The sequence below is a fragment of the Bifidobacterium tsurumiense genome (assembly GCF_000741765.1).
In the GTDB taxonomy this organism is placed as follows: domain Bacteria; phylum Actinomycetota; class Actinomycetes; order Actinomycetales; family Bifidobacteriaceae; genus Bifidobacterium; species Bifidobacterium tsurumiense.
This window is the reverse complement of sequence record NZ_JGZU01000004.1, coordinates 173,015-220,815: the sequence shown is the minus strand read 5'-3', so window position 1 is coordinate 220,815 and position 47,801 is coordinate 173,015. Positions and strand designations below refer to the sequence as shown.

Genomic DNA, 47,801 nt, shown 5'->3' with positions numbered 1-47,801 from the left:
ACACAGGCATGGCATCGGAAAGGAGCCCCCAAGGCGCACTACGAAACGTTCGGCATACCCAACCGATACGGAACCGGCATCGACTGGAACGAATTCCACACCAGCACCAGATACCCAAACGCCACCGAATAAAACCACCACCAGACACACAATTTGGCCTATAACCCACCGAATAAAACCACCACCAGACACACAATTTGGCCTATAACCCAGACTTCATGACGTACAGGCGTCGTCCGTTTTCCCTGATAACAACAAAACAGGCCCGAAACCGTAATGATTTCGGACCTGCATAAAAACTTAAGTAATTACTTACTCAGCATCAGAAGAGGACAGTTCGTCGGCCACAGCGGCTGCTGCCGAAGCGGCTGCGACGCTCTCATCTTCTTCATTCTGGGTATCATCACCCAGGAAAGCGCTCAAATCAAGCACTTCACCATCAGACTTGAAGGTGACAGCACGCATACCTGCGAGCAGCCCCTTGGAACGTCCGACTTCCTGAACAGCGGAACCGAGCTGGCCGTTATTCACGATCGCATTGATGAACTGGCTCGGATCCATGCCGTACTGCTGGGCAATGGAAGCCAAGAAGTTGGTGACATCGAGCTGAGTGACCTGAACTTCCATCTTCTGTGCCAGAGCGTCGAGGACCATCTGGTCACGAAGTTCCTTCTCGACGGACTCTTCGGCTTCAGCCTTCTGCTCCTTGGTGGCCTTCTCAGGATCAGGGGTCATGCCCTTCAAGTGCTCGGCGACCATATCGGCCTTGACACCCTTAGGAACAGGGATCTCCAGACCTTCCTTGAGCTTCTCGATGAAAGCATCGCGAGCTTCGGTGGCCTGACGACCTTCGGCATCCTTCTCGGCTGCCTTGCGCATATCTGCCTTCAACTCGTCAAGAGTGTCGAATTCGGAAGCGTCCTTAGCGAAATCATCATCGAGCTCAGGAAGTTCCTCAGCCTTGACGGAATTCACCTTGACCTTGATCTGAGCCTTTTCACCCTCATGATCGCCGGCTTCGAGAGTTCCTTCGAATGTGGTCTCTTCACCTGCTGACAGGCCTTCCAATGCTTCATCCAGACCATCGAGCATGGTGCCGGAACCCAGTTCGTAGCTCACGCCTTCCTGGGAATCCACGGTTTCGCCATCGATCTGTGCGTTCAGATCGATATTGGCAAAGTCACCCTTTGCAGCCGGACGATCCACGCCGACCAAGGTGCCGAAACGCTGGCGCAATGACTCAAGACGCTTCTCAACGTCCTCATCGCTGACCTCAGGCTTGGCCACTTCGATTTCCATGCCGTCAAGTTCAGGAAGCTCGATATCAGGACGGCGCTCCACAGTGGCGACGAACTTCAGCTTCGTCTCATCCTTAGCGGACTGCGGCACTTCCTGAACATCGATTTCCGGCTGAGCCATAGGCTGGAACTTCTTCTCGTCCATAGCCTTGGAATACAGCTCCGGCACTGCATTGTTCACGGCCTCGCCCGCAACAGCGGCAAAACCGATGCGCTGGTCGATAATCTTTCCTGGCACATGGCCCTTACGGAATCCAGGAACGTTGACCTGCTTGGCGATCTCCTTGCGAGACTGCTCCAAATAAGGCTCAAATTCCTCGGTATCGACGGTAACGGTGAGCCTCACCTTGGTGGGCTCAAGATTCCTGACGCTGATTTTCACGCTTGTGCTCCTGAAATACGGGTATTCACTTCTTCTGCCATTTCGGCAACCGTTATATGATAGCGCGACTTACGGACGCTGATATCAAGTTCACTTGCCAGTCTCTGGCCCCTTGCTCCCTCAAGAATTCAGCGACATCGCGCTTGTGAGGCTCATCCGTCCAACACAGATTACGCAGTATTTGTGGTTTGATAATCATATCGGCCGGTGTGCGGGTGTCTTCTGCGATTTGCGAGACGGTATGACGCACATTCATAAGGCAGTCATAGCGATTCGGATGCCTCGTCTGCCACAACTTCATGGATTTAGGTGCATTGCTATTATGCATGTCTCCCGGTGCCGCAGGGACTGTTGGCCAGTCCTCGGGCGCCAGATCCAAGGCATGTTGAATAACCTTTTTCCATATCGAAGGCTTGACCGCCCGCTGGATAGGAGCGTATCTTTCAAACATTTTGTCCTGTGCACTGCCGGTTTGAATGCGCACCCTTTCATTCAAAGAACGCACAGCCCTGAATTCCCTGGCGTTATGCGGCTTGAGTTGCGCGGCTTCTATTATGCTGCGATCTTCCAAGAGCAGATTAGGCGCGATGTCGTAGTGCTGAGCCAGTCTTTCCCGTTCTTCCCACAGCGCTTTGGCCACAGCCAGACCTTGCCTGTCTTTGATGATGGCACTGATATGGGAAATTCTCATCCACGGTACCGGATGCGGTTTGCGGGGTTGCATTCCCTGAGCCAAAGTATAGGTAAATTCCTCATGCGCCCAGTCGATCTTGCCATGGGACTTCAGATCCTGCGTCATCAAAGCTTCAAGCTCTATGAGTAATTCCACATCAAGTGCGGCATAATTGCGCCAGTCCCGAGGCAATGGACGGTATGACCAATCAGCGGCGGAATGCTCCTTCGCCAAGGTGATGCCCAGATACCGTTCCGTGACTGCCGCCAATCCAAAGCGATGCAATCCCAATAGCCTTGCGGCAACCTCCGTATCAAACAGAGCCTGTGGCTTCATGCCCAAATCGGCGAAGCCCGGAAGATCCTGCATGGAATCATGGATAATCCACGTGGCGTCGCCGATGGCGCCGTTGAATTCATTCCAATCCACTCGTTGCTCTCGCAACGCCACGGGGTCGAAGAGCATGATGCCTGTACCCTCGCGTTTGAATTGCACCAGCCAATCTTCATGACTGTATCGATATCCAGAGGCACGTTCTGCGTCGGCAGCCAGAGATCCACTTGCCGCAGCCAATCGTTCACAGGCTCGATGGAAACCTTCGATTGTATCGATAACATGGGGAACGCCGCCGCGTGGCTCAGATTGCAATCTAGGCTCGTCGTTCAACGGCTGTTTCCTCCCACCGCCTTTGGGAAACGACTCATTCGCAATCCATGCAAGCCGAACCCGTATTACTGTGTGCGCGTCTAGGATACACGGAGCATACACCAAGTGAGTCGTGCACGAGGCTTATCACTTGCTACGACCTATGTTTCATCCAAGCTGCAGAGAAATTGCCATCAGGGTAAGCAGTTATTCCATTTGGCAGTCAGACACGGCACTATGACGTCACCGTGGTATGACGTGTTCCGCCATTTTGCCATGTCACATTCCTCGAACTCGACTTTTCAGCATGGGCAATGCAACCTTGGCGATACTCTCCATGAAATGCAACCGCCGGCGACACCTTGCTCGCTTGAGCAAATATCGTCGGCGGAAACAGAACATCTTCGCACTCAGTGATTAATACACGGTGAAACCGTGCGAACGGAACTGGTCCATAACTCGTTTCTTCAATGCGGCAGAGGGGCCTTTTTGATTCTCGAGAGGATACGGAATACGCATCTCATGCCATTTCGGACGTCCGAGTTGGTGGAATCCGAGCACATCGATATGTTCCACTGCTTCGCCGAAGCTCTCGCAGATTTTCGCCACGTTTTCCACGTTTTCTTCGGCATCGGTCAATCCGGGGACCAAGACAAAGCGTATCCAGATCTTTTTCCCAGCCTTGTTCAGGCGCTGACCGAAATCGATGGTCGGCGCCAAGGTTCCGCCGGTCACTTTGTGATAGGTGTCCTCATCACCTGATTTCACATCGAGCAGACACAGATCGATGTCATCAATCATCTCGTCTGTGTAATTCCTGCCCAGGAATCCTGAGGTATCAAGGCAAGTATGCACGCCCATTTCCTTCGCCGCATGGAATACACGTGACACGAATGCCGGCTGCATCATCGACTCTCCTCCTGAGAAGGTTATGCCACCGCCAGTCGCCTTGAACAAATCCTTGTATCGGTCAACCTTTTTGATCATCGCATCAAGGTAGACGGGCTGACCGTCACGCATTTTCCAGGTGTCGGGATTCTGGCAGTATTGACAACGCAAAGGGCAGCCGCTCATGAATACGGTCATTCTTGTTCCCGGACCGTCAACCGCAGTGTTGATATCCCATGAATGTACAAAACCGATATCGCCGCTTTTCAATGCGGTCAAGCGATCGCGTCGGTCAAGTCCAATCGGCGACTCGAATCCTGAAAGTCCACCCATAAGCGTTTGACTCGCATATTGCTTGGACTCTTTGAGCATATGCGGAGTCGTGGTGCGAAATGTCTCGGTTCCAGACATCTTCGTCCTCCTTGTCACAACAACCAGACTGAAGCAACCCATCTCATGTGCTATGCTCCTACCATACACGCCTTTTCTCGTCGCGGCGCCTTTACCAGCGGCGAGCGTATATGTCGCATAACTTAGACACAAGCGCTTCGTTACCATCACATATGAAACGGGGCGGGCCAGCAATCGGCCCGCCCCGTTTCATGCCTCGGCATCAAGCCGGTGGAGATTAGTCAACCACCGAACCCTGATGGAAGGTACGGGAAATCACATCAAGCTGCTGTTCCTTGGTCAGCTTGACGAAGTTCACCGCATAACCCGACACGCGAACGGTCAGGTGCGGGTACTTCTCAGGATGTTCGACGGCATCCTCGAGCTGTTCCTTGCGCAGCACGTTGATGTTGGCGTGATACAGACCGTGGCCGTTGCCGGCATCCAGGATGCCAACCAGGTTGTTCACACGCTCGCCCTCATCGCGGCCCAATCCATCAGGAGTGATGGTGTTGGTCAGCGAGATGCCATCAAGAGCGTCGTCGTAATCGATCTTGCCGACCGAGAACATCGAAGGAAGCATGCCATGGGCATCCATGCCGTTCTCTGGGTTTGCACCTGGAGCGTACGGGGTGCCCTTCTTGTGGCCGGACGGGAAGGAACCGGTGTTCTTGCCGTACTCCACATTGGAGGTGATGGTCAGGATGGACTGTGTCGGGACTGCTCCGCGGTAGACCGGCAGGCGCTTGACCTGACCCATGACGGTGCTCACAACCCACTTCGCCAGATCATCGGCACGATCATCATCGTTGCCGTAGACAGGGAATTCGCCTTCGGTGCGGTAACCGACCACCAGATCGTCATCTGCACCCTCGACGTATTCGTACTCGTGGCCTTCCATTTCCTTGGCTTCCTTGTTGGTGATTGGGTACACCTTGGCGTACTTCAAGGCTGCCAGGGAGTCGGCTGCAATCGACAGACCGGACATACCGCAACCGAGGGTACGGTAGACTTCCTTGTCGTGCAGAGCCATCTCGATGGACTCGTATGCGTACTTATCATGCATGTAGTGGATGATGTTCAAAGCCTCGACGTAGGTCTCGGACAGCCACTCCAAAGCCTTCTCGTAGTTTGCCTTGACCTTCTCGTAATCCAGGGAGCCGTCGGCTTCCGGAGCGATTGGGTCAATGACGCCCTTATCGATGACCTGCATGCCGTTCATCTCATCGCGACCGCCGTTGATGGCGTAGAGCAGTGCCTTTGCAGAGTTCACGCGAGCTGCGAAGAACTGCATCTGTTTGCCGACGCGCATTGGGGATACGCAGCATGCGATTGCAGCGTCATCGCCCCAGTGAGCACGAATTTCCTTGTCGGACTCGTACTGGATTGCGGAGGTGTCGATCGAGATCTTGGCGCAGAAGCGCTTGTAGCCTTCTGGAAGCTTTGGATCCCAGAAGATGGTGATGTTTGGCTCAGGGCCAGGTCCGAGGTGCTCCAAAGTCAGGGTGTTCAGCAGACGGAAGGAGGTCTTGGTGACCATAGGACGTCCGTCATCGCCGAAGCCGGCATCCGACCAGGTTGCCCAGTAAGGATCGCCTGAGAAGATCGCGTCATAATCTTTGGTACGCAGGAAGCGCACGATACGCAGCTTCATGACGATCTGGTCGATGATTTCCTGAGCATCTGCTTCTGTGATCAGACCGGACTTCAGATCGCGCTCGAAGTAGACATCGAAGAAGGCGGAGTTACGGCCGAAGCTCATAGCTGCGCCATCCTGGCTCTTCACAGATGCGAGGTAGCCCATGTAAGTCCACTGCACGGCTTCCTGAGCGTTCTGTGCAGGACGAGAGAGGTCGAGGCCATACTCATTGCCCAAAACGATGAGCTTCTTCAAAGCCTTGATCTGCTCGTCATGCTCTTCGCGGAAGCGAATCCAGTGCTCGATCTCGGTTTCGGTGAAATCGTTGCGGTATGGTACGGAATCCTTGTCGCGCTTCTTGAATTCAATCAATGCGTTGACGCCATAGAGTGCAACACGACGGTAATCGCCGATGATGCGGCCGCGACCATAGGCATCCGGCAAACCGGTGAGGATCTTGCTGTGGCGAGCAACCTTAATGTTCTTGGTGTACACACCGAAAACGCCATCATTGTGGGTCTTGCGGTAACGGGTGAAGATCTTCTTGATCTCAGGATCAGGCTCCTTGCCTGCCTCCTTGATGGCCTGCTCGACCATGCGCCAACCACCGTTGGGCATCATGGCGCGCTTGCAAGGCTCGTCGGTCTGCAAACCGACGATAACATTGTCAACCTCAGGGCTCTCAATATATCCAGCCGGGAATGCATCGATGTCGGCCGGAGTGTGGGTGTCCACGTCGTATACACGACGCTCACGTTCTACTGCCAAGTAGTTCTTGTCGAGATACTCCCACATATGGCGGGTCTTCTCGGTAGCGTCCGCGAGGAAGGACTCATCTCCCTCGTACGGGGTGTAGTTCTTCTGAATGAAGTCTCGAACGTCAATGTCCTCTTGCCAGTTGCCGCCCGCAAAACCCTGCCAGGCTTTGTCACGCAACTCCTGTTCAGAGAGAGCGGTGGTTTCAACTGCTGTCATGTCGACTCCTTGATATTGTGTGTGTCGGCGGCGCGTCCTTACGTCGCCTGCTACGCCACCCATTGTATGTAACCCTTTCTGGAAAAAAGCCGAACAAGAACGTGAGATGCGTCACATTATTCCTGCGTGTCGCCCCATTGCTTCCATCTGCGATCTTCATCATCCCATAGCAAATTGCGGTGTTGCGCGATGTCCCAGGCGTGCAAGGCATCCTCTTTTGAAGCGTACGGCCCCATACGTTGAGAGGCTGGAGAGAGCGGCCCGTACTCCGGCTGCTGAGTAACCGTGTTGAAATACCATTGTCTGTTTTGCATACCCATAAACCTCCCGATTACGATACGCACACATCATCTGGAACCGTTTTGCCTGTCCCGTGCCTTCAAGCTCATCCCATGAAAAGCATGAAATCTTCTACGTGAGTTTCATATGCTTTCGCATTCCACACAGATCGCCCAAACCCAATCGATCACGGACGCATTGACAGGCCATTCCCGTTCAGAGCAACAAGCGGTAACAAACGCGAACCCACTTACGCAAGATACATGCGAACTAACGTGGCACAGTCAATTATTCACGCAAGCCGCTGGTTATCGGGAGCCTGCGGTCACGTCCGAAAGCCAATGAACTCACCTTGGGACCCAGAGGATACTGACGACGCTTCCATTCGGCCCTGTCGACAAGTCGCATGACGGTATCGACCGTGCGCTCATCATACCCATCCGCCAGCAAATCCGCCCGACCGTGCGCATGCTCGATATACGAGGCAAGCACTCGATCCAGTACGTCATATTCAGGAAGCGAATCCGCATCCTTCTGCCCCGGCCTGAGTTCGGCGCTGGGAGCCTTTTCGATTGAATTCACGGGAATCATCACACCATCGGATAGTGCGATTCCCTTGTCTTCGCCCTCATTGCCGACAATATTGAGACCACCTATGCCGACACCCTGTGCCGCGGCCTTGTTACGCCACCGCGCCAGTTGCCACACTCTGGTTTTGAACACATCCTTAATCGGCGCATACCCTCCAACGGCATCGCCATAAATGGTGGAATATCCGCAGGCCAATTCCGACTTATTGCCCGTTGCCAAAGCCAATACGCCTTTTGCATTGGAATATGCCATGACGATGACGCCACGAATGCGAGCCTGCAGATTCTCTGCGGCCACGCCTTCCAATGACAGCTGATCCTGGAAAGAGGAGAACAAGCTTTCTATCGGTTGCACATCATAATGCGCGCCGATTCGCTCAGCCAGATCTGCCGCATCGTCTTTCGATCCGTCCGATGAATACATGCTCGGCATCGATATGCCCCACACATTCTCTCCGCCGCAGGCGTCAGCGGCCATAGCCGCCACAAGAGCCGAGTCAATGCCTCCGGACAGCCCCAAGCACACACCTGTGAACCTGTTCTTGCGCATATAATCCTTCAGACCCAAAACGCAAGCCGCATACACTTCCTCATCGGGATCGCGAGGCTCAACAACGGTTCCCACCCTCTGTTGCTCCGCTTGTGTGTCAAGATCGAAATAATCCAGGCTTTCAACAAACATGGCACTGCGCTGGATCATGCCACCGTCAGCATCCACCACAAAGCTGCCGCCATCGAATACCAGATCGTCCTGTCCGCCCACCTGATTGAGGTAAATGACCGGCGCGCCGACTTCTTTGGCTCGTTTCGCAGCCAATTCAACGCGGGTATGCATCTTGCCCTCTTCATAGGGAGAGCCGTTAATCGTGACCAGAACATCGATATCCTGTTGGGCCAATGCGCTCACAGGTCCGCCGTCCTGCCAGATGTCCTCGCAAATCGCCACTCCCACACGAGCTCCGTCAACATCGAGCACAACTGACTGATCGCCTGAAGAAAAGATACGATACTCGTCAAAAACGCCATAATTGGGCAGGAAATGCTTGTCATATGCGGCCCATACCACGCCGTTATGAAGTACCACCATACGATTGCGAGGCTTGTCACTATTATGATCGGTTCCTACCGTACCCACGATCACATACAAATCACCCATGCCCTCATCACGCAACGATTGCGCCAGGGTGTTTGCAGCTTCCCATGCGGTCTTGCGGAATGTGGCTCGCAAGGCGAGATCCTCGATGGGGTAACCCGTCAGGGTCATTTCGGGATACACTACAACCTGCGTTTGTGCTTCAAAGGCGCGGCGAGCGTAGCGTAATACGGATTCAACATTGGCTTGCACATCGCCAATACATGTATCGATCTGGGCAAGGGCGAAACGAATCTGACTCATGACTCCCTAGTGTAGTTCAGCTGCGACACGCAATGCGGCATTCGCATAGAATTCAGCGGTGGGTTGTATGGCCTCATCCAATGCCACAAAGCGCGGGCTGTGCCAATCATGATGATCCGGCGCACCGTTTGAACCGATGAATGCGAATACCAGCGGCATAACCGTGCCATATTCGGCGAAATCCTCTCCTGCCATGCTTGGACGAATGGGCTCCAATTGGGCATATTGCGGGACTTCATCGGCGACTGCCCTGCTGAGTTTGGCATCACCTTGCAAAGGAATCTGCACATGCTGCCAATCGATATCAGCTTCTATGCCATATGCCTTGGCGGTGTATTCGACCTGTTCACGGAAACGCTTCTCGACCAGATCCTCATCCGCCTTGGAGAAGAAGCGTATAGTACCCATGCATCCGGCTTGGGCGGGAACGACATTCCAAACATGCCCACCATGCACTTGTGTCACAGAAAGCACCACGGCATGGAATGGAGAGATGTTACGACTGACTATGGTTTGCAATGCCAATATCATGCTGGACAAGGCCTCGATCGGACCGGTTCCCATATGCGGATATCCGGCATGCGTGCCCTGTGCATGCAATGTGACAGCGAATTTGACACATCCGGCCATTATCGGCTCAGTGCCTACGGCAATCTGCCCTGGAGCATAATCGGGATTATTATGCGTACCGATTATGGCTTGGACTCCCTCGAGTGCGCCGCTGTCCAATACCGCCCGAGCACCCTCTCCTGTCTCCTCTGAAGGCTGGAACACCAAGCGGATGGAGCCTTGTATGTGACTGCGATGTGACGTCAGCCATCGAGCGGCTGCGAGCAGACCCGACATATGGATATCGTGACCGCAGCCATGCATGACCCCGTTATTGACCGAGGGGAAGTCCAAACCTGAATCTTCATGTATCGGCAAGCCGTCGATATCAGCACGCAATGCAATCCTAGGTCCGGGCAACTCCCCTTGAATATCCGCGATAACAGCGGTATCCAATTTGGTTGTCACAACAGGAATACCCCATGTCTGGAGCTGGTGAGCAATGTATCTGCTCGTTTCCCTCTCCTGGAATCCCAATTCAGGATGGGCATGCAACCAGTGACGCAAGTCCACAATCTGCTGATCTATTTCGATATGTGCTGTCATTATGTCTCTTTTCCACTCGCCCGATGGTGGAATACGCCAAGGAGCCGTCATCCAGCAAAAATCTTGAGAAGGTGAGATTCGTTCTATCGTTGCCGTTTCAATATGCGTTTCGCGAGCGCATTCGCAATACCCTGAACCACCTGCACCAGAATGATCATGATGATTACGGCAGTCCATGTCACCACGCTGTCGAATTTCTGATAGCCGTATGCGATCGCGAAATTACCCAGACCGCCGCCGCCGATATATCCGGCCATAGCCGACATATCCAAAACACCGATGAACAGGAAGGCATATGCCAGAATAAGCGGCGCCAAGGCTTCAGGGATAAGTACGGTGCGAATAATGGTCAAACGAGAGGCCCCCATCGCCCTCGCGGCTTCTATTATGCCCGCGTCCACTGGTACGAGATTTTGCTCGACCAATCGTGAAGTGGCGACTGTGCACATGATGATCATGGGGAACATCGCTGCTGTGGTTCCTATGGAAGTGCCGACAACCGCGATGGTAAGCGGCTGCATCGCCGCCAAGAAGATTATGAATGGAATGGGTCGGATGATATTCACCAAGGTATCCAAGATGCGATATACCACTGCGTTTTCCAACAGATTTCCGGGTCGTGTGCCATAGAGCACCACACCCAGAATCAAGCCAAGGAATCCTCCGACCACCAAGGTCACCAGCACCATTTGCAGGGTCTGACCAATGGATTGAAACAGGATCGGCTTCAATACTTCCCAATTCGTGCCCCGCGCACTTAACGTCACCATCTGCACTCCCCTTACTTCTCAGCCTGACACTCACACTGCTGCTCAGCGGCTTCAGTCAGTGCGCCCTCGTCCACGTCCGACAGTTGCTTATCGCCATACGTATTGTTGGAAACCGGCACAATTGCCTGCGCATATGGCACAGGATCCTGAGCAGTACCGAAATCGGCGATATCGCTGTTGCGGGCAAGATCGTTGAGAAAAGCCTGAACCAGATCCTCTTCACCGGTGAATTCGTAGGTAATCGCGCCAATCGCGACCCCATTGACGGTGTCGATTCCACCAAAGAGCAAGCTGCTATTGACCTCATGCTTGGCTATGAGATCCGAAATATCCTGACCCGAGGCTGAAATCACGCCTTGTTGCGCTTGCACTTCTTTTTGGCGAATCAGCACAGTCACCAGACGGCCCGGCCATTGTTCACGCATCGCACCTATTCTGGCTTCGTCCGGAACCCCGGGCAACGCCGTTGCGATAAACCGCCTGGTCACTGACTGCTGTGGGGCTGCGAAAACATCATAGACATCGCCGCCTTCGACAACGGTTCCTGCACTCATAACAGCCACGCGATTGGCTATCTGCTGGACCACATTCATCTGATGCGTTATGAGCACGATGGTGATCCCTAGCTGCTCATTGACACGCTTAAGCAAAGCCAGTACTTCAATGGTGGTATCCGGATCCAGAGCGCTCGTTGCCTCGTCGGCGAGGAGAATGTCGGGATTCGTGGCCAATGCCCTTGCTATGCCTACGCGCTGCTTTTGACCGCCGGAGAGCTGTGAAGGATAGCTGTCCGCATACGCCGCAAGGCCTACGAAATCCAGAAGCTCCTGCACTCGGCGCTGCTGATAATCCTTGCGCCAATGATCCAATTGTAGAGGGTATGCGATATTTTCCGCCACGGTTTTGGTGGAAAAGAGGTTGAATTGCTGGAAAATCATGCCTATTTTCTGGCGGACCGGGCGCAGCTTGGATTCTGAAAGCGTCGTGATATCGGAGCCAAGTACTCGGACCGTTCCTGATGTGGCACGTTCAAGTCCGTTGATCATGCGCACAAGAGTCGATTTTCCCGCACCGGAATATCCTATTATGCCGAAGATATCGCCACGATTGATCCGTAGGCTCACATCATCCACCGCCCGTACTGCAGAGCCTCTCCCCTTGCGAAATTCCTTGACGACATGGTCAAGCTCGATAATCGCTTCACCATCGGCTGATTCGCTCATGACCTTTCCTTTCCGTGCGCTCTATTGGATGTTGTGCCACGCTTCATTGCAGTCCGCAGACATGCGCCGCAGTCTCCTTTGTCAGGCACCTCGACCGGCCCGTTCCTGCCGCAACGACTGTACCTTAGGTTGCCGAGGCGAAACGCCGGACAACCAACTCACAGCAGTATGGGGTGCAGCCCTCGCTTATGGCGAAGGCAACACCCCGATTGGGCCTATTGATTTGCCTTGCACTTGATGCAATCGACTGTGCAGTCTATGCAGACAAGGCCATAATCATGATGCATTGCGTGCATCCTGCTCAATATCCGCAAGGAATCCCTGAAGCTCGCTGGCAGTATAGTTGTTGGCGAATACAGCAGTACCGCCCGATTCTTCCTGCAAAGCGTCAAGAACTTCCTTGGACTGGTAGAGCTCAACCAGCTTCAGATAGGTTTCGTTGTTGATATCAGCCTTGCGCGAGACGAATGCGTTGATGTACGGCCTTGCCTCTTCGCTTTCCGCATCATCCTGATAGATGGCGTCCTGGGGATTCAACCCCGCATCCGCCACATAGTCATTGTTGATGACGCCGGCTGCGATCTGCGGATCCTTCAAAGAATTTGCCACCTGCTCAGCCTTGAGAGCGGTGACCTGCACCTTCGAGGCATCGGTGTCGATATCGGCTGGGGTGCTGAATGCAGTCCAGTCTCCCTTCAGCGTGACCAGACCGGCTGCCTTCAAAACACCGATTGCACGAGCCTGATTGGTCTCATCATTTGGGATTGCGACCGTGCTGCCTTCAGGAATGGCATTGATATCGGTGTATTTCTCGGAATACACGCCCAGAGGATATACTGCCACGCCGCCGATAGGCTGAAGATCCTTGTTATTTTTCACATTGTAGTTTGCCAGATACAGCAGGTGCTGGAATTCATTAAGATCCAGTTCTCCGGAGTCCAATGCCGGATTTTCGGAGGTGTAATCCTGGAAATCGACAATCTTGACTGCGATTCCCGCTTCCTTGGCCTTCTTTTCAAAAGCAACCCACTGCGGGTCAGTGGCACCGACCACGCCGATTTTCACAGGATTGGATTCGCTGCCCTTCGCAGCATCCGACTTGCCTGCAAATGCGCGATAGCCGAAGAACACTGCGACAGCGAGCACTGCAACCACAATCACTGCAATGATGGTATTGCGTGCGGTGTGGTTGACGCGCACAGGTTCATCCTTGGAAAAACCACTTGGATTAGGAGTCGGTTGAATTGGATTGCTTGGTTCCGAAGCCATGTTATTTCCTCTCTTCGAATTACGTGAAGTAATGTGTCATCCACGATAACGGACACTTTGTGCCAATCAGGCTATTTTGGGGCAATTGCCTTATACGTGTTGTTTATGACGGGTATTCCACCCTACTCGTGACGCCATTTTGCTAGGTTTGGCGCTGATTTGCGTGGGCTGGTTTCCAGGACAGCTTTGCGCATGCACAGCCAGGTTCGCATACTGCTTATCATGCTGATGGCCACGCGAGCTATCATGCTGATGGTCACACGAGACGATGCTCTGAGTAGACTGAAATCATGACTCATTACGATGACGCTATGAAATCAGCAACCTCATCCCCTATCAAAGCCGTTTTCTTCGATATCGATGGCACCTTGACAAGTTTTGCCACTCACTCAATTCCTCAATCAACGATCCATGCATTGAAAAAACTCAAGGAACTCGGCATCAAAATCTTCATATGTTCGGGTCGCGGCCCTTCATACATGGATGTGATATTGGATATGATGCCTGTTGAATTCGATGGGTTTGTGGGCACCAATGGGCAGTATTGCTTTGATAACCACGGTTTTCTCGAGCGTCAATATATGGATCGCGAAGACGTTGGCATCATCGTTGACTGGCTGGCGAAGCATCCGGAAATCCCTGCAAATTTTGTTGAAGAAGACCGAGCCTATTTCAATTTCATCAATGATATTCTGCGGAATGCGTGGAAGTCTCTTGGAGGCACTGCTCCGAAGGTTCTCGTTGACGGGAACCGCGCTCAACACGCAACGGATCACGACATGTTGCAAATAAGCGCCTACGTCAATGACGAGCAACAGAAGGAAATAATCTCGTTATGCCACAATGTTTCAGGCGTGCGTTGGCATCCTTCCTTTGTCGATCTCATCCCGGCCGATGGTGGCAAGCCTGCAGGAATGCAGCGATTCATGAAGCATTACGGCTTTGATCAATCGCAGGTGATGGCATTTGGCGACGGCGGCAATGACATCACCATGCTGCAATTTGCCGGCATCGGCGTGGCTATGGGGAACGCCACTGATGATGTGAAATCTGCGGCTGACTGGGTGACCGACTCCGTCGATGATGACGGTGTGATGAATGCACTCGTCCACTTCGGGGTCATTTCACAATAATTGGGCTCAATACACATACCCCGCGTTCGCAATGCGCGACCGCGGGGTATGTGTTATCCGGCGATTCGCCGGCAATGCAAGTGAGACTACGGAGTACTCAGTCTTCGATTTCGATGGAAACGATGCCCACCGGTTCCACTGGCGCATCAGAGCCATCAGTGGTCACGGATTCGAGCTTGTCGACCACTGCCTTGGACTCATCATCAACAACTTCTCCGAAAATGGTGTGATGTCCATTGAGCCAAGGAGTCGGAACCGTGGTGATGAAGAACTGTGAACCGTTGGTGCCGTGCACCTTGCCGTCCATGCCGCGGCGCAAACCGGCATTCGCCATGGCCAGCAGATATGGACGATCGAAGGTGAGATCCGGAACGATCTCATCGTCGAAATCATAGCCAGGGCCACCGGTGCCGTTGCCCAATGGGCAGCCGCCCTGAATCATGAAGTCTTTGATGATACGGTGGAAGGAAAGGCCATCATAGAACGGCTCGTGAGAAGGCTGGCCTGTCATCGGATCGGTCCATTCCTTCTTGCCTGTGGCAAGTCCGATAAAATTGGCAACTGTTTCAGGAGCCTTGTCATCGAACAGGTTGATCTTGATATCGCCGTCGGTGGTCCTCATAGTAATTGTTGTCATGTCGCCAAGTTTCGCATGGCCTTAAGACCTGCACAAGTCAATTCTCCACACGCGTATTGCGCACTATCCATTCTTGCACTAGCCTGTAAAGGCTGTCATAATGACGGTATGGCTACTATTACTCTTGAAGGCAATCCGGTTTCCACAACCGGTGAACTGCCTGCCGTTGGTTCCTCTGCTCCTCAGTTCACTGTTGTCGGCGCTGATCTGTCCGAAATCACTTTGGAAGACTATGCCGGTAGCACCGTAATCCTCAATATTTTCCCTAGCCTTGATACGGATACCTGTGCGCGTTCGGTCCGTGAATTCAACCGTCGCGCCGCCGAGTTGGATGGCGTATCAGTGCTCTGCATTTCCGCAGATCTGCCTTTCGCCGCCGCACGATTCTGCACCGTTGAAGGCATTGAACACGTGGCCACCGGATCCACATTCCGTTCCTCCTTCGGAGAGGATTATGGAGTTCGTTTCGCGGACGGTCCTCTCGCCGGCTTGAATGCACGTTCCGTTGTCATCATTGACGAAGACGGCAAGGTGACGTACACGCAGCTGGTTCCGGAAACCACTGAAGAGCCGAATTACGATGAAGTGTTCGAAGCTCTGAAATAAAAGTTCACTCAAGTCAATGGGCCGTGCATTGTGTGGTGAAATGCACGGCCCATTGACTTATGCTATGGCTTGACTTTCGTTGAATCGAAGGCGGCATCACATCTTGCGAAGACGCGGTTCTGCAGAATCCTTCGCACCGGTTATGCGATACACATCGAATACGCCATCGATTTTGCGCACAGCAGCCAATAATGTGTTCAAATGCTGTGGATCGGCCATTTCAAAGGAGAATTGGCTTGTCGCCACGCGATCAGAACCGGTGGAAATGGTGCCTGAAATGATATTCACACCATGATCCGAAAGCACGCGAGTCACATCCGAAAGCAAATGCGGTCGGTCCAAGGCCTCGACCTGAATCTTGACCATGAACAGACCTTTTGTGCTGGTCCATTCCACAGGAATGACCCGCTCGGGCTGGCGCTTTTCGAGATCAAGCATATTTTGGCAGTCAGTCCTATGCACAGAAACGCCTTGATTGCGCGTGATAAATCCAACGATCGAATCACCTGGAACAGGAGTGCAGCAGCGAGCAAGCTTCACCCAGATGTCGCCCACACCCTGCACTGACACACCGAGAGCATTCGTGGTTCTCTTATTATGCTCAAGCTTCTTGAGTGGCAGAGCTTCTTGTTCCACCTCTTCATTGACTTCGTCACTTCCCGCATCCTTCACCAGATGGGCAATGACATTCTGTGTTGAGACCTGTCCCTCACCTATAGCCGCGTACACCGCATCGGCATTCGGCAGCCCCAAATCATCGGCTATGCCGACCAGTGCCTGTGCAGTAAGCAATGTCGCAATAGGCAAATTGCGCTTACGCATCGCACGCGTCAGCTCATCCTTGCCTTCTTCAATGGCTTCGCTGCGTCGCTCCTTGCTGAACCACTGGCGAATCTTGTTTCTTGCCTTGGGGCTCTTTACAAAGCTCAGCCAGTCACGGGAAGGTCCGGCGGTATCCGATTTGGATGTGAGCACCTCAACGGTATCGCCATTTTCCAACTTCGTATCCAAAGGCACCAAACGACCGTTGACGCGTGCACCCATGGTGCGATGGCCGACTTCAGTATGCACAGCGTATGCAAAATCCACCGGTGTCGCCTGCGCAGGTAGTGAGACGATCTTGCCTTTTGGCGTGAAGACATAGACCTCGGATGCGCCCAAATCCTCTTTCAAAGAACCGAGGAACTCATTGGAATCCGGTGTTTCACTCGTCCAATCGGCGAGCTGCTGAATCCATTTGAGATTATCCGCTTCGCTCAGTTCCTGGTTCTCGTCGCGTTCACGCTTGCGATCATCCTTATCAGGAGAGCTCAGGGCTCGTCCGGCCTGGCCGTTTTCCTTGTACTTCCAATGGGCCGCAATGCCGAATTCAGCACGACGATGCATATCCCAAGTACGAATTTGAATTTCTACAGGCTTGCCGCCAGGACCCACAACCGTCGTGTGCAAGCTCTGATACATATTGAGCTTGGGCATGGCGATATAGTCTTTGAAACGTCCTGGAACCGGACTCCAGCGAGCATGGACCGCTCCGAGTGCCGCATAGCAATCCTGGATGCTATTGACGATTATGCGTACCCCGACCAAATCGTAGATATTGGAAAAATCGTGACCTCGCACGATCATTTTCTGGTAGATGGAGAAATATTCCTTTGGACGGCCGCTGACATAGGCGTCGATATTCTGCGCTGAAAGATCCTCATTGATCTCTGCGAGAATTTGCTTCAAATACACCTCGCGCTGCCCGGCACGCCTTGCCACCAGCACCACGATTTCGTTATATATCTTCGGATACAGGACTTTGAAGCTCAGCTCTTCAAGCTCGGTTTTTATGGCATTCATGCCAAGACGATTGGCTAGCGGCGCATAGACATCAAGGGTTTCATGAGCTTTTTTCTGAGCACTGGTGGTTTTGACATATCGCCATGTGCGTGCATTATGCACACGATCTGCAAGCTTCACCACCAGGACCCGAACGTCACGGCTCATGGCGACGACCATCTTGCGGATCGTCTCTGCCTGAGCAGAATCGCCGTATTCCATCTTGGAAAGCTTGGTGACGCCATCCACCAGTCCGGTAACCGTGTCACCGAATTCCGCCCGGCACTCATCCAAGGTGTAATCGGTATCCTCCACCGTATCGTGCAGCAACCCTGCTGCAACTACGAGTGGCCCCATGCCAAGATCGGCCAGTATCTGAGCGACTGCAATGGGGTGGATGATATAAGGCTCGCCCGATTTACGTCTTTGGCTGGAATGCTGAGCGACCGCGCGCCGATAGGCCCGCTCCAGAATGCTCAGATCCTCATCAGGATGATGGAAAGCGCACACGCTGGCGATAGGCTGCAGAGGATCGAGCGGATCCGGACTGATTTCACATCCAAGCATCCGAGCCGAGTGAATGTCCTCCTCAGATTCGGTCACTGCGCCACCTCCTTCGTGTCTTATTGCTTATCCTACTCATCCATCGGTTGAATAACACACCACATATTACGCAGCGATGGGATCCGATACTCCAGTCGAGCCAAATCCGCGTTCTGCGCGATCCGATCCGGGCAGGCTTTGCGCCTCGATGAATCGAGCTTCGACATAGCGCTGGATAACCAACTGCGCGATGCGGTCTCCTGGCTCGAAAACGGCTGTGCGATCCGGATCCAGATTGATCAGGGGCACCTTGATTTCCCCCCGATAGCCTGCATCCACAGTGCCTGGAGCATTGAGCACGGTCACGCCTTGCTTCACCGCCAAGCCGGAACGTGGGTGCACCAGAGCCACATATCCTGCAGGCAGGGCTATTGCCACTCCGGTAGGTACCAAGGCCCTTTGGAAGGGTTTGAGCTCAATATGCTCGGTTGTGCGCAAGTCTGCGCCTGCATCGCCGGCATGGGCGTAAAACAGCTCAGCTGGCAGCTCATCGCTCATCGAGCGTACGAGGACTTCGATCTGTTCTGGTTCGTTATATGCTTCGTCATATGCCATTAGGCAGCACATTCCTTGCACACCGGCTGTCCATCAGCCGTGGTGTAGGCCAACTGACTGCGATGCTTCACCAAGAAGCATTCGGAACAGATGAACTCATCACCCTGCATCGGGATAACCGTCACCGAAGCATCCTCATTGCTCAGGTCGGCGCCTGGCAACTCGTAGTCTTCGGCAATGGCGTTCTCGTCATCGTCAATGTCGCTGGAAGAATTCTGTGAGCTCTTGCCTAATGCCTGCAGCGACTCCTCGTCCTCATCCTTGTTACGAGGGGAATCATAGTCCTGTGCCATTGCGATCCTTTCGTCGTGTGTGGCTCGGGTTTTGTGCCACAGAATATATCACTTTTCCCACGCATAGGATACACGTGTTGCGGTGCGCGCAAAACACGACACGTGGGACTGGACAATAGAAGTACGTATGATGGTTGCAGTACTAAGGAAGAAAGTGGTGCGCGCATGCCTGAAAATCCGCTGAATGAAGCCAAATTTGAACGTGTGGGCGACTCTGGGGAGCTCGTGTTTTCGCTTGGCAACGCACAATTTGTCGTGCGTGTCGACGACACCTTGGAACACGCTATTCTTGAGGCGAAACAGCTCAAAGCTGAAAATCAACGGTATTCACAGGCCCAACCAACCCATTCCTTGCCCACTTTCGCAAATACAGGCGCTTATCCGAGTGGGTGCGGAACCAGCCCAGGTAGCCGAAAAATACGGTCTGAGCGAAACCTTGGTCCGTCGGTTCTCCGCTGCGGTGGAAACGGAAAAACAATATGCCATAACGCAGTTCTTCACAGTCCCAGCCCCTAAGGAAAGCAGAGTACGCACTGTTGCAGAGCTGGTTGAACGCACACTTGCCGCAGCCAGAATCGGCATGGAATCCGTCTCGTGGAAGGCAACACGACGTGGCTTGGAACCATGGAAGATCACCGCGCAATTCGAATCCGCAGGCCGTCCCGTTCGTGCGGAATGGTACTGGGATATGCATAACAATGCAATTACCAGCCTGAACAACGCTGCGAGAAAACTTCTTGGGGAACGCGACAACGCCGAGCTTCCTGCGACGACGAATAATGCGCTTATGACTTCCACCGAGCGTGACGCTGAATTCAATGTGGGTTCCGTATCCATTCCCGGCGACTCGGTCCGATCCGCTCGTATCGAACGTGCCGTGTCGGCTTGGAGAGCGACTGATCGTTCGACAGAACAGGCAGCAGCCTCCGCCGCTTCGAATGCTTCGCCTAACACGGCAGCACCGGCAGCTGAGGGCGTGCAATCGCAGCAAAATCCCACCTCAAGCACCACTGCAACGAATCCTTTGACTCCCCGTTCACTCAGGTCGGCACATCTGCGCAACGTCAAGATGGTTCGCAAGCGGAACAGGTGACTTCTGCACAATCACTCCCCGCTATGCCTGCAATGCCTCAACCTACGAGTAGCGAACCGGGGACCGAGCATTCCACGGATGCTGCGCAAAGCGAGCACGCACCGAATGATCCAGCATTGGTGAAACCGAATAAACGCAAGGGCCGTTCCGCCGTGCCTAGCTGGGATGAGATACTCTTCGGAGACTGAGAGCTGAGAGCATAGGGCATAGATGGTTGGCCTGGGCCCAGCCATACTGAATCTATTTCAGCTTAATCAGTGGCGAACGCCATGGTAACGAATGCTGCGCTCCAATCAGGCCATGTCGATGAAGCATGGAATATCCATCTCCACAGCACTCCTTGAGCCGTGCACACTAGGCAGGCTTATGGCTTTTTCGCTCTGGGTTCTGGAATCGACAATGGTCACACGATGAAGAGCGGCCACCACGATATCGCCGATCATCGGCTTGACGCGATCCTCCACAAGGCCATACACGCCAGAAGATATGGCTTCGTCGCGGGTCTGCACCACAGCACGCCCGGCCAATCGGTCTCGCCAACGCTCGGCCACTTCCTCGACGTCATGCGAAGGTTCAACATAGAGCATCGGAGCCCTGGGTTCTCCACCAAGTTGAGCGACGCCCTGAGCCAAACCGGGATGTTCGGCGATATCGATGCATTGCTCGGGATCAGCGCTTATCATGCCATGGTCGGCAACGATCACGATAAGCGTCCCTTTGGGCGCGCTGCGTCGCAATAATGAAAGCTGGGCATCCACCCGTTCAAAGGCTTCCGTCCATTGCAAGGAATCCCAGCCGTAATTATGCCCCACTTTATCCGTATCGCGTATGTACAAGTAGGTCAATCCTGGAGTGGTCGCTGCACGGCATGCCAATGCAATCCTCGAGCTCGGAGATATGTGCCCTTGATATGTGGCTCCGCGCAACGCTGCCTGAGTCAACGGGGAATCGGCGAATTTGGGAAGCCCTACACTCGTGACACGAGTATGTCGGGCCAATTGTTCAAATACTGTCGGTTCTTGCTGGAGTTCATGCGGGGGCAATGAATCCTTGAATTGGATGAGTTGGGCGATATTCCCTGTTTGGGGATTTCTTTGGGTGTATCCCGTCATCGCAGTCATTCCAGGACAAGTGCCGGTGCCGAATGTTCCCATGGCTGCAACGGTTGTGCTTGGCATGCATGTGGATATGGGGTGCTCGTTTTCCGTATGCGACAGTAGCGAGCGTAAATACGGTGCATGACCAACCCGCATGGCAATATTCCAGAATCCCAAGCCATCAACTAGTGCCACTATTGCCGATCTGGCTTCTGGAAATCCCAAAGCCTGGCGAGCCTGTGCCGGATCCTGATGCAATGCCGTAGCCACAGGACACCCTATGGCATCGCTTAAAGCCGGCATTACCGCCGATAGGGAACGCAGACCATATGCTTGCGGTAGACTCCCTTGATTTCCTGCAATTCGAGCCTTCGCCGCCACATCCCCGCGCACTTCCCCCAAAGCATGCATTGTCCTGAGTTCTAGCAGTTCTTCTATTGCAGGCACTTCGATGGTCATAGTCCCCATTGAAGCACTCGTCGGCGAAAACACACGCATTTGGGCGGTCTTTCGGATAGTATGGTGCGGATTGTTCACTCATTGAGCAACTGGTCCAAGGGAGTTTTCAATAGGTATGGCACATCGCAAAACGTCACAACCTGCGTTTGATCCGAGAACGGTACACGAGAATATTATCGAAACGCCGTTGAATGAGGAGATGAGCAAATCCTTCCTCGAATACGCATATTCGGTGATCTATGCACGTGCCTTGCCGGATGCTCGAGATGGCCTGAAACCTGTTCAGCGTCGTATCGTCTATCAAATGGGCCAGATGAATCTGACCCCTGATCGTGCGTATATGAAGTCTGCTCGTGTGGTCGGCGAAGTGATGGGAAAGCTCCATCCCCACGGCGATTCCGCGATTTATGACGCCATGGTGCGTTTGGCCCAACCTTTTGCCATGCGACTGCCTCTGGTCGATGGTCACGGTAACTTCGGTTCATTGGACGACGGCCCCGCTGCCAGCAGGTACACCGAAGCTCGATTGGCACCGGCTGCCTTGGGAATGAATGCCAGTATCGATGAGGATACGGTTGATTTCACGCCAAATTATGACAATAAGCTGCAAGAGCCCACTGTCCTGCCTTCAGCCATACCGAATCTGCTAGTCAATGGCGCCTCAGGCATTGCCGTGGGTATGGCGACCAATATGGCCACGCATAATCTCGGCGAGGTGGTCGCTGCTGCCAAATATCTGATGGCTCATCCTGATGCTTCCTTGGAAGCATTGATGCGTTTCGTTCCCGGACCCGATTGGCCCGGCGGCGGCGTGATCATTGGCCGCGATGGCATTCGTGAAGCATATGAGCATGGACGCGGTGCTTTGACCACTCGTTCGACAACCCATATCGAAAATGTGACCGCCCGTAAAAAGGCCATCGTCGTCACCGAATTGCCGTTCATGGTAGGACCCGAGCGAGTGCTTGAGCGAATCTCCGAAGGAGTGAAGAACCGCAAGCTAGAAGGCATCTCCGGGGCAATTGACTTAAGCGACCGACATAACGGCACTCGACTTGTCATCGAAATCAAAACAGGTTTTGATCCTCATGCCGTCTTGGCGCAGCTTTTCAAGCACACCCCGCTTCAGGATAATTTCACGATGAATAATGTGGCTTTGGTCAACGGCAGACCACATACCATGGGCCTCAAGGAAATGCTGGATGTGTGGATTGACCATCGTCGCAGGGTCATTCGCCGCCGCAGTGAGTTCCGACGTCGCAAGGCGGAAGAACGACTCCACCTGGTTGAAGGTCTGCTCCTGGCTCTTATTGACATCGATGAGGTCATTCAGGTGATCCGCACTTCCGAGGACGCCGAGGCAGCGAAAACACGGCTTATTGCAGTATTCGATCTGGATGAGGTGCAGGCTCAATACATCCTTGATCTGCGCCTGCGCAGACTGACTCGTATGAGCCGCATCGAGTTGGAATCAGAACGTGATGATTTGCGCAAGCGCATTGAGGAACTCGAACGGATACTTGGCTCTGCCGAGGAATTGGATCGTGTGGTAACCGATGAAATGGATCAAGCCGTCGCTCAATGGGGCAGCCCAAGACGCACGGTATTGCTCGATTCCGACGAATCCGGAGCGTTGGTTCCTGTCGTGAGCGAGGCAGGATCAGCGGCTCTCCCCGCTCAGGCGACTGCCGCTATTCGTTCTGCGCAAACCGTCTCGTCTGCGGCAGCCGATGTTGCAGCTGCCGCCGCTGCCCGCAAGGCCGGTGAGGATGACGCTGCTGCGGCAGCCTTGCAGCTGGATGACGAGCCTTGTGCGGTATTGCTCAGCGCTTCCGGATTGATCGCTCGCAGTACTCCAACCGCCGTGGATGCATGGCAGTCCCGCAGCGCCATGGACCATCGGGGTCCTGATGAGCAAATCGTTTCGATTGTGTCCACAACCACGCTTTCCACCTATGGCCTGATCACCTCGGCGGGCCGCTTGGTCGTGGCACATGCAGCCGAGTTGCCTGTGGTTCCTGCTTCGGCAATCCTCAGCGTCGCTTCAGGTGTTCGCGCTGACGACCTGCTCGCTTTGACGGAGAGCACCGATCCTGTTCCCGGCGAGCATGTGATTTCCGCTGTGGCGCTAGCCGAAGATCACACCAATCCTCTTGCACTGGGCACGACCATGGGCGTGGTGAAGCGGTGGAATAGGGAGTCTCCAACGACTATGGATTCGTGGAGCGTCATCGATTTGAAGGATGGCGATAGCGTTATTTTCGCAGCGGATGCCAACGATGAGGATCGTCTCGTATTCATCTCTTCAGACTCTTCCTTGCTGACGTACGAGGCTTCCAATGTGCGCCCACAAGGACGAACTGCAGGCGGCATGGCCGGTATTCGTCTGGCTGAGGATTGCACAGTCGTCGCATTCAATGTCATATCTGCCGGAAAGGTCTCATGGACCTATGACGAGGATGACGACGGGCTCTTCTCGGCGTCCGGCGCAGTGGTGCTTACTGTCGCCGGAGACAAGGATGCCCTGCCAGGTACAGAAAACGGTGCAGCCAAGATCACCCCTCTGGAAATGTATCCGACCAAAGGCAGGGGCACTGGCGGCGTACGTTCGCAACGCTTCCTGAAAGGTCAGAACATACTTATCGCTGCACATATCGGAGAGTATCCATTATCTGCCAGCACCGAAGGCGGAAGCACTGTGGAACTGCCCAAGCCCGATATGCGTCGCGATGCGTCTGGTGTGGAACTCGCCTCACCGATTGCTTATATTGGCTGATCGGCCGGTTGGCTGCCGTTTCGCATATCTCACATATACAGGCGAAGACCTTGAGGAGTCGGTACATACCCGACCTGTTTCAGTGCTTGCACCGCTACCCCACCTCGGATCGGTGACAATCCATTGATGTCCGTGACCACTGCCTTGGTGTTTGCCTGCGCTCTCATGCACTGAGCCAATTGCTGCATAGCGGCTTCGACTTCAGCGCTGCGTTCATTGCTATCACACTCTTGAGTGATAGCGATATGTCGACCTTTGCCGGAAATATACGCAATCGCACAGTGTTGCCCCACAATAACGGCATTCCCAGCCTTTCGCTGTGGCTGAGCTGATTCCCCGACCAATTGCGGCCAAGGGAAAAGAGATCCCACAGTATTGGCGGGATCCATAGCATCCAGCATGATTGCGCCAAACTGTGTTGCGCCACCGGATTGACGCAGTGCATCGACAGTTTCCCTTGCCGCAAATTGTGCACCACCAAGACCTTCTACGAACATACCCCGAAGAAGCACACCGCGTTCTTCCATGCGAGCGAGCACAGGATACATCCGGGAAAAACCTCCGGGGATGGATTCCAACTCGACCAGAGGCTGCGCGATTATGCCATATCTATCAAGCAGGGCTTCTATTATCGCCATGATTCGTTCTTCGGCGCTCGGCTTGGTTTGCGTACCGATTATGGACCACATGCCGCCGAGGGATGGTGGAATCGCACCGCGGTTCGTGGCGTATCTTCTACGCATAGAACGTGCGGAATGCATACGTCTTGAACTAGGAGCCGCTGTCGATTTGAGCAATGCTCGGATCGGCATAAACGAACTATTGGTCACACTCCCATACCAGACAAATGCCCATAATGCCTTGGCAAAATCCTCTTCGTTCCATGCCGCAGCCACCATAGCCTCCGCCTGCTGCTGCACATGTTGCACTTCAGATTGGATCATGCCGCGTACGCAGGAGGCTAGTTGCGAGACTCGGTAAGCGCCGCCATCGCGCAATACCTCTTCGATCGCAGCACTGATTATGGTTTGCGTATCCATACCTGAAGCAATCAATGAGGAGAATTGAGATTCATTGGCCGTATCGACTGCATGGGCTGCAACGTTTTGATAAAGGTTGTTCGTGGCATCTTCAGTTGGCTCATCTCGATTGAAGATGGATTGCTTTGGCTCCGATTGTTCCGCAAAATCGGTCTCAGAGCGTTGTCGATTCGGCATGACATCGTTGTGCGGCGCAGCCGACCCCAAGAGTGTTGAATCCGATACATACCATGCGATATTTCCTGTTTCGCCATACCGTATGGGCGCGTGATTCGATGACCCTACCCATACCACTTCGCCAGACGCAAGCAATTCATCAAGCATAGCGGGCTGGTATCCGCGAACGCGCCTTGGAAATACGGACTGTTCCCATATTCGCGCAGGCAAAGCAAGTCCTTCGCATTGCTCTATAACCCGCATCAAACCATCAAGGCCTTCATATTGTTCCTTGCCAACAGGCCCCACACCTTGTCTGTCAATAAGAAAACGCTGATATTCCTGCGCGGAAACCGGACGAATAGCTTTCCTCGCTTTGCGCAATGATCGCTTACGGATCAGTCGTAACACATCGCGATGGATCCACTGTTCTACTCCTGCCACATGCCGTTCATCCTCAACGAAAGTGCCTGAAAGCACCTCACCTGAACTGCGCATGGACTGCAATATCCGCACCGTCTGTACTGCATCTAAATGCAGTTGCTCCATGACCTCATCAGCGGTGAATGGCCCATGCGTTTTGGCAAATCTCGTTATGCGCCCCTGAATATCATCGTTGGATAATTCATTCCAGAATTGCCGTCCTGCCAGTTCCTCCTCAACTTGTGAGATAACGTCTGCATCCAGAATCTTGGACATCGGCTCCTGACCGATAAGACGCTCCAAAGCATGCATATCCATAGCAAGCAATTGTGCATCGCGCTCGGCTTGCGGCATATCGCCCTGATACATCACATCGCCAAGGAAGCCGAATAAAATCCGTTGCGCAAAAGGAGAAGGGGTCGTAGTCTCGACTTCCGAGATGGTTATGGTTCCCGTTTGCAACTGGTCCATAATCGCAACCAAGGCGGGTAAATCATATACATCTTGCAGGCACTCTCGTGCGGTTTCAAGCAGTAGCGGGAAATGCGCCTGCCGTTTAGCCACTGACAACAGCTGGGATGCTCGTAATCGTTGTTGCCACAGCGGAACTCGTTTGCCAGGGCGTGTTCGTGCAAGAAACAGCGAGCGCGCAGCACATTCGCGGAAACGGGCTGCGAACAAAACGGTCTGCCCAACATGTTCCTGAACTATTCTGCGCAGGTCCTCACTATCGCAACGCAATATGTCAACGATAACCGAGGGATGGACGCCATCAGGAAGACGAATCACAATGCCATCATCAGCAGCGTGGATTTCCCCATCCACGCCAAAACGTTGGTATAACAGCGATGTCAAAGCGAGCGCCCACGGCTCATGCACTCTCCTGCCATAGGGAGAATGCACTACCACCATCCAATCATCCTCTTCATCTTTATATCGTTCGACAACGATTCGTCTATCGTCGGGGATGATTCCTGTGGCGCTACGCTGTTCTACCAAGAGCTGGGCAAGATTTGCTATGGCATTGTTATCCAGACCGTCGCTTCGCAATCTGGATACTATGTCGTTTTGAAATGTGGGTTGCGATATTGGAAAATGACCTTGTTCCTCAGCAAGGGCAGCGCCTGGTCTTGGCGGATCGTTCGATGCCTCCGCCACTTGAAAAACTGCTGAATCCTGCTGTGCTTTGTTCGTTGCCATCAACCCATGCGAAAGATCGCGCAACAATCGCCCTTCCGCACTCGCAAAATCGGCATCCCGTCCATTGCCTTCGCCATGCCAAAACGGCAATCGTGCACGTTGACCCGGTGCGGGAACCACAAGCACTCGGTCACGGGTTATCTCTTGAATACGCCAGGAAGAAGTGCCGAGAGTAATCACATCGCCTACGCGAGATTCATAGACCATTTCCTCATCCAACTCACCAACACGGCGTGGAGCCGATGAAGAATCGGATTTCGGCATCAATACGGTGTACATGCCGCGATCTGGTATGGTTCCGCCACTGGTCACCGCCAGGCGTTGCGCACCAGGCCGAGCAATAATGCTTCCCGTCTCGGTATCTTTGTCGAGTGGCGGCCTGAACACAGAAAAATCTTCACTGTTATAAGCACCAGTCATCATGCCGAGAACCGAATCGAATGACTCTCGATCCAAATGCGCGAATGGCGCAGAACGCAAAACCGTTGCATACCATTCATCAGGATTCAGGCTTTCCAAAGCCGCTGCCGCAACGGTTTGTTGAGCCAAGATATCAAGTGGATTGCTGGGCACAGCCATGCGTTCGAGTTCACCGGCTCTCATGCTCTCCACACTTGCCGTCATCGTGATGATCTGCTCACGGGTCAGTGGATACATCAATGCCTTGGGTTTGCCGCCCACAGTATGATCAGCCCTGCCTATGCGTTGCAAACCTGACGATACGGATAAGGGTGGCGCGATCTGAATCACCAAATCGATACTTCCCATATCGATGCCGAGTTCCAGGCTTGAGGTTGCCACAACACAACGCAGCCGGCCTTGTTTGAGGCGATGTTCAATATCGGCGCGCCTCTCCTTGGAAACTGAGCCATGATGCACCATGGCTATTGGCGATGTATGACCCGTATTCACCAGCATCGAAGTCGGCCCCATCAATGAACTGTGGTGCCTGGTGTCATCTGCTGTTTCGGAGGTTTGCGCAGCTTCCTTATGAGCACTGTGCATTTCGGCATATGCGTCATTTAATCGTGCAGTCAAGCGTTCTGCTAAGCCCCGTGAATTCACAAATACCAATGTGGTGCGATGCTTGAGGATCTCTTCCAGAACGCTGTGCTCTATCGCCGGCCATACGGATGCATTGGTCACACTGCCATGTTGTTGCGTGGGCAATTGCCATTGCTCTGACGCTTGAGCATTCGACGCTGAAGCGTCAGACACCTTCGAGTTTTCATATTGCTGATTGCGCTCGGCAAGCCGCTGCATGGCCGGAGTCACACCGGTTATTCGAGGTGCGGGCATATTGGAACGGGGCGCGGCTGCGGCATGAATCGAGGATGAAGCAGTTGAATTTGCAGTATCCCTCATATCTGCGAGCGGCTCGACCACCCGAATATCCATGTCAAGGCGAGTACCGGCATCGATGATGTTGACTTTTCTGTCACCGCCCAACCACCGAGCCGCTTCGTCGACCGGACGGACAGTGGCCGATAACCCGATTCGTTGAATACGATGCTGTGCGTTGGTTTCCAGCCTCTCCAAGCTGAGCGCCAGATGAGCTCCTCGTTTGCTGCCTGCCACCGCATGGACTTCATCGACAATAACGGTATCCACCGTTTCCAAGATGCGCCGCGCTTTGGAAGTCAGCATCAAGAACAAGGATTCCGGTGTGGTCACCAAGATATCAGGCGGTCGGCTGACGATGCTTCGCCTTTCTTGAGCCGTGCTGTCGCCGCTTCTCATGGCAACTCGAATATCAGGCTCAATCCCGAGATGTGACTTGCACGCTTCGGCTATGCCTTCGAGCGGGATCTGCAAATTCTTGGCCACGTCGACGCCAAGTGCCTTCAGCGGGGAAATATAAAGGACTTTGACGCCTTTTCGCCGCTTGCCTTTCTTGGTCGCGTTCCGTTGTTCTCGATATTTGAGTTGATCGTTGATGAGTCGATCGATGGCCCAAAGAAATGCGCTTAAGGTCTTGCCTGATCCTGTGGGAGCTATGGCAAGCACATGATCTCCCCTGCGAATGGCTGGCCACGCCTTCCGCTGCACTTGCGTGGGATGAGAGAAGGAATGCGCAAACCACTGTGCAGTAACCTCAGAGAATCCTTCAAGCCCGTCGTACATATGTTCGATTATGGCATCACATCTCTACCGGACGCTTGCGGCGCAATTGTTCGTGCATAAAGACCATGAGCAGCAAGAAGGCGAGCATATACACAGGGAATGAGTCAATGGTGACATATTCCGCAATCACGCCGAATATCGGCGGCGCAGCCAGCGAGCCAACATATGCGGAAGCCATCTGAACGCCGATTATGGCTTGGGATTTATCTGCACCAAAATATGCCGGCGTGGAATGGATGACACAAGGATAAATAGGTGCGCAACCAAGCCCGATAAGCACCAATCCGGCCATGATGGCACCATTTCCAGGAACCGGCAGCACCATGACGGCAATACCCACAAAAAGAACCGCTAAGCCGATGCGAATCATGGTCGGGTCATTGAATTTCATGGTCATAAAGCCGCTGAGAGCACGACCGACCGTGATCCCTGTGTAAAACAGGCTGGCCCAGGTCGCAGCCGAAGCTCGATCCATGCCACCGTGGATCACCATATAACTACTCGCCCACAGTCCTGCGGTGGACTCGATGGCGCAATAACACAGGAACATGATCAAAATCTCTTTGGCGCCCTTGATGGCTACGACACCACGCAGCCCCAACGGCTTTGCCTCCTGCGAGGCTTGTTCTGCGCTTTTTTCCGCAGAATAGCCAGTACTTTGCGCAGATGCATTCCCCGCTTGATTCCTGGACTTCCACAATGGCAAGGTCAGCAGAATCAATGCGGTGAGCACCACTTGAATCACGGAGACATAGCGATAACCGGACGGCCAACCCTGCCCATTGCTCAAGGCAAAGCCCATGATGTACGGGCCAACCGATGCACCAATACCCCACATGCAGTGCAACCAGCTCATATGTCGGCTCTCGTAATGGATGGCGACATAATTATTCAGGGCAGCATCCACGCCACCGGCACCTAAGCCATATGGAATTGCCATCAGTATGAGCACCCAATAATTAGGAGCTACCGAGAAACCGAAGAGCGCAGCCGCTGTCATGCCTACTGAAATCGCGGTCACCTTCCCAGCGCCCAGCTTTAATGTAAGCCTGTCCGAAAGCAGCGCAGAGGTAATGGTCCCAAGGGAGATAACCGCAGATATTCCTCCTTGCCATGACAATGGTGCACCCAGATCCGGGCCCATGGTCGGCCATGCAGCTCCCAACAGACCATCAGGTAGACCGAGACTTATGAAGGCAACATAGATTACGGCGAGCAGCAAACTTGCCATGGCGAAGACTCCTTATACGCAGCAATGCATATTTCTTACTTTCAGCAACTAATCGATATGCTACCAATCGGTAGATACACAACACGCCTTCGGATAGCGTGCAAGTCCCATGCCGATAAGCCATTTGAAGATTTAGATTCGGACTACTCGCATAACGCGCCGAAATGCGACTGGGGCTGAGCCGATTAGGAATCACGGCCAGCCCCAGTCAGCGCATGACTGTTATCAGGTATCGATCTTTGACCTGTCGAAATCATCGGCGTTGTCGACTATGAACTGCTTGCGCGGAGGAACATCGTCACCCATCAACAACGAGAATATTTCGCTGGCTTGCTCGGCGTCCTCCATGCGGATGCGCCTAAGCATGCGTGTGCGAGGGTCCATGGTGGTATCGGCTAGCTGATCGGCGTCCATCTCGCCCAGACCCTTGTATCGCTGAATGTCAGGATGATAGTCGATATGACGGCGCTTGAGATCCGCAAGTTTTCCGGCGAGTTCATCATCGGAATAGGTGTAGATGTACTCCCCCTTCCGCTTGCCAGCCAAGGCAATGCGATGCAAAGGAGGCACTGCCGCATAGACGCGCCCGTTTTCGATCAGCGGACGCATATAGCGATAGAACAATGTCAGCAACAGAATACGGATATGCGCGCCATCCACATCAGCATCGGTCATCATGACGACTTTGTTGTATCGTGCCTGTTCAATATCAAAACTGGCTCCGGAACCTGCGCCGACCACTTGGATAATGGCAGCGCATTCCTTATTGGAAAGCATCTGTGAAATGCTCGCCTTCTGCACATTGAGAATCTTTCCTCGTATTGGCAGCAATGCCTGGAAGGACGAGTTGCGGGCGGCCTTGGCGGTTCCCAAAGCGGAATCGCCCTCTACGATGAACAGTTCTGCGACATCGTCATTGCCCGGCTGGCAGTCAGAAAGCTTAGGAGGCATGGACGCAGATTCCAAAGCATTTTTGCGGCGCGTCACTTCCTTGGTTTTACGCGCCTGGATTCGGGCATGCATCTCCCCGACGATCTTTTCCAGCACGCGATTGGACTGCTCTTTGAAACCGCGCTTGGAACCGGTTATCATCTCGCCGAATTGCTTTTCGGTCATCTTCGTGACAATTGGCTTGACTTGTGCCGTACCTAACACGTCCTTGGTCTGCCCTTGGAACTGCGGCTCCGCTATGCGAACGGTGACCACGGCAACCAGACCGGCCATGATATCATCGCGTTCGATACGAGTATTGGAGTCCTTGAGATTCACCTTGAGCTTGCGCGCATTATCCTCGACCGTTTTGCGTACCAGCTTGGTAATCCCCTGCATGAATCCATCCACATGCATGCCGCCGCCAGGAGTTTCCACCACATTGACGAAGCTGCGCATCGTGGTGTCGTAGCCATTCACCCATCTCATGGCAATATCCACACCGCAGTTTCGGGTTACTTCCTGTGCATGCAGTTCCCCGCCTTCACCGACCGCCTGAGTCTCTTCAACATAGGTGTCCTCTCCGGTGATATGCCAAATATCCGATACGGCTTCACCACGGGATAAGAAATCAACGAAATCTTTCACGCCGCCCGTGTGGATGAACCGTTCCACGCGCTTATGTGGGTACTTGGCGGCACTTTGGGAATCGGATGCGATGGAAGATTCAGTATCCCCAATGCTTTCCAGCTGCTCGGTATCCGTGTCGTCAGAGGCTGAATTATCTGAATCTGATGACGCATCGGTATTGCCCAATTGCTCGCCGCCTGAAGGAGCCTGATTCGCCTCTGATTGTTCAGTTACTTGAGACTCACCCTGCTGCCCGGCGTTGGAATCCTGAATTTCAGGGTCCTGAGCAGCATCGGTCTCCACATAGCTCCCCGCTTCTTCAGGGATATGCTCATCGATTACGGTTATGCTCAAGCCAGGTACCAGGAAACTGGTTTGTCTGACTCGGTCAATCAGCTGTTCATAACTGAATTCCGCTGTATCGTTGAAACTCTCGGGATCCGCCCAATACCGCACCCTGGTGCCGGTCTTTTTCGGAGAGACCTTGCCGATCACTTCTAATTCGGTGGGTCGGTTCTTGCGCGTGCGCTTGAATGGGGCATCCGGCGATGGATGCGCGGGATCCGCATCGTCATACACTCCAGGATGACCCTGATGGAAGGCCATATGATGCGTTTTACCGTCTCTATCGACTTCAACATCCAATCGTGCACTCAACGCGTTCACGACAGATGAGCCCACGCCGTGCAGACCGCCAGCGGCGTTATACGATGCGTTGCCGAATTTTGCGCCTGCATGGAGTTTGGTCAGCACAACCTCAACACCGGTAAGGCCTGTCTTCGGTTCCACATCGACTGGGATGCCGCGGCCATTATCCGCCACTTCCACTGAGCCGTCATCATGAAGAGTGACTACGATGTCATCACAGGCGCCAGCAAGAGCCTCATCGACTGCATTGTCGATAATCTCCCACAGACAGTGCATCAGACCCTGACTATCGGTGGTTCCGATGTACATGCCAGGACGCTTGCGTACAGCGTCCAAGCCCTCCAAAACGGTCAGGCTTTTCGCACCATACTGTTCTTTCGTAGCAGCCACTCTCACTCCGATTCACATAATTTCATCCGCGCAGCCATTCGCAACGGCATAATAGTAGGCCGCCTCGTACGGCTTACCGGTTTATCTCACACGCGATAGGGCGGCATCGACTGATTCAGAGGATGCCGCCCTATGTTCAGACGTATGTTCAAGCAGTCATCACTGGTCGAGGAAGTCTCGCAGCGTCTGGGAACGAGATGGATGCCGCAGCTTGGACATGGTCTTGGACTCAATCTGACGGATACGCTCACGAGTCACGCCGTACACGCGACCGATATCATCCAGTGTCTTGGGCTGCCCATCCTCAAGTCCGTAACGCATCTTGATAACGCCCGCCTCACGTGGAGACAGCGTTTCGAGAACCTGCTTGAACTGCTCTTGCAATAGCGAGAAGGCCACGGCCTCGGATGGAGCAATTGCATCGGTATCCTCGATCAGATCACCGAATTCGGAATCGCCGTCCTCACCCAGAGGAGTGTGCAATGAAATCGGTTCACGGCCGTATTTCTGCACTTCCTGGACCTTCTCAACAGGCATATCCAGCTCGCGTGCCAGCTCATCCGGCGTAGGTTCACGACCAAGATCCTGAAGCATCTGGCGCTGGACTCGGGACAGCTTATTGATGATTTCCACCATATGCACAGGCACACGAATCGTGCGTGCCTGGTCAGCCATGGCACGGGTTATGGCCTGGCGAATCCACCACGTTGCATAGGTCGAGAATTTGAAGCCCTTTTTCCAATCGAACTTCTCAACTGCGCGAATCAGACCAAGGTTGCCTTCCTGAATCAAATCAAGGAAGAGCATGCCCCGACCGGTGTATCGCTTGGCCAGAGACACCACAAGACGAAGGTTTGCTTCCAAAAGGTGATCCTTGGCCTTCTTGCCATCGGAAGCAGCCCACTTCAATTCACGCTTGCGCTTGAAGTCCATATCGTCGATTTCGGTATCCAACAGGTGCTGCGCATACAGGCCGGCTTCGATACGCTCAGAAAGATCGACTTCCTGCTCTGCATTCAACAGGCTGACGCGGCCGATCTGCTTGAGATAATCCTTCACAGGATCGGCTGTCGCACCTGCTGCAACCACTCGACGCTTGGGGTTTCCGGAAGGTGTCAGATTGTCATCGTCGTCATCATCACGGACAACGAAAGCACCCTTTTCCTTGGGGACTTCTGGCTCAGGGCGCTTCTGTTCCTCGTCCTCGCCATCATCCTCATCCTCGGCGTCTTCATCGTCTAAATCGTCTTCGTCTCCATCATCGTCAAGGTCGTCCTCATCGCCTTCATCAACGTCGATGTCGTCGTCAATATCGTCAAGATCCTCTTGCGAATCCAACTCTTCGTTGTCATCCACCTGGGTCTTGATTTCGTCCTGTTCCTTGGACTCCTTGGCTTTGGCATTGCTCTTCTTCGCCGGCGCCTTCTTGGCGGAGGACGACTTCTTGGAAGCCGGCTTACGAGTGGTACGCTTCTTGGGCTTCACAGCCTCGTCCTGCTCAGCCTGTTGCGTGGTTGCCGTCGTTTCCTTTGTGGCCAAACCTATCCTCCTGATGATCCTGCCGCCGGTGCTCCTAGCACATAGACGCACTTCTGGCAAGGGCAAATCGTCAACTATTGGAGTTAACCATCTTGCAAGGACGATTATTCCCAATTGTTTTTTGCGAGCGAATCCATCTGCTGTTGAGCAGCGTACGCTTGTGCGATATTCTTTGCGCATGGATTCCCGCACAACAACCTGCAAATAAACGACTTGCACCGGAAAATCTAGGCCTTCGCAACCTGTCGCGATTTCACCACATCAGTCTCCAGCAGATCAACAACTCATTGCGTTTCCCCGTGCTGGATCTCGCTCTTTTGCCTGCACCAGGCGGGATAGATGCCATGCTCCAAAGCCTGCACGACGATGGACGCCAAATTGCAACGAGGGTCAAGCGCCAAGGCATGCCTTGCATACGAGTCTGCCTGTTCGTCTTGCATCCACCACAATGCATACGCCACAACCGCGAGCGGCTGCACACCATATCGTTCAGGAACCGTATCTACAATGGCGTCCATCATGGTCATACCCGCCTTGCATATCTCATCATCCGGCTTGTTCTCAACGCTGTTGAATGCCTCGTCCAGTAGATGACACATCAATCGTGCATTTCTTGAATCATGCGGCCGCGAAACAAAGCGTTTCATGGTGTTTGGTAACCGCGCGGTCTTTGAGGCTACCATCGAAACAATGAGTGCGTCCCGAACCGCCAAAGATTGTGCCATTCCCACTGCCAGTGCCGCAATGGATGCGCGATCAAGCGCTTGAACATGCCGGGTCAGCCCTGAGCGCCATTGTTCAAACGCCGTACTCACCCATTGAATGTCTGCAATGGCCATGCCGTGAGCACGACGTTGTGCACGCAACTGCTCCATAAGCTCTTGCATTTCTTCTTCATCCACCACATGACCTTGCGTCGGCGGCGACAGATCGGTCTTAGGATCGCCTGATTGCGCGATTGCCTGTCCGTTCTTGTCGCGTAGCACATCCAATTGTTGTTCGTCCATATCGCCTCCCAATGCGAGCGCTGCAACACTTCACCGTGTCACTTATGACTTTGCCTCAAGTCGCTCGTTTAGGTGAGGCTCAGCGCCAATGTGGTCGGAGGCATGACTTGAGCCTCTGCACCATTCTTGAGTTGTCGCAATGTTGTGGATACCCTCGTAACTATGAACTCCGCCCCTCGCAGCGCTCCTGCACCAGTAGCAGATATCGAATCCCGCATTGCAGCACTGGTCGCCCAACTCGTCACGGCCACAGATCTTGGCAATGGCACTTGCTCCCAAGTACTCGGCAGTGTCCGCGAACAGGCAATCACTTCCAGCGCAGGAGGCAAACGACTCCGGGCATCGCTTGCACTGGCCGCATTCAATGCGGGGCGACTTGCACAAAAAGCTCCTGAAGGCACCGTTGATCATGAGGTCTCATGGGCAGGAGCAGCTGATGAGATGCTTGACATTGCATGCGCCATCGAGGTCTTTCAAACGGCAGCGCTGGTGCATGACGATATTATCGATGACTCAGATTTACGTCGTGGAAAGCCCAGCGCCCACCGCGCATTGTCGACACTGACCCACAGCGCCGCCATAGGCAGGGGGCTTAGGCTTATGATCGGCGATATCCTTGCCACAGGAAGTATCGACATTGTGCGCAATGCCTGCGCCTCTATGCCGCAGAAACAGGCTCAGTCCTTACTTGCTGCCTTCACCAATATGCAGCGTGAAGTGAGTATCGGACAGATTCTTGATCTGGCGATAGAGCTCTCCCCACTTACTGACCCGCAAGAGCTGACCACAGCTTCCCTCAACGTTTTTCGTTGGAAAACCGCCAGTTACACCACAATCGCACCCATTGAACTTGGTTTGATCGCTTCGGGTCGCGACGCTGCGTCAGCCAGAGCGATGGCTCTGAGCATCGGCGAGCCTCTTGGCATTGCCTTCCAATTGGCAGATGATGTTTTGGACGTTGTGGGTTACAGCGCCAACACCGGAAAACCGGTCGGAGGCGATATCCGGGAAGGCAAACGCGCGGTATTGCTCGCGGATACACTCCAGGCATTGCCTGAACAGGACCGCAATGATGTGATTGCAATGTATGAGAGTGACAGTCGCAGCGATGATGACGTCCGTCACGGTATCGCGCTTATGAAATCCACGGGTGCGGTCGAACGTTCGTATGAACGCATCAATCAATTGTGGCATGAGACCGGCAGGGCAATCGACAGCATTGATCTCGACGACGAGGGCAAGCACATTTTACGTGAAGTTTGCAGGAAGTTCGTCTCCATTGCAATCCCTCAAGGTGCATAATCGCATGTACACTGAAGGATAGTCACCCTTACGTCGCAAGGACATAGTCAAACCCATGAGTGAAGCTGCTAACGCGCCTGAAGGCCTCAAAATCGACGGTCGGTATCGCATAGTGCGCAAAATCGCCGATGGCGGCATGGCCACCGTGTATCAAGCCGTTGATGAACGCTTGGATCGCACTGTCGCCATCAAGATCATGCATATGCAGCTGGCCCAGGGACCTCATCGTCAGCAATTCGTGGAACGTTTCCGCCGCGAGGCCAAATCCGCCGCTGCAATTGCCAATCCCCATATCGTTCAGGTATATGACACCGGCGAATACCAGGGCCTCGATTTCCTGGTTATGGAATACGTCCATGGTGTCAATCTGCGTAAGGAAATGAATCAGCAACGCACCTTCACCGTTCGGGAAACCTTGCGTATCATCACCCAAACCCTGGATGGTCTGGCTTCGGCTCACCGGGCGGGAGTGGTGCATCGTGATATCAAGCCGGAAAATATCCTGCTCAACGAGCGCGGCCATGTGCAAATCACTGATTTCGGACTCTCAAAAGCCGCCTCGCAAGCCACACTTTCGTCAACTGGCATGCTGCTCGGCACCGCGGCATATCTGGCACCAGAAATGATCGAAAGCAATAGCGCGACTCAGCAGGGTGACCTGTATTCTGTGGGCATCATGGCTTGGGAAATGCTCGCAGGAGAAGTTCCTTTTGTATCCGACAATCCGGTCACTTTGGTGTTCAAGCATGTGCACGAAGACGTGCCTTCCATAACCGTCCCCTGCCCCGGCATCGATCCGAGCATCGCAGAGTTCATTGCACATCTGACCGCCCGGTCCGTTGACGCACGTCCAAAGGATGCCACAGAAGCCTTGCGTGAGATCCGTGCATTGAGCGCGAAATTGCCCATAATGGCGTGGCAATATCGAAAAGCAGTCTCCCAGGAACATAATGCATCTGCTGAGGGTTCAGGAAAGCCGGCACTTGCCGCTGCGCCTATTGCCGTTCCCCCGATACCCCCAGCAGATGTTCAGACGCAGGACCATGACGGCACGATTGCGGTACCTATTCGCGAACACGCCGCCCAAGAGTCCGCCCCGATAGATTCCGCCAATTCTTCCAATGCAGACTTGAATAACGGCAACACTCAAGTTCTCGGTCTGGAAGCATCCGCGCACAATACGCAGATCATGCCTGCTGTGCGCAGCACCAGCGGTTCCGCCGCCGTGGATCGCGTATCCAACGATGCTGATGTGTCCAACGCACAGCATGATGGTCGCGAAGCAACGGCTGCCATAGGCTTGATGCCAGCACAGCAGCTTGATGAGGAATCAATCCGGAAGCGCAAGCGTCGCAAACGCAATATCATCATTGCAGCCATTCTTTCAGTTGTGCTGATTGCCACTGCCGCGACCGGGGCTTGGTGGTATTGGCTGGGTCCGGGTAGTTATTGGACAATGCCTCAGCCAAGCGATCTGACCTGTACCGAAGGCCAAAGCTGCACCATAACCAATGTGTCGTGGAGCTCCTATGAGAGTTCGCTGAAAGTGGCGGGCATTCCATACACCGTGCAGGAGGATTACAGCGACACCATCGCCAAGGGTAATATTATTTCCACCACGCCGGAAACGGTCGATGCACATGTCAGCAAGCGACGCAACGAACAGGTTACGGTTACCGTGTCTCAAGGCGTCAAACAAGCGACTATCCCCACTGATATTACCGACGCCAACTCTGCCAATGGCAAGGACCCGATAGCGGCTTTGACTGCTGCAGGCTTCACTGCAATCATCCATGACGCGGAGAAAGATGATTACTCACTGACGATCCCCTCGGGTGCGGTTGCCAGCATCAGTCCCGATCCCGGCACGACTATGGATCACAATAAGGAAATCGTGATTCAGCTCTCGAAGGGTCCGATGCCCGTCAGCATGCCAGATGTGGTTGGCCGCAGCAAAGACGAAGCACAGAATGCCTTCGATACGGCAAAACTCAAGGCGAATTACACCGAATCCTACAGCGATACCGTTGCCAACGGCGATATTATTTCCACTTCAGTAGCCGCGGGGACCCAACTGCATTGGGGTGATTCCGTCGATGTTGTGGTTTCCAAAGGACCCGAGATGGTGACACTGCCCGATGTCCGAGGCAAGAGCACCGAAGATGCGAAATCAACGCTTGAAGCGCTCGGTCTACAGGTTCAGGTCTCTGCTCCACTTGGTGACCTGACGCATACCGTGCGTTTGCAGTCCCCTGACCCAGGACAGCAAGTCCGGGTACGCGATGAACAGGGCAATAAGACGGTCATCACTCTGACTGTGGTCTGACACAGAAACGTAAATAGCATTCCTGGCTCATAGACTTCTGACAGAGAATGCTCTGAGTTGATGCGATCATTACCTCATCACAGGTTGGAAGCAACAAAATGCCTACCCACTGGGAGACTCCAAATTGGTAGGCATTCGTCGCATATGCCGAACACGCCTGAGGCTGCACTGTGCGTCTACCAACAGTTGGTAGACATCGCCGAATCCGGCTTATGCATCCAGCGCGAATGAACCATTACTCCGCGTTTGCACGCTCTTTCTTGAGACGCTCTTTGACCGCCTGAGCATATTCGTCGACATATTCCTGTCCACTCATACGCTGAATCGCTTGCGTAACCCGATCCGTTAATTCGCGCAAATCCTCTCTGGTCACCTCATCGGACGGCTTGCGCTCAACTTCTATCGGAGTGCCATAGATCACCTTGGTATGCCCTTTATCCGGGATGATCTGCCCTACCTTCTGCACCTTGTCTGAGCCGATAATGGCTGTAGGGACGATCGGACATCCTGTTTCAAAAGCCAGGCGGGCTGCGCCGGTATGACCACGATACAATTTGCCATCAGGACTGCGCGTGCCCTCGATATGAATGCCGAAAAGCTCACCGTCCTCTATTATCTTGCGCGCATGATTCAGAGCGCCCAGAGCCTTGGAACCGCCTGAACGGTCCACAGGGAACACGCCCACCGAAGTGAACCACCACTTCTTGAATTTGCCCTTCAATCCTTTGCCTTCAAAGTATTCGGCCTTGCCCATAAAGTGGATCATCCTCGGGCAAGTCAGCGGAAGCAAAGCATCATCAATCACGGCAAGATGGTTTGCAGCGATAATGCCACCACCGTTGCTCGGAATATTGCGCACTCCCTCAGTGGTCGGATTGATACGATGTCGAGCGATTGGTCCGAGCAACTTGACGAAAAACCAGTACACGCAGCTCTCCTTCCGGCGCAATGGCGTGCCGATTGATTACAGTGGTAGTTATGACTGACCTCAACAATAGCAATGAGTCTAACGAGCGTCCAACGGATGCGGATTCGACATCGGCTTCAGCCTCGAATGCCTCCAGCCATTCAGCAGGTCAACACGCCGACGGCAGTGCTCCCTCTTCCGGGTCTACGCCATCCACACCGGATATGACCGACGAGTGGGCGGCATTCGCAGCAGCCCATGCCGATGACTTGCAAGATGTCGAGAGCTCACGCAATGCCAAGCGATTCGAGAAACATGCACAGCGCAAAGACAAAGAAGCGCTGTTATCTATTCAAGATCTCAGTTCTGATTCCTTCGTAGGCACTGCGACACCACGAGGCCCCCGTGATTTCTCCGGTTCCAGTTGGCTCGACACCGATGATGTCATGGACCGTTATAGCGATGACTTCGTGCCGCCAAATCCGTCAATAGGAAAGATCCGCACACCTCTCATGGTATTCTGGATTCTTTTCATCGTAGGAGTCCTAGGGCTTATCGCTTCGGTGCTTTTGCCTTCGATTGCCTCGATTTTGGGAACCGTATTCGGGTTATGCGCTCTGATAGGCGGAGCCGGTCTGCTCTCCCAGCTCAAAGGTCATAATCCCCACCGTAACGGCTATACAGACGATGGGGCGCGCGTATAGGCAACGCCCCGTTACGTGTATGCTTCCGCTTGCCGCGGATTATCGCTTGCTCTGCGCAACCTCAATCCAGCGATCGAGCAATCGCTGTGCCTCACCGTTATCCACCACTTGCTGGGCAAGAGCATAGGCCTCAGCGAAACGCTGGGACAGCGAACCATCAGCGGAGATCTTGCTTCCATCTGCCACAATCGCCGCAGCCGCATTCAACAATGCCGTCGAGCGTGAAGCGACATGCTCGCCAGCGACGAATTTACGGAATACCTCGGCATTGAATTCCGGAGTGCCTCCGCGTAAATCTTCGACGGTTATCGGTTCAATGGAGAGTTCCTGCACCGGATTGAACTGCAGCTCCTGGACTTCGCCATTATTGATTTCCCACAGGCTAATTGGCTGCCCAGTTGGAGCCAATTCATCTAATCCTTCATACGAAGTGAATACCATGCCATTCTGGCCGCGCTTGGCATACACCTCAGCCATAATCGGGCTGAGTGTACGATTGGCGCATCCGATGGCAACATGCTTCGGCTGGGATGGATTGGTCAATGGTCCCAAAATATTGAATACACAAGGGATTCCCAAAGCCGAACGCACAGGGCCGACAAAACGCATAGCAGGGTGGAAAGTCTTGGCAAATGCGAAAGTGATACCGATTTCATTGCCGACCTGAGCCACTGCTTCGGGCGTCAAATCCAATGGAAGACCCAGAGCTTCCAGCACGTCAGCTGCGCCGGACTTTGATGAAGCCGCACGATTGCCGTGCTTGACAATGCGCACACCTGCGGCGGCAGCCACTACTGAACCCATCGAAGACAGGTTCACCGTTGACGCACCATCGCCGCCCGTGCCGACGATATCAGTGCACTCCCCTTCAACCTGCAACGGCACAGCATGAGCAACCATGGCTTTGGCAGCTCCTTCGACTTCTTGCGCAGTCAGACCCAACTGTTGCTGAGTTGCCAATACAGCACCCACTGCAGCCGGTTCGGCATTTCCTCGCATCAGGTCATCGACGAACCACCAGGAATCCTCTGCGCTGAGGTGTTGTCCGGATATCAGGGTGGTCAGAATCGATTTCCATGTACGCTCGGCCATAATGCTCTCCTTGATGCATGAGGCTGTTTTGCTTGTGGGGTTATTGTAAGCCAAGTGAACCGATAGATTTGCATATTCACCGCATTATGGGCATATATTCAGCGTTTTGCCACGTATCAACCGGATCACGATTAAAGGATGCGGACATACACAATGCAATACTCGGCGATTTGGGCGTTCTTCGTCAAGAATTCCACGGCTGAGAACTTGGCACAATACGCCAGCGGCGGCGAGATCCATTGATCTACGCCGCCGCTGCATTAGTCCCAAGTCAGGAACGAGAACGATTATTCCTCATTCTGTCCGTGGCACATCTTGTACTTACGACCCGAACCGCAGGGGCAAGGAGCATTCTTGCCGGTTCCAGGGAATGTACGACCGTCAGACCATGGGGTCTTCAGTTCGTCGCTCTTAGGACGCTTATTGGCAGGAACCTTACCTTCAGCATGGCTCAACGGTGCAGGTCCCACAATCCCAGGCTCATCGCGAACCGGAGAGGCATCTGCTTCAGCAGTTTCCTCTTCATCCTGGGCGTTCTCATCAGCATCGGCATCAGGACCACTCTCCTGTTCCTCGCTGGCGTCCTCATCCGTTGCTGCGGATGCGATGCCCAACTCAGACTCGGCCTGTTCAACAGCCTGATCCTCGTCACGCTCGGATTCGAGATCCTCGGTCTTGGCGACCTGCTCCACATCGACATGGAAGAGCAACTGGACGCTTTCCTCCTTGATCGCCTCGATCATGGAGTTGTACATCTGGTAGCCTTCGCGCTGGTATTCGACCAGCGGATCGCGCTGACCCATGCCACGCAGACCGATGCCATCCTTGAGGTAATCCATCTCGTAAAGGTGTTCGCGCCACTTGCGATCAAGCACTGCGAGCACCACACGACGCTCGAGCTGGCGAAGTCCTTCTGCACCGATCTTGGTCTCGAATTGGTCATATTGCTCTTGAGCATCTTCAACAATGAGATCGCGAAGCTTCTCCACTGCCTTCTCATGCTTGAGCGAAGAGACTTCCTTCTTTGCCTCATCCAAGTCGACACGGACCGGAATAACCGTGTTCAAAGCCTTGGACAGGCCCCTCCAATCCCAGTTCTCAGGCTTGTCAGAGCCATTCATAGCGCCACGAACGTAGCTTCCCACGGTATCGGAGATGAAGCGCAGGATGTCCTCATGAATATCCTCGCCCTTCAAAACAGCCTGACGCTCTTCATAAATGACGGTGCGCTGCTTATTCATAACGTCGTCATATTTCAGGACGTTCTTGCGAATCTCATAGTTACGAGATTCCACAGCCTTCTGTGCCGTGCGCACGCCACGAGACACGCTCTTGGCTTCGATCGGCTCGCCCTCCGGCATGCCACGGGCCATGAATCGGGCTACCATCTGAGTATTGAACAGACGCATTAGATCGTCTTCCAAGCTCAGGTAGAAGCGGGATTCGCCCGGGTCGCCCTGACGACCGGAACGACCGCGCAGCTGATTGTCTATGCGTCGGGACTCATGGCGTTCGGTGCCTAGCACATACAGGCCGCCCAGCTCGGTGACTTCCTTGTGCTCATCCTTGACCTGTTCCTTGACTTCAGCCAAGGTACCCGGCCAGCGCTCCTCATAATCCTCTGGGGTATCTTCAGGAGAATAGCCTTCTGCCTTCAACTTGGCATCGGCAAGGAACTCCACGTTTCCGCCGAGCATGATATCGGTACCACGGCCTGCCATATTGGTTGCCACGGTGACGGCACCCTTGCGGCCTGCAACAGCCACGACGGCAGCTTCTTTTGCATGCTGCTTGGCGTTGAGCACCTGATGGTCGATTCCTGCCACATCCAGCAACGAAGAAACGATTTCAGAAGATTCCACAGAAGCCGTACCGAGCAGCACAGGCTGCCCCTTTGCGTGACGCTTGGCGACATCCTTGACGATGGCAGCGAGCTTTTCCTTCTTCGTGCGGAAGATCAAATCATCGCGATCCTTACGGATCATGGGACGGTTGGTAGGAATCGGCAGCACACCCAGCTTGTAAGTGCCCATGAACTCGGCAGCCTCAGTTTCAGCGGTACCGGTCATGCCGGAAAGCTTGTCGTACATGCGGAAGTAATTCTGCAAGGTAATGGTCGCAAAGGTCTGGTTCTCTGCCTTGACCTCAACGCCTTCCTTGGCTTCGATGGCCTGATGCAGACCTTCGTTATAACGACGTCCTGAAAGAATACGGCCTGTATGCTCATCGACGATAAGCACCTCTCCATGGGTCACCACATAATCGCGGTCACGCAAGAAGAGTTCCTTGGCCTTGATGGCGTTATTGAGATAACCGATCAATGCGGTGTTATTGGGCTCATACAGATTGTCAATGCCCAGGAAGTCTTCGATCTTGCTGATACCCGGATCGAGGATGCCGACTACCTTCTTCTTCTCGTCGACCTCATAATCTTCATCGCGAGACAGTTTGAGCACGAGCTTGGCGAACTGACGATACCAGCGGGTGACATCTCCCTCTGCTGGGCCTGAAATGATCAGAGGAGTACGCGCCTCATCGATAAGAATGGAGTCCACCTCGTCGACGATGGCGAAATGATGTCCGCGCTGCACCAGATCACCGCGTTCCCAAGACATATTGTCTCGCAGGTAATCGAAACCAAACTCATTGTTGGTGCCATAGGTGATGTCTGCGTTGTACTGCTTGCGGCGCTCAGGCGGCTTCTGATCGGTGATGATGCAGCCGACGCTCATACCGAGGAATCGGTAGATACGACCCATGAGCTCGCTCTGGTAGCTTGCCAGGTAATCGTTGACGGTGACCACATGAACGCCCTTGCCTTCAAGAGCATTGAGGTAACTCGGCAAGGTCGCCACCAGGGTCTTGCCTTCACCGGTTTTCATCTCGGCGATATTTCCCCAGTGCAATGCGGCGCCGCCCATGAGCTGCACATCGAAGTGGCGCTGACCCAAAGTTCTCTTGGAAACCTCACGAACCGTGGCAAAAGCCTCCGCCATGATATCATCAAGCTTCTTGCCGTTGTCCAACTGCTGCTTGAACTTGGCCGTTTGCGCTTTGAGCTCGTCGTCTGACAGCGAGGAGATCTCGTCCTCCAATGCGTTCACGGCCTTCGCCACCTGTTCAAGTTTTTTGATCTGGCGACCCTCGCCCATTCGCAGGGCTTTGTCGACGATATCTACCACGGTCTCGCTCCCTATTGCTTGGTCGTGAACGACAGCACCCAACCGTCCTGGCTGGGCACAAACTGCGTCCATACTACGCGACAGCGGGGATTTTTACTACCGCATCGCCGCGTTTCCTATGATTCCCTTATTCCGCCTCACACAGCGGTGGACCCGCGCCTGTTGCTCGGGCGCGGGTCCACCAAATACAGCTGTACGAACTACTTATCCGCAGCTACGTTTTCCGGAGTATCAATTTCGAAAACGCCGTAGCTCCATCCGTGGCGGTGATACACCACAGACGGACGGTTGGTGTCCTTGTTGACGAACAGGAAGAAGTCGTGTCCGATCAACTCCATCTGATACAGGGCCTCATCGATGCTCATCGGTTCAGCGATGTGCAGCTTGCGGCGAATAACAATGGGGGTATCTCCCACCTGAACTTCCACGGATTCACCTGGTCCAAGATCGGATGCCACCGCAGCCTGTGGGCTGTTATTCGGTTCCTCCTCAACCGAGGTTTCATCCGCTGGTGGCTCAACTGCACCCAAGTCGACAGGTACGATGCTTTCATATCCGCGGCGATGATCCTTGCGACGATCGCGAGTGCGGCGCAAACGCAGAGTGAGCTTGTCCAAAGCCATATCCAATGCGCTGAATTCATCTGCGCTGGAGGCTTCTGCTCGGACCACGGTTCGACCCGCGATAACGGTTAGCTCCACTCGCTTGGCAGTATCTGCCTGTCGTGGATTGCCCTCATGCGTCAGCACTACTTGTACGCGCTGAGCGTCAGGGGCGATAGCGGTCACACGATCCATCTTCTTTTCTACGACATCGCGGAAGCGTTGCTTAATCTGCGTATGACGTCCTGTTACGACGATTTCCATGTGGACCTCCCTAGGCTCAAGCGGTGTTACCCGCTTTTGTGTAGTGCGCCGATCGGCAGCATTGCCGGCCGGTGTACGTATCATTGTAGCCCCACGATACGGGATTCGCAGTGGACTCGCTGAACAACGCCGGGAATTTCACTGGATTTTTCTTCATAGAAAAACGCTGATATGATGGCATGTTTGAGACCTCTTGGTGACCGCGGTCGTGCCGTTCATTCGTCACGGCTGAGGAACTTCCGGGCTCCATAGAGCACGATGGCGGATAACGTCCGCCCAGGGAAACCTGAGAGATAGCGCAACAGAGAATAGACCGCCCGGCTTACCGGGTAAGGGTGAAACGGCGGTGCAAGAGACCACCGGATCGTTGGTAACAGCGATCGCATGGCAAGCCTCATCGGGAGCAAGGCCAAGCAGAAGGCAGTAGGGTTGCTCGCTCAGCCTTCGGGTAGGCTGCTAGAGCCTGGCGGTAACGTCAGGTCGAGATGGATGGTCACCCGCGTAGCAATACGCGACAGAACCCGGGGTATAAGAGGTCTCATCAACTTTTCTTCTTGACGCCGCTCATTTACGTAACACAGCTCATCTTCTTTACATTATTAAAGCTCTTGACGCTGCTTACCTTTTCTTGTCGCTATGTACCTTCTTGGAACTCACCAAATTGCGATTTGACCTATCGATTCCGTTCCATGGCGTATGTGCGTTACTTTTTAACTCAGCTCATCCTCTGAAAGCTACCCAATTTGTAGTCTCACCGAAGATCGTGCGTGCGGCACGCATACAAGTTAGATTGCAGCAGACCATTTCTCGATTCAATCCTCTTCTTGATTGAGAAACAGCGATTCCTCGATTGTGCGCAACACAGCGGGGTTATGCCCTTTTCTTCCACCCGCACCCCAAAAACGCCTTCTGCGTACTGCAAGGTCCAATCCCCTGGTCCTTGCCGCTATTCTGCGGCCCAGCTCCCACGCAGCCTCATCAAAAAGCCCTGCCGATTCTGCTTGGTCCACCGCTGCACGGGCCATACGAGATTCCACACCTTTGCGACGCAGTTCGGCAGCAGTTGCACGTGCACCTAGCATTCGTGCAATGCAATACTGCACAGCTCTGTTTGCATACGCTTCGTCATTGATCAAACCGACTCGAGTCAACCGTTCAATAACATCTTCGACCGTGTCCGTTGCGAATCCTTTGGCGAGCAGTCGCTCGCGCAAGGCGCCGCTTGGTCGATCCGCTGCATCAAGGAGGCGCAGTGCCGCTTCACGGCACTGATCAAGGACCTCCTCTTGATCAGGCACGCGATGAGCATTGTGGTTTGCGCTTAATCCGCCTTCAATACCTTGCTGCCCGATACCTTGCTGCCCAATATCCTGATGACCGATATCCTTGTGGCCAACACCTTGCTGACGGTTCGAATATGCGGTTTCGGCATCATACTGGGAATACCTTGAGCTGAAAT

At 53.8% G+C, this 47,801-nt stretch carries 30 protein-coding genes, 1 other RNA gene and 3 pseudogenes (1 of these 34 cut by a window edge); 8 read left to right on the top strand and 26 right to left on the bottom strand.

All coding sequences use genetic code 11. The features are described 5' to 3' along the window. Positions 1-312 precede the first annotated feature (312 nt). From tig to BITS_RS02990, 10 genes are all read right to left on the bottom strand, one after another. Positions 313-1,680 carry a trigger factor gene (gene tig / locus BITS_RS03035; RefSeq protein WP_026642597.1) on the bottom strand — a complete coding sequence of 456 codons (1,368 nt, stop codon included), beginning with the start codon at positions 1,678-1,680 and terminating at the stop codon, positions 313-315. 52 nt (positions 1,681-1,732) lie between these two features. Continuing rightward, complete coding sequence (locus BITS_RS03030) at positions 1,733-3,019, bottom strand: HRDC domain-containing protein (RefSeq protein WP_026642596.1); 1,287 nt, start codon at positions 3,017-3,019, stop codon at positions 1,733-1,735. A 396-nt stretch (positions 3,020-3,415) separates the two neighbouring features. Then, complete coding sequence (gene pflA / locus BITS_RS03025) at positions 3,416-4,297, bottom strand: pyruvate formate-lyase-activating protein (protein ID WP_026642595.1); 882 nt, start codon at positions 4,295-4,297, stop codon at positions 3,416-3,418. A 217-nt stretch (positions 4,298-4,514) separates the two neighbouring features. Next, the gene (gene pflB, locus BITS_RS03020; RefSeq protein ID WP_026642594.1) at positions 4,515-6,890 is read right to left on the bottom strand and encodes a formate C-acetyltransferase; all 2,376 of its coding nucleotides are present in this window, start codon (positions 6,888-6,890) and stop codon (positions 4,515-4,517) included. A 116-nt stretch (positions 6,891-7,006) separates the two neighbouring features. Further along, on the bottom strand, positions 7,007-7,204 hold the full coding sequence (locus tag BITS_RS03015) for a hypothetical protein (RefSeq protein WP_026642593.1): 198 nt from the start codon (positions 7,202-7,204) through the stop codon (positions 7,007-7,009). A 253-nt stretch (positions 7,205-7,457) separates the two neighbouring features. Further along, positions 7,458-9,155 (bottom strand): NAD+ synthase, encoded by a 1,698-nt coding sequence (locus BITS_RS03010; protein WP_026642592.1) that lies wholly within the window; start codon positions 9,153-9,155, stop codon positions 7,458-7,460. Between the two features lie 6 nt (positions 9,156-9,161). Continuing rightward, on the bottom strand, positions 9,162-10,310 hold the full coding sequence (locus BITS_RS03005; RefSeq protein ID WP_026642591.1) for a M20 metallopeptidase family protein: 1,149 nt from the start codon (positions 10,308-10,310) through the stop codon (positions 9,162-9,164). 83 nt (positions 10,311-10,393) lie between these two features. Further along, positions 10,394-11,080: a methionine ABC transporter permease gene (locus BITS_RS03000; protein WP_026642590.1), complete on the bottom strand. Its 687-nt coding sequence runs from the start codon at positions 11,078-11,080 to the stop codon at positions 10,394-10,396. An 11-nt stretch (positions 11,081-11,091) separates the two neighbouring features. Further along, complete coding sequence (locus BITS_RS02995) at positions 11,092-12,303, bottom strand: methionine ABC transporter ATP-binding protein (RefSeq protein WP_044259318.1); 1,212 nt, start codon at positions 12,301-12,303, stop codon at positions 11,092-11,094. Between the two features lie 276 nt (positions 12,304-12,579). Beyond that, positions 12,580-13,572 (bottom strand): MetQ/NlpA family ABC transporter substrate-binding protein, encoded by a 993-nt coding sequence (locus BITS_RS02990; RefSeq protein ID WP_026642589.1) that lies wholly within the window; start codon positions 13,570-13,572, stop codon positions 12,580-12,582. Positions 13,573-13,862: 290 nt separating this feature from the next. Here BITS_RS02990 and BITS_RS02985 point away from each other — a divergent pair, with 290 nt between their 5' ends. After that, complete coding sequence (locus BITS_RS02985) at positions 13,863-14,705, top strand: Cof-type HAD-IIB family hydrolase (RefSeq protein WP_044259315.1); 843 nt, start codon at positions 13,863-13,865, stop codon at positions 14,703-14,705. A 97-nt stretch (positions 14,706-14,802) separates the two neighbouring features. On the opposite strand, the gene BITS_RS02980 is transcribed toward BITS_RS02985, so the two are convergent. Further along, positions 14,803-15,342, bottom strand: a complete 540-nt coding sequence (locus tag BITS_RS02980; RefSeq protein WP_026642587.1) for a peptidylprolyl isomerase — start codon at positions 15,340-15,342, stop codon at positions 14,803-14,805. Positions 15,343-15,450: 108 nt separating this feature from the next. Here BITS_RS02980 and tpx point away from each other — a divergent pair, with 108 nt between their 5' ends. Then, positions 15,451-15,948 carry a thiol peroxidase gene (gene tpx, locus BITS_RS02975; protein WP_026642586.1) on the top strand — a complete coding sequence of 166 codons (498 nt, stop codon included), beginning with the start codon at positions 15,451-15,453 and terminating at the stop codon, positions 15,946-15,948. Positions 15,949-16,044: 96 nt separating this feature from the next. On the opposite strand, the gene BITS_RS02970 is transcribed toward tpx, so the two are convergent. The 3 genes from BITS_RS02970 to BITS_RS02960 form a co-directional block, all read right to left on the bottom strand. After that, the gene (locus tag BITS_RS02970) at positions 16,045-18,336 is read right to left on the bottom strand and encodes a RelA/SpoT family protein (RefSeq protein ID WP_154568441.1); all 2,292 of its coding nucleotides are present in this window, start codon (positions 18,334-18,336) and stop codon (positions 16,045-16,047) included. 102 nt (positions 18,337-18,438) lie between these two features. Further along, positions 18,439-18,927 (bottom strand): dUTP diphosphatase, encoded by a 489-nt coding sequence (gene dut / locus BITS_RS02965; RefSeq protein WP_026642584.1) that lies wholly within the window; start codon positions 18,925-18,927, stop codon positions 18,439-18,441. Then, positions 18,927-19,220, bottom strand: a complete 294-nt coding sequence (locus BITS_RS02960; RefSeq protein WP_026642583.1) for a DUF4193 domain-containing protein — start codon at positions 19,218-19,220, stop codon at positions 18,927-18,929. The genes dut and BITS_RS02960 overlap by 1 nt, the downstream gene beginning before the upstream one ends. A gap of 165 nt (positions 19,221-19,385) precedes the next feature. Here BITS_RS02960 and sepH point away from each other — a divergent pair. Then, a pseudogene (sepH, locus tag BITS_RS09070) lies at positions 19,386-20,501 on the top strand (septation protein SepH). A gap of 105 nt (positions 20,502-20,606) precedes the next feature. Here the strand turns inward: sepH and BITS_RS02950 are convergent. After that, positions 20,607-21,869 carry an alkaline phosphatase family protein gene (locus tag BITS_RS02950; RefSeq protein WP_026642581.1) on the bottom strand — a complete coding sequence of 421 codons (1,263 nt, stop codon included), beginning with the start codon at positions 21,867-21,869 and terminating at the stop codon, positions 20,607-20,609. 115 nt (positions 21,870-21,984) lie between these two features. Between BITS_RS02950 and BITS_RS02945 the strand changes: the two genes are divergently transcribed. Then, positions 21,985-24,645 carry a DNA gyrase/topoisomerase IV subunit A gene (locus BITS_RS02945; RefSeq protein ID WP_026642580.1) on the top strand — a complete coding sequence of 887 codons (2,661 nt, stop codon included), beginning with the start codon at positions 21,985-21,987 and terminating at the stop codon, positions 24,643-24,645. Between the two features lie 29 nt (positions 24,646-24,674). Here the strand turns inward: BITS_RS02945 and BITS_RS02940 are convergent, their stop codons facing one another. The 5 genes from BITS_RS02940 to BITS_RS02920 all read right to left on the bottom strand — a co-directional run bounded on the left by BITS_RS02940 (position 24,675) and on the right by BITS_RS02920 (position 35,963). Next, the gene (locus tag BITS_RS02940) at positions 24,675-29,588 is read right to left on the bottom strand and encodes a DEAD/DEAH box helicase (protein ID WP_026642579.1); all 4,914 of its coding nucleotides are present in this window, start codon (positions 29,586-29,588) and stop codon (positions 24,675-24,677) included. Positions 29,589-29,604: 16 nt separating this feature from the next. After that, complete coding sequence (locus BITS_RS02935; RefSeq protein ID WP_026642578.1) at positions 29,605-30,819, bottom strand: MFS transporter; 1,215 nt, start codon at positions 30,817-30,819, stop codon at positions 29,605-29,607. 225 nt (positions 30,820-31,044) lie between these two features. After that, positions 31,045-33,417, bottom strand: a complete 2,373-nt coding sequence (locus BITS_RS02930) for a DNA gyrase/topoisomerase IV subunit B (protein ID WP_044259313.1) — start codon at positions 33,415-33,417, stop codon at positions 31,045-31,047. A 159-nt stretch (positions 33,418-33,576) separates the two neighbouring features. Then, positions 33,577-34,956, bottom strand: coding sequence for an RNA polymerase sigma factor (locus BITS_RS02925; RefSeq protein ID WP_026642576.1), 1,380 nt, complete (start codon positions 34,954-34,956; stop codon positions 33,577-33,579). Positions 34,957-35,240: 284 nt separating this feature from the next. Then, positions 35,241-35,963 (bottom strand): DUF4192 family protein, encoded by a 723-nt coding sequence (locus BITS_RS02920; RefSeq protein WP_051264379.1) that lies wholly within the window; start codon positions 35,961-35,963, stop codon positions 35,241-35,243. A gap of 162 nt (positions 35,964-36,125) precedes the next feature. On the opposite strand from BITS_RS02920, the gene BITS_RS02915 reads away from it, so the two are divergent. Further along, complete coding sequence (locus BITS_RS02915; protein ID WP_044259311.1) at positions 36,126-37,265, top strand: polyprenyl synthetase family protein; 1,140 nt, start codon at positions 36,126-36,128, stop codon at positions 37,263-37,265. Positions 37,266-37,320: 55 nt separating this feature from the next. Next, on the top strand, positions 37,321-39,591 hold the full coding sequence (locus tag BITS_RS02910; RefSeq protein ID WP_026642574.1) for a protein kinase domain-containing protein: 2,271 nt from the start codon (positions 37,321-37,323) through the stop codon (positions 39,589-39,591). 235 nt (positions 39,592-39,826) lie between these two features. On the opposite strand, the gene BITS_RS02905 is transcribed toward BITS_RS02910, so the two are convergent. After that, positions 39,827-40,519: a lysophospholipid acyltransferase family protein gene (locus BITS_RS02905; protein ID WP_034534255.1), complete on the bottom strand. Its 693-nt coding sequence runs from the start codon at positions 40,517-40,519 to the stop codon at positions 39,827-39,829. Between the two features lie 50 nt (positions 40,520-40,569). Here BITS_RS02905 and BITS_RS02900 point away from each other — a divergent pair, with 50 nt between their 5' ends. Beyond that, positions 40,570-41,202 (top strand): hypothetical protein, encoded by a 633-nt coding sequence (locus BITS_RS02900; RefSeq protein WP_081693580.1) that lies wholly within the window; start codon positions 40,570-40,572, stop codon positions 41,200-41,202. A gap of 39 nt (positions 41,203-41,241) precedes the next feature. Here BITS_RS02900 and trpD read toward each other — a convergent pair whose 3' ends face one another. From trpD to hpf, 4 genes and pseudogenes are all read right to left on the bottom strand, one after another. Next, positions 41,242-42,294, bottom strand: a complete 1,053-nt coding sequence (gene trpD, locus BITS_RS02895) for an anthranilate phosphoribosyltransferase (protein WP_026642570.1) — start codon at positions 42,292-42,294, stop codon at positions 41,242-41,244. 287 nt (positions 42,295-42,581) lie between these two features. Next, positions 42,582-42,764 (bottom strand): annotated as a pseudogene (locus BITS_RS09800) (SEC-C metal-binding domain-containing protein); the annotation flags it as partial. Between the two features lie 200 nt (positions 42,765-42,964). Next, positions 42,965-45,476, bottom strand: a pseudogene (gene secA, locus BITS_RS02890) (preprotein translocase subunit SecA); the annotation flags it as partial. A 200-nt stretch (positions 45,477-45,676) separates the two neighbouring features. Further along, complete coding sequence (gene hpf / locus BITS_RS02885) at positions 45,677-46,342, bottom strand: ribosome hibernation-promoting factor, HPF/YfiA family (RefSeq protein ID WP_026642568.1); 666 nt, start codon at positions 46,340-46,342, stop codon at positions 45,677-45,679. Positions 46,343-46,526: 184 nt separating this feature from the next. Between hpf and rnpB the strand changes: the two genes are divergently transcribed. Next, an RNA gene (gene rnpB, locus BITS_RS08675) (RNase P RNA component class A) lies at positions 46,527-46,887 on the top strand. Positions 46,888-47,154: 267 nt separating this feature from the next. On the opposite strand, the gene BITS_RS09670 is transcribed toward rnpB, so the two are convergent. Then, positions 47,155-47,801, bottom strand: partial view of a regulatory protein RecX gene (locus BITS_RS09670; RefSeq protein ID WP_238556531.1) — the 3' portion only. The gene runs 349 nt beyond the window's last position; 647 of the gene's 996 nt are visible here — the last part of the coding sequence; its start codon lies beyond the right edge, outside the window; it ends in the stop codon at positions 47,155-47,157.

Coding starts and splice junctions, on each gene's coding strand:
- pflA (WP_026642595.1), bottom strand. CDS start 4,297: ATGTCTGGAACCGAGACATTTCGCACCACGACTCCGCATATGCTCAAA.
- pflB (WP_026642594.1), bottom strand. CDS start 6,890: ATGACAGCAGTTGAAACCACCGCTCTCTCTGAACAGGAGTTGCGTGAC.
- BITS_RS03015 (WP_026642593.1), bottom strand. CDS start 7,204: ATGCAAAACAGACAATGGTATTTCAACACGGTTACTCAGCAGCCGGAG.
- BITS_RS03010 (WP_026642592.1), bottom strand. CDS start 9,155: ATGAGTCAGATTCGTTTCGCCCTTGCCCAGATCGATACATGTATTGGC.
- BITS_RS03005 (WP_026642591.1), bottom strand. CDS start 10,310: ATGACAGCACATATCGAAATAGATCAGCAGATTGTGGACTTGCGTCAC.
- BITS_RS03000 (WP_026642590.1), bottom strand. CDS start 11,080: ATGGTGACGTTAAGTGCGCGGGGCACGAATTGGGAAGTATTGAAGCCG.
- BITS_RS02995 (WP_044259318.1), bottom strand. CDS start 12,303: ATGAGCGAATCAGCCGATGGTGAAGCGATTATCGAGCTTGACCATGTC.
- BITS_RS02990 (WP_026642589.1), bottom strand. CDS start 13,572: ATGGCTTCGGAACCAAGCAATCCAATTCAACCGACTCCTAATCCAAGT.
- BITS_RS02985 (WP_044259315.1), top strand. CDS start 13,863: ATGACTCATTACGATGACGCTATGAAATCAGCAACCTCATCCCCTATC.
- BITS_RS02980 (WP_026642587.1), bottom strand. CDS start 15,342: ATGACAACAATTACTATGAGGACCACCGACGGCGATATCAAGATCAAC.
- tpx (WP_026642586.1), top strand. CDS start 15,451: ATGGCTACTATTACTCTTGAAGGCAATCCGGTTTCCACAACCGGTGAA.
- BITS_RS02970 (WP_154568441.1), bottom strand. CDS start 18,336: ATGCTTGGATGTGAAATCAGTCCGGATCCGCTCGATCCTCTGCAGCCT.
- dut (WP_026642584.1), bottom strand. CDS start 18,927: ATGGCATATGACGAAGCATATAACGAACCAGAACAGATCGAAGTCCTC.
- BITS_RS02960 (WP_026642583.1), bottom strand. CDS start 19,220: ATGGCACAGGACTATGATTCCCCTCGTAACAAGGATGAGGACGAGGAG.
- BITS_RS02950 (WP_026642581.1), bottom strand. CDS start 21,869: ATGACCATCGAAGTGCCTGCAATAGAAGAACTGCTAGAACTCAGGACA.
- BITS_RS02945 (WP_026642580.1), top strand. CDS start 21,985: ATGGCACATCGCAAAACGTCACAACCTGCGTTTGATCCGAGAACGGTA.
- BITS_RS02940 (WP_026642579.1), bottom strand. CDS start 29,588: ATGTACGACGGGCTTGAAGGATTCTCTGAGGTTACTGCACAGTGGTTT.
- BITS_RS02935 (WP_026642578.1), bottom strand. CDS start 30,819: ATGGCAAGTTTGCTGCTCGCCGTAATCTATGTTGCCTTCATAAGTCTC.
- BITS_RS02920 (WP_051264379.1), bottom strand. CDS start 35,963: ATGGACGAACAACAATTGGATGTGCTACGCGACAAGAACGGACAGGCA.
- BITS_RS02915 (WP_044259311.1), top strand. CDS start 36,126: ATGAACTCCGCCCCTCGCAGCGCTCCTGCACCAGTAGCAGATATCGAA.
- BITS_RS02910 (WP_026642574.1), top strand. CDS start 37,321: ATGAGTGAAGCTGCTAACGCGCCTGAAGGCCTCAAAATCGACGGTCGG.
- BITS_RS02900 (WP_081693580.1), top strand. CDS start 40,570: ATGACTGACCTCAACAATAGCAATGAGTCTAACGAGCGTCCAACGGAT.
- trpD (WP_026642570.1), bottom strand. CDS start 42,294: ATGGCCGAGCGTACATGGAAATCGATTCTGACCACCCTGATATCCGGA.
- hpf (WP_026642568.1), bottom strand. CDS start 46,342: ATGGAAATCGTCGTAACAGGACGTCATACGCAGATTAAGCAACGCTTC.